The organism is Sphingomonas sediminicola (assembly GCF_014489515.1).
Taxonomy (GTDB): domain Bacteria; phylum Pseudomonadota; class Alphaproteobacteria; order Sphingomonadales; family Sphingomonadaceae; genus Sphingomicrobium; species Sphingomicrobium sediminicola.
This window is the reverse complement of sequence record NZ_CP060782.1, coordinates 1,627,448-1,681,799: the sequence shown is the minus strand read 5'-3', so window position 1 is coordinate 1,681,799 and position 54,352 is coordinate 1,627,448. Positions and strand designations below refer to the sequence as shown.

Annotated in this window: 56 protein-coding genes, 1 tRNA gene and 9 pseudogenes (2 of these 66 cut by a window edge); 38 read left to right on the top strand and 28 right to left on the bottom strand. The window is 63.3% G+C overall.

Annotated features, from left to right (window positions below; translation table 11 throughout):
- A protein-coding gene (locus H9L14_RS09070; protein ID WP_187707850.1) for a DUF3147 family protein crosses the window boundary here: on the bottom strand, positions 1-112 show its 5' portion. 239 nt of this gene lie to the left of the window's left edge; only the first 112 of its 351 coding nucleotides appear in the window; the start codon lies at positions 110-112; its stop codon lies off the left edge, out of view.
- Between the two features lie 212 nt (positions 113-324).
- Here H9L14_RS09070 and H9L14_RS09065 point away from each other — a divergent pair, with 212 nt between their 5' ends.
- The gene (locus H9L14_RS09065) at positions 325-1,149 is read left to right on the top strand and encodes a hypothetical protein (protein WP_222949799.1); all 825 of its coding nucleotides are present in this window, start codon (positions 325-327) and stop codon (positions 1,147-1,149) included.
- A gap of 60 nt (positions 1,150-1,209) precedes the next feature.
- Here the strand turns inward: H9L14_RS09065 and H9L14_RS09060 are convergent, their stop codons facing one another.
- Positions 1,210-2,286 carry a phosphotransferase family protein gene (locus H9L14_RS09060; RefSeq protein ID WP_187707848.1) on the bottom strand — a complete coding sequence of 359 codons (1,077 nt, stop codon included), beginning with the start codon at positions 2,284-2,286 and terminating at the stop codon, positions 1,210-1,212.
- A gap of 50 nt (positions 2,287-2,336) precedes the next feature.
- Between H9L14_RS09060 and H9L14_RS09055 the strand changes: the two genes are divergently transcribed.
- From H9L14_RS09055 to H9L14_RS09030, 7 genes are all read left to right on the top strand, one after another.
- On the top strand, positions 2,337-3,188 hold the full coding sequence (locus tag H9L14_RS09055; protein ID WP_187707847.1) for a metallophosphoesterase family protein: 852 nt from the start codon (positions 2,337-2,339) through the stop codon (positions 3,186-3,188).
- Positions 3,189-3,220: 32 nt separating this feature from the next.
- Positions 3,221-4,078, top strand: a complete 858-nt coding sequence (gene nadC / locus H9L14_RS09050; RefSeq protein ID WP_187707846.1) for a carboxylating nicotinate-nucleotide diphosphorylase — start codon at positions 3,221-3,223, stop codon at positions 4,076-4,078.
- Between the two features lie 97 nt (positions 4,079-4,175).
- Positions 4,176-4,766 (top strand): glycine zipper 2TM domain-containing protein, encoded by a 591-nt coding sequence (locus tag H9L14_RS09045; protein WP_187707845.1) that lies wholly within the window; start codon positions 4,176-4,178, stop codon positions 4,764-4,766.
- Positions 4,767-4,901: 135 nt separating this feature from the next.
- Positions 4,902-6,308 (top strand): NAD(P)H-dependent flavin oxidoreductase, encoded by a 1,407-nt coding sequence (locus tag H9L14_RS09040; RefSeq protein WP_187707844.1) that lies wholly within the window; start codon positions 4,902-4,904, stop codon positions 6,306-6,308.
- Between the two features lie 34 nt (positions 6,309-6,342).
- Positions 6,343-6,495, top strand: coding sequence for a hypothetical protein (locus H9L14_RS15835; protein ID WP_246444029.1), 153 nt, complete (start codon positions 6,343-6,345; stop codon positions 6,493-6,495).
- On the top strand, positions 6,453-6,785 hold the full coding sequence (locus H9L14_RS09035; RefSeq protein WP_343070254.1) for an SH3 domain-containing protein: 333 nt from the start codon (positions 6,453-6,455) through the stop codon (positions 6,783-6,785). Before H9L14_RS15835 ends, H9L14_RS09035 begins: the two co-directional genes overlap by 43 nt.
- A gap of 14 nt (positions 6,786-6,799) precedes the next feature.
- Positions 6,800-7,252, top strand: coding sequence for a RidA family protein (locus tag H9L14_RS09030; RefSeq protein WP_187707843.1), 453 nt, complete (start codon positions 6,800-6,802; stop codon positions 7,250-7,252).
- Positions 7,253-7,277: 25 nt separating this feature from the next.
- On the opposite strand, the gene H9L14_RS09025 is transcribed toward H9L14_RS09030, so the two are convergent.
- Together H9L14_RS09025 and H9L14_RS09020 are read right to left on the bottom strand one after the other, a co-directional pair.
- Entirely contained in the window at positions 7,278-7,712 is a 435-nt protein-coding gene (locus H9L14_RS09025) for a hypothetical protein (protein WP_187707842.1), read from the bottom strand.
- Between the two features lie 65 nt (positions 7,713-7,777).
- On the bottom strand, positions 7,778-8,971 hold the full coding sequence (locus H9L14_RS09020) for an acetyl-CoA C-acyltransferase (protein ID WP_187707841.1): 1,194 nt from the start codon (positions 8,969-8,971) through the stop codon (positions 7,778-7,780).
- 105 nt (positions 8,972-9,076) lie between these two features.
- On the opposite strand from H9L14_RS09020, the pseudogene H9L14_RS09015 reads away from it, so the two are divergent.
- Positions 9,077-10,227: pseudogene (locus H9L14_RS09015) on the top strand (isovaleryl-CoA dehydrogenase).
- 369 nt (positions 10,228-10,596) lie between these two features.
- Here H9L14_RS09015 and H9L14_RS09010 read toward each other — a convergent pair.
- Positions 10,597-12,675 (bottom strand): M13 family metallopeptidase, encoded by a 2,079-nt coding sequence (locus H9L14_RS09010; RefSeq protein WP_187707840.1) that lies wholly within the window; start codon positions 12,673-12,675, stop codon positions 10,597-10,599.
- Positions 12,676-12,763: 88 nt separating this feature from the next.
- Here H9L14_RS09010 and H9L14_RS09005 point away from each other — a divergent pair, with 88 nt between their 5' ends.
- The 8 genes and pseudogenes from H9L14_RS09005 to H9L14_RS08970 all read left to right on the top strand — a co-directional run bounded on the left by H9L14_RS09005 (position 12,764) and on the right by H9L14_RS08970 (position 20,287).
- Complete coding sequence (locus tag H9L14_RS09005; RefSeq protein WP_187707839.1) at positions 12,764-14,365, top strand: carboxyl transferase domain-containing protein; 1,602 nt, start codon at positions 12,764-12,766, stop codon at positions 14,363-14,365.
- Positions 14,366-14,373: 8 nt separating this feature from the next.
- Positions 14,374-14,841 carry a nuclear transport factor 2 family protein gene (locus H9L14_RS09000; protein ID WP_187707838.1) on the top strand — a complete coding sequence of 156 codons (468 nt, stop codon included), beginning with the start codon at positions 14,374-14,376 and terminating at the stop codon, positions 14,839-14,841.
- Positions 14,838-15,820, top strand: a pseudogene (gene bioB, locus H9L14_RS08995) (biotin synthase BioB). Before H9L14_RS09000 ends, bioB begins: the two are co-directional and overlap by 4 nt.
- Positions 15,817-17,690: pseudogene (locus H9L14_RS08990) on the top strand (acetyl/propionyl/methylcrotonyl-CoA carboxylase subunit alpha). Before bioB ends, H9L14_RS08990 begins: the two co-directional pseudogenes overlap by 4 nt.
- A 41-nt stretch (positions 17,691-17,731) precedes the next feature.
- On the top strand, positions 17,732-18,124 hold the full coding sequence (locus H9L14_RS08985) for a GFA family protein (RefSeq protein ID WP_187707837.1): 393 nt from the start codon (positions 17,732-17,734) through the stop codon (positions 18,122-18,124).
- Between the two features lie 71 nt (positions 18,125-18,195).
- A pseudogene (locus H9L14_RS08980) lies at positions 18,196-18,974 on the top strand (SDR family NAD(P)-dependent oxidoreductase).
- 39 nt (positions 18,975-19,013) lie between these two features.
- Positions 19,014-19,838, top strand: coding sequence for a 3'(2'),5'-bisphosphate nucleotidase CysQ (gene cysQ / locus H9L14_RS08975; RefSeq protein WP_187707836.1), 825 nt, complete (start codon positions 19,014-19,016; stop codon positions 19,836-19,838).
- 116 nt (positions 19,839-19,954) lie between these two features.
- Positions 19,955-20,287 (top strand): hypothetical protein, encoded by a 333-nt coding sequence (locus H9L14_RS08970; RefSeq protein WP_187707835.1) that lies wholly within the window; start codon positions 19,955-19,957, stop codon positions 20,285-20,287.
- A gap of 3 nt (positions 20,288-20,290) precedes the next feature.
- Here H9L14_RS08970 and H9L14_RS08965 read toward each other — a convergent pair.
- The 6 genes from H9L14_RS08965 to H9L14_RS08940 all read right to left on the bottom strand — a co-directional run bounded on the left by H9L14_RS08965 (position 20,291) and on the right by H9L14_RS08940 (position 22,887).
- Positions 20,291-20,366: transfer RNA gene (locus H9L14_RS08965), tRNA-Val, on the bottom strand.
- 55 nt (positions 20,367-20,421) lie between these two features.
- Positions 20,422-20,982, bottom strand: coding sequence for a F0F1 ATP synthase subunit B family protein (locus H9L14_RS08960; RefSeq protein WP_187707834.1), 561 nt, complete (start codon positions 20,980-20,982; stop codon positions 20,422-20,424).
- A complete protein-coding gene (locus H9L14_RS08955) occupies positions 20,975-21,466 on the bottom strand; it encodes a F0F1 ATP synthase subunit B family protein (protein WP_187707833.1) in 492 nt (163 codons plus the stop codon). Before H9L14_RS08955 ends, H9L14_RS08960 begins: the two co-directional genes overlap by 8 nt.
- Before the next feature lie 43 nt (positions 21,467-21,509).
- Positions 21,510-21,737 (bottom strand): F0F1 ATP synthase subunit C, encoded by a 228-nt coding sequence (locus H9L14_RS08950; RefSeq protein ID WP_187480483.1) that lies wholly within the window; start codon positions 21,735-21,737, stop codon positions 21,510-21,512.
- Between the two features lie 23 nt (positions 21,738-21,760).
- Positions 21,761-22,510, bottom strand: coding sequence for a F0F1 ATP synthase subunit A (locus tag H9L14_RS08945; protein WP_187707832.1), 750 nt, complete (start codon positions 22,508-22,510; stop codon positions 21,761-21,763).
- A complete protein-coding gene (locus H9L14_RS08940; protein ID WP_187707831.1) occupies positions 22,423-22,887 on the bottom strand; it encodes an AtpZ/AtpI family protein in 465 nt (154 codons plus the stop codon). Before H9L14_RS08940 ends, H9L14_RS08945 begins: the two co-directional genes overlap by 88 nt.
- 225 nt (positions 22,888-23,112) lie before the next feature.
- Between H9L14_RS08940 and H9L14_RS08935 the strand changes: the two genes are divergently transcribed.
- Positions 23,113-23,871: a PdaC/SigV domain-containing protein gene (locus H9L14_RS08935; protein ID WP_187707830.1), complete on the top strand. Its 759-nt coding sequence runs from the start codon at positions 23,113-23,115 to the stop codon at positions 23,869-23,871.
- A gap of 1 nt (position 23,872) precedes the next feature.
- Here H9L14_RS08935 and H9L14_RS08930 read toward each other — a convergent pair whose 3' ends face one another.
- From H9L14_RS08930 to H9L14_RS08920, 3 genes are read right to left on the bottom strand one after another with little or no spacing between them, the layout of a single operon-like run.
- Positions 23,873-24,250: a YdbL family probable chaperone protein gene (locus H9L14_RS08930; protein WP_246444590.1), complete on the bottom strand. Its 378-nt coding sequence runs from the start codon at positions 24,248-24,250 to the stop codon at positions 23,873-23,875.
- Positions 24,250-24,459 carry a YnbE family lipoprotein gene (locus tag H9L14_RS08925; RefSeq protein WP_187709932.1) on the bottom strand — a complete coding sequence of 70 codons (210 nt, stop codon included), beginning with the start codon at positions 24,457-24,459 and terminating at the stop codon, positions 24,250-24,252. The genes H9L14_RS08930 and H9L14_RS08925 overlap by 1 nt, the downstream gene beginning before the upstream one ends.
- A gap of 10 nt (positions 24,460-24,469) precedes the next feature.
- On the bottom strand, positions 24,470-27,655 hold the full coding sequence (locus H9L14_RS08920) for an intermembrane phospholipid transport protein YdbH family protein (protein ID WP_222949798.1): 3,186 nt from the start codon (positions 27,653-27,655) through the stop codon (positions 24,470-24,472).
- Positions 27,656-27,804: 149 nt separating this feature from the next.
- Between H9L14_RS08920 and H9L14_RS08915 the strand changes: the two are divergent.
- A pseudogene (locus tag H9L14_RS08915) lies at positions 27,805-28,474 on the top strand (JAB domain-containing protein); the annotation flags it as partial.
- Positions 28,475-28,487: 13 nt separating this feature from the next.
- Here H9L14_RS08915 and H9L14_RS08910 read toward each other — a convergent pair.
- Positions 28,488-28,742 carry a hypothetical protein gene (locus tag H9L14_RS08910; protein WP_187707827.1) on the bottom strand — a complete coding sequence of 85 codons (255 nt, stop codon included), beginning with the start codon at positions 28,740-28,742 and terminating at the stop codon, positions 28,488-28,490.
- An 88-nt stretch (positions 28,743-28,830) separates the two neighbouring features.
- Between H9L14_RS08910 and purB the strand changes: the two are divergent.
- Positions 28,831-30,157: pseudogene (gene purB, locus H9L14_RS08905) on the top strand (adenylosuccinate lyase).
- Between the two features lie 61 nt (positions 30,158-30,218).
- Here the strand turns inward: purB and dnaJ are convergent.
- Positions 30,219-31,334, bottom strand: coding sequence for a molecular chaperone DnaJ (gene dnaJ, locus H9L14_RS08900; RefSeq protein WP_246444026.1), 1,116 nt, complete (start codon positions 31,332-31,334; stop codon positions 30,219-30,221).
- 57 nt (positions 31,335-31,391) lie between these two features.
- A pseudogene (gene dnaK / locus H9L14_RS08895) lies at positions 31,392-33,325 on the bottom strand (molecular chaperone DnaK).
- Positions 33,326-33,524: 199 nt separating this feature from the next.
- On the opposite strand from dnaK, the gene H9L14_RS08890 reads away from it, so the two are divergent.
- Both H9L14_RS08890 and H9L14_RS08885 read left to right on the top strand, forming a co-directional pair.
- Positions 33,525-34,724, top strand: a complete 1,200-nt coding sequence (locus tag H9L14_RS08890) for a glycosyltransferase family 87 protein (RefSeq protein ID WP_187707826.1) — start codon at positions 33,525-33,527, stop codon at positions 34,722-34,724.
- Entirely contained in the window at positions 34,721-35,674 is a 954-nt protein-coding gene (locus tag H9L14_RS08885) for a phosphatase PAP2 family protein (RefSeq protein ID WP_187707825.1), read from the top strand. The genes H9L14_RS08890 and H9L14_RS08885 overlap by 4 nt, the downstream gene beginning before the upstream one ends.
- Here H9L14_RS08885 and fabG read toward each other — a convergent pair.
- Together fabG and fabD are read right to left on the bottom strand one after the other, a co-directional pair.
- Entirely contained in the window at positions 35,623-36,360 is a 738-nt protein-coding gene (gene fabG, locus H9L14_RS08880) for a 3-oxoacyl-[acyl-carrier-protein] reductase (protein WP_187707824.1), read from the bottom strand. The genes H9L14_RS08885 and fabG overlap by 52 nt on opposite strands.
- Positions 36,360-37,297, bottom strand: a pseudogene (gene fabD / locus H9L14_RS08875) (ACP S-malonyltransferase). Before fabD ends, fabG begins: the two are co-directional and overlap by 1 nt.
- Positions 37,298-37,367: 70 nt before the next feature.
- Here fabD and H9L14_RS08870 point away from each other — a divergent pair.
- Positions 37,368-38,690 carry an amino acid permease gene (locus tag H9L14_RS08870; protein ID WP_187707823.1) on the top strand — a complete coding sequence of 441 codons (1,323 nt, stop codon included), beginning with the start codon at positions 37,368-37,370 and terminating at the stop codon, positions 38,688-38,690.
- 54 nt (positions 38,691-38,744) lie between these two features.
- Complete coding sequence (locus H9L14_RS08865) at positions 38,745-40,073, top strand: APC family permease (protein WP_187707822.1); 1,329 nt, start codon at positions 38,745-38,747, stop codon at positions 40,071-40,073.
- On the opposite strand, the gene H9L14_RS08860 is transcribed toward H9L14_RS08865, so the two are convergent.
- The 3 genes from H9L14_RS08860 to H9L14_RS08855 all read right to left on the bottom strand — a co-directional run bounded on the left by H9L14_RS08860 (position 40,003) and on the right by H9L14_RS08855 (position 41,970).
- The gene (locus tag H9L14_RS08860; protein ID WP_187707821.1) at positions 40,003-41,175 is read right to left on the bottom strand and encodes an aromatic ring-hydroxylating oxygenase subunit alpha; all 1,173 of its coding nucleotides are present in this window, start codon (positions 41,173-41,175) and stop codon (positions 40,003-40,005) included. The genes H9L14_RS08865 and H9L14_RS08860 overlap by 71 nt on opposite strands.
- Before the next feature lie 100 nt (positions 41,176-41,275).
- A complete protein-coding gene (locus H9L14_RS15080) occupies positions 41,276-41,452 on the bottom strand; it encodes a hypothetical protein (RefSeq protein ID WP_222949796.1) in 177 nt (58 codons plus the stop codon).
- Positions 41,449-41,970 (bottom strand): glutathione S-transferase family protein, encoded by a 522-nt coding sequence (locus H9L14_RS08855; RefSeq protein ID WP_222949795.1) that lies wholly within the window; start codon positions 41,968-41,970, stop codon positions 41,449-41,451. Before H9L14_RS08855 ends, H9L14_RS15080 begins: the two co-directional genes overlap by 4 nt.
- A gap of 75 nt (positions 41,971-42,045) precedes the next feature.
- Between H9L14_RS08855 and H9L14_RS08850 the strand changes: the two genes are divergently transcribed.
- The 5 genes from H9L14_RS08850 (at position 42,046) to H9L14_RS08830 (ending at position 44,566) form a co-directional block, all read left to right on the top strand.
- A complete protein-coding gene (locus tag H9L14_RS08850; RefSeq protein WP_222949794.1) occupies positions 42,046-42,540 on the top strand; it encodes a MarR family winged helix-turn-helix transcriptional regulator in 495 nt (164 codons plus the stop codon).
- 152 nt (positions 42,541-42,692) lie between these two features.
- Positions 42,693-43,142, top strand: coding sequence for a 30S ribosomal protein S6 (gene rpsF / locus H9L14_RS08845; protein ID WP_187707820.1), 450 nt, complete (start codon positions 42,693-42,695; stop codon positions 43,140-43,142).
- 3 nt (positions 43,143-43,145) lie between these two features.
- Positions 43,146-43,370, top strand: a complete 225-nt coding sequence (gene rpsR / locus H9L14_RS08840) for a 30S ribosomal protein S18 (protein WP_187707819.1) — start codon at positions 43,146-43,148, stop codon at positions 43,368-43,370.
- Positions 43,371-43,382: 12 nt separating this feature from the next.
- Complete coding sequence (gene rplI, locus H9L14_RS08835; protein WP_187707818.1) at positions 43,383-44,000, top strand: 50S ribosomal protein L9; 618 nt, start codon at positions 43,383-43,385, stop codon at positions 43,998-44,000.
- 200 nt (positions 44,001-44,200) lie between these two features.
- Positions 44,201-44,566, top strand: coding sequence for a hypothetical protein (locus H9L14_RS08830; protein WP_187707817.1), 366 nt, complete (start codon positions 44,201-44,203; stop codon positions 44,564-44,566).
- Positions 44,567-44,627: 61 nt separating this feature from the next.
- Here H9L14_RS08830 and H9L14_RS08825 read toward each other — a convergent pair whose 3' ends face one another.
- Together H9L14_RS08825 and H9L14_RS08820 are read right to left on the bottom strand one after the other, a co-directional pair.
- On the bottom strand, positions 44,628-45,287 hold the full coding sequence (locus H9L14_RS08825) for a glutathione S-transferase family protein (RefSeq protein WP_187707816.1): 660 nt from the start codon (positions 45,285-45,287) through the stop codon (positions 44,628-44,630).
- 247 nt (positions 45,288-45,534) lie between these two features.
- Positions 45,535-45,992 (bottom strand): annotated as a pseudogene (locus H9L14_RS08820) (DUF6456 domain-containing protein).
- A 142-nt stretch (positions 45,993-46,134) separates the two neighbouring features.
- Here H9L14_RS08820 and H9L14_RS08815 point away from each other — a divergent pair.
- Positions 46,135-46,701 (top strand): helix-turn-helix domain-containing protein, encoded by a 567-nt coding sequence (locus H9L14_RS08815; RefSeq protein ID WP_187707815.1) that lies wholly within the window; start codon positions 46,135-46,137, stop codon positions 46,699-46,701.
- Between the two features lie 3 nt (positions 46,702-46,704).
- On the opposite strand, the gene H9L14_RS08810 is transcribed toward H9L14_RS08815, so the two are convergent.
- Genes H9L14_RS08810 through paaZ form a run of 3 tightly spaced genes read right to left on the bottom strand, consistent with a single transcriptional unit; the run spans position 46,705 to position 49,133 of the window.
- Positions 46,705-47,133, bottom strand: a complete 429-nt coding sequence (locus H9L14_RS08810; RefSeq protein ID WP_187707814.1) for a CBS domain-containing protein — start codon at positions 47,131-47,133, stop codon at positions 46,705-46,707.
- Positions 47,134-47,193: 60 nt separating this feature from the next.
- Positions 47,194-47,754 (bottom strand): MaoC/PaaZ C-terminal domain-containing protein, encoded by a 561-nt coding sequence (locus H9L14_RS15830; protein ID WP_246444025.1) that lies wholly within the window; start codon positions 47,752-47,754, stop codon positions 47,194-47,196.
- Positions 47,733-49,133: a phenylacetic acid degradation bifunctional protein PaaZ gene (gene paaZ, locus H9L14_RS08805; RefSeq protein WP_246444588.1), complete on the bottom strand. Its 1,401-nt coding sequence runs from the start codon at positions 49,131-49,133 to the stop codon at positions 47,733-47,735. The genes H9L14_RS15830 and paaZ overlap by 22 nt, the downstream gene beginning before the upstream one ends.
- A 139-nt stretch (positions 49,134-49,272) precedes the next feature.
- Here paaZ and H9L14_RS08800 point away from each other — a divergent pair, with 139 nt between their 5' ends.
- Positions 49,273-49,635, top strand: coding sequence for a VanZ family protein (locus tag H9L14_RS08800; protein ID WP_187707813.1), 363 nt, complete (start codon positions 49,273-49,275; stop codon positions 49,633-49,635).
- Between the two features lie 74 nt (positions 49,636-49,709).
- Complete coding sequence (locus H9L14_RS08795; RefSeq protein WP_187707812.1) at positions 49,710-50,282, top strand: L,D-transpeptidase family protein; 573 nt, start codon at positions 49,710-49,712, stop codon at positions 50,280-50,282.
- Positions 50,283-50,289: 7 nt separating this feature from the next.
- Here the strand turns inward: H9L14_RS08795 and paaG are convergent, their stop codons facing one another.
- Positions 50,290-51,075, bottom strand: coding sequence for a 2-(1,2-epoxy-1,2-dihydrophenyl)acetyl-CoA isomerase PaaG (gene paaG, locus H9L14_RS08790; protein WP_187707811.1), 786 nt, complete (start codon positions 51,073-51,075; stop codon positions 50,290-50,292).
- A 65-nt stretch (positions 51,076-51,140) separates the two neighbouring features.
- On the opposite strand from paaG, the gene paaI reads away from it, so the two are divergent.
- The 6 genes from paaI to H9L14_RS08760 form a co-directional block, all read left to right on the top strand.
- Positions 51,141-51,578: a hydroxyphenylacetyl-CoA thioesterase PaaI gene (paaI, locus tag H9L14_RS08785; protein ID WP_187707810.1), complete on the top strand. Its 438-nt coding sequence runs from the start codon at positions 51,141-51,143 to the stop codon at positions 51,576-51,578.
- Between the two features lie 159 nt (positions 51,579-51,737).
- The gene (locus H9L14_RS08780; RefSeq protein ID WP_187707809.1) at positions 51,738-52,109 is read left to right on the top strand and encodes a hypothetical protein; all 372 of its coding nucleotides are present in this window, start codon (positions 51,738-51,740) and stop codon (positions 52,107-52,109) included.
- A gap of 49 nt (positions 52,110-52,158) precedes the next feature.
- Positions 52,159-53,139: a 1,2-phenylacetyl-CoA epoxidase subunit PaaA gene (gene paaA / locus H9L14_RS08775; RefSeq protein ID WP_187707808.1), complete on the top strand. Its 981-nt coding sequence runs from the start codon at positions 52,159-52,161 to the stop codon at positions 53,137-53,139.
- Positions 53,136-53,420: a 1,2-phenylacetyl-CoA epoxidase subunit PaaB gene (paaB, locus tag H9L14_RS08770; protein ID WP_187707807.1), complete on the top strand. Its 285-nt coding sequence runs from the start codon at positions 53,136-53,138 to the stop codon at positions 53,418-53,420. Before paaA ends, paaB begins: the two co-directional genes overlap by 4 nt.
- Positions 53,420-54,187 carry a 1,2-phenylacetyl-CoA epoxidase subunit PaaC gene (paaC, locus tag H9L14_RS08765; protein ID WP_187707806.1) on the top strand — a complete coding sequence of 256 codons (768 nt, stop codon included), beginning with the start codon at positions 53,420-53,422 and terminating at the stop codon, positions 54,185-54,187. Before paaB ends, paaC begins: the two co-directional genes overlap by 1 nt.
- Positions 54,187-54,352: the 5' portion of a 2Fe-2S iron-sulfur cluster-binding protein gene (locus H9L14_RS08760; RefSeq protein WP_187707805.1), read on the top strand. Its footprint extends 908 nt past the window's final position; 166 of the gene's 1,074 nt are visible here — the first part of the coding sequence; the start codon lies at positions 54,187-54,189; the stop codon falls past the right edge of the window. The genes paaC and H9L14_RS08760 overlap by 1 nt, the downstream gene beginning before the upstream one ends.

Sequence of the window (54,352 nt, the reverse complement as noted above, 5' to 3'; positions counted from 1 at the left end):
CCAAGGGCAGCGATGCAATCAGACCGCCTATGCCTGGGTAACGCTTTGAGACTTCTGAGATTATGGCGATCAGGACACCTGAAAGTGCCGCTTTGAGTGCGAGGTAAAGCATGCGGCGAGAATGACGGTCGACCCTAATGTCCGCAATGGGTCGAAAGCTGACACTCGGCTTATGTTACCAATGGGGCGAACCGAGAGAGTTGGCCAGCCCTCGCGTGCATGGCTTCAAACCGGGGAACTAAGCGGCACTGGCAAGGCGCGTGTCGCCGTTCGAATGTTGTGATACAGACCAAGGCCAGTCGAGAGAGGCGAGGGGGACAAGCCATGGCGACTGTTGCAGACCGCTTTTCGCTTAAGGAGCGCCGGCCGGACCTATTGTCCGGGACGCCGCGGGCGCATGCGCTGGACCGCTGGATCTTCGTGGTCATGGCGGGCTGGTTCATCGCGATCGTACTCACGGGGTTCATCCCGGATTCGATCATGAAGGTGGGCATGGTCCAGGCGGGGGCTCGCCCGCCGTTCCCGCTGGTGCTGCACATGCATGCGGTGGTGATGGGGTCTTTCCTGCTGACGCTGTTGGCGCAGTCCTGGCTGATGGCGACGGGTCGGCGCGAATATCACATGCGGCTTGGCGTGCTCGGGTTCTTGCTAGCGACTCTCCTGGTGGCCGTAGGTCTGGTGCTCGTCCCGACGATCTATCACCAGGTGTGGCAGGGCGCGCACTTCGGGCCGCCCGCGATGCGTGAGAGGTTGCTGGAGCGCGCATCGGAGCTGGACGACATCATGCTGATGCAGATTCAGGTTGGTTTGCTGTTTCCGCTTTTCCTGGCCATCGCCTTCAAGGCTCGCCTGAGCAATGCGGGGCTTCACAAGCGGATGATGTTTCTCGCCACGGCAATTCCGCTGGCCGCGGGGATTGTAAGGATCACGGCGCTGCCGGAAACGATGCCCGGGAGTCCGATTTCCCTGCAGCTTTATGTGCTGCTCGCGGCATCCCCGATGTTCGTCTGGGATGTGATCCGGAATCGGCGGGTGCACGAGGCCTACGGGATCTGGCTGGCGGTCTATGTGCCGACGGCAGTCCTGATCAACCTGCTGTGGGACACACCGTGGTGGCACGCGACGGCGCGGCAGTTAATGGGCGTTTGATCTTCACGCTGCCAACGGCTCGGGTCAGCTTTGGGTCGAAAGCGGACATTCGCGCCGCCCCTAAAGCCGAGCATTCCGCGTTTCCGACAGAGCGAGTTCGGCCAGCGGTTCCAGCCGCTCCACCATCTGCGCCGCATGCGCTGACGACGCATTGCCGCGCGCGAGGCGGCCTTTGATGCCGTGGAGAATGGCGGCGAGCCGGAACAGGCAGAAGACGATCAGATAATCCTTGTTGGGCAAATGATCGCGACCGGTCCGGCGGCAGTAGGCGGCGACGTAATCGTTCTCCGACGGGATGCCGAGCGCTTCGAGGTCGAGACCGGCAAGCCCGCTGAAGTTCGGCCCGCCGGGCATTCGGTACATGAGCAGGTGGTAGGTGAAGTCGGCCGCCGGATCGCCGAGCGTCGACAGCTCCCAGTCGAGCACCGCGCGGACCACTGGTGTCTCCGCATCGAAGATCATGTTGTCGCAGCGATAGTCGCCGTGGACGACGCTGGAGCGGCCGCTGTCAGGCGGCAAATGCTTGCCGAGCCAGTCTACAAGCCTGTCCATGGCGGGGACGCGCCCCGCGTCCGTGTCGCCGAGGTATTGCTTCGACCAGCGCGCGACCTGGCGTTCGACGAAGCCGGTCGCCTTGCCATAGTCGCCCAGCCCGACCGCTTCAGGATCGTAGCCGTGGAGTTGTGCAATGGTTGCATTCATCGCATCGAAGTGCGCGGCGCGCTCCTCGCGGCTCATGCCGGGGAAATGCGCTTCCCAGACGATCCGTCCCGGCACCATGTCCATGACGTAGAAAGCCGTGCCGATTACGCTCTCGTCTTCGCACAGCCCGTAGACTTTCGGGACCGGAAAACCCTGCGCTCCGAGCGCTGCAAGCACGCGGTATTCGCGCTCAACAGCATGAGCGCCAGGCAGGAGCGTGCCCGGTGGTTTCCGCCGGAGGACGAATGCGGATCGGAACGTGTCGATCCGGTAGGTTGGATTGGATTGCCCGCCCTTGAACTGGCTGACCTTTATTGGTCCGCCGTGCGCGCCATTGGGGATATGCTCGGATAGCCAGCGATCCAGGGCAGCTTCGTCGAAGCGAAGCCGCTCGGAAACTTCCCGTGTGCCGCTGTTCGCCTCGGTCCGATCCATGACTGTCGTTTAAGCGGTGAACCGTGGCGTCGCCAGCGCGTTGCTGTTCAATGGCTCGCCTAATCCATTTGTCTGACCTGCACTTCGGTGCGCATGACCCGAAACTTGTCGAGGCCGTCGCGCAGCGCGTTGACGAGGAGAAGCCCGACCTCGTCGTCATCAGCGGGGACTTCACCCAACGCGCGCGGATCGAGCAGTTCAAGGAAGCTTGCGAATTTCTCGACCGACTGCGCGAGGCCGGCCATGACGTGCTCGCGGTGCCCGGCAATCACGACGTGCCGCTGTACGACGTCTTCCGCCGATTCCTGTCCCCGCTGACGCGCTACAGGCGGTTCATCGACGAGACGCTTTGCCCGTTTCACGAGCTTCCCGGAGTCAGCCTGCTCGGGATCAACACGGCGCGGTCGCTGACGTTCAAGGACGGCCGGATCAGTCACGAGCAGCTGAAGTTCATTCGGGAGACGTTCGACCGCAGCAATCCCAATTCGCTGCGAGTGCTCGTTACCCACCACCCGTTGTTCGCCTTGCCGGTGGGCGAGACGGGCGACGTGGAGCGAGCCGCCGGGAGAAGCGAACTCGCACTTGACGCAGCGGCGGACGCCGGCGTCGACATGCTGCTTGCGGGCCATCATCACACTGCGTCGACCCACAGCGCTCGCGACCTCGTTACTCGCGCTGGCCCAGCGCTTGTCGTCCAGGCGGGAACGGCGACGTCGACCCGGTTGCGCGACGAAGAACAAAGCTTCAACCGGATCGATATCGAGGCGGAAGGCGTCACGCTGACGCTTCAGACCTGGAGCGGCGAAAAGTTCGAGTCCAGCACGGCCCAGAGATTCGAGCTGGACGGCGACCATTGGCGCTTGGCGGGCGCGGAAACGACGCACGACGAGCCCGCGCACTAGCGACGTGGCGGCTGCTCGCTTAGAGCCGCCTCATGGCCGTTGATCCCCAATTCGATGTGACCGAGTTCGTCCGCCGCGTGCTTGCCGAAGATATGGGCTCGGGCGGCGACATCACATCGGCCGCGACGATCGGTGCTGAAGCTCGCTTCACTGCGGAAATGAACTGCCGTCAGCCGATCACCATTGCCGGTCTCGACATTGCGATTGCCTTCTTCCGGGCACTCGACCGCGACGTGCGTTTCGAGAAGCTCGTGAAGGACGGGGACAGCGTCGAGAAGGGCAACGACCTGCTTCGTCTCGAGGGCAATGCCCGCGCAATGCTCGGCGCCGAGCGATCGGCGCTCAACACGCTTCAGCATCTATCGGGGATTGCGACGCTGACGCGCCAATATGTCGACAGGATCGCAGGGACCGGCGCAATCCTCCTCGACACGCGGAAAACCATTCCTGGCCTCCGCCTTCTCGAGAAATATGCAGCGCGGATGGGCGGCGCCGAGAACCACCGGATGCGGCTCGATGACGGGCTTCTGATCAAGGACAATCACGTTGCAGTCGCCGGTGGCGTCGCGCAGGCCGTGCGTGCTGCAAAGGCCGCGGATACCGGCTTTCCGGTCCAGGTCGAGGTCGACCGGATCGACCAGATCGAGCCAGCGCTCGAGGCGGGCGCGGACCGGCTGCTGCTGGACAATATGTCTCCGCAGGTCCTTCGCGAAGCAGTGGCGCTGGTGGCCGGGCGCGTGCCGCTGGAGGCGTCGGGCGGGGTCAATCTCGACACCATCCGCGCCATCGCCGAGACTGGAGTGAATTACATTTCCGTCGGACGGATCACTCAATCTGCCCCATCCGTCGACATCGGCCTCGACTACTCGCTCCAGCTGCCGAATTCCTGACAACCTCATTCAGGACGCAGACAGCCCATAACGCGCAGCAGGTGGCGTCAAGACGCCGCGCCTTTTGAGCGTGGCCGCGTATTCGAGGAGTATTTCGATGTTGAGGAATTCCCTGCTCGCGCTTGCCGCGGCATCCATGGTTGTCACTCCGACCGTCGCGTCGGCCAAGGATCATGGCCAGAAGTCGTGGAAGAAGGCGCAGAAGCGAGCCCAGAAGGCGCGCTATTACGGCTCGTCCTACTACGGTGGCGCGCCTGTCCGCACGCGTTACGTATCGTCGTCGCCTTATTACGGGTCGCGCTATTCGGGCACGCGCTACTATGGGTCGCGTTACTCGGGCTCCCCTTATTATGGTTCGAGCTACTATGGCGGCTCGCCGTACTACGGCAGCAGCTACTACGGCGGATCGCCCTATTACGGTGGGTACAGCTCGTACGGTTCGCCTTACTATGGCGGCGGCTACAACAACGGCTACTACAGCAACAACTACTACGGCAGCCGATACCGCTGCGGTAACTCGACCACCGGCGCGCTCGTCGGCGGTGCGCTGGGTGCGGTCGTCGGATCGCAGGTTGCAAGCGGGCGCGATCGCTACGGTTATCGGACCGGCGATCGCACGACCGGTGCTCTGATCGGCGGCGCTCTCGGCGCGGTCGTCGGCAGCCAGGTTGCCAAGGGCCGCTGCTAAGCCAAATCCCAGAATGACAAGCAAGGCGGGCCGGGAAGCGATTCCCGGCCCGTTTCGTTATGTCCGTGAATCGGTGGATTTTTGCAGAAATGTCCGCAACAGGGCCTATATAGCGCGCGAAACGGGAGAGACGAGTTGTTCAAGGGGCTGCAGCCCATTCTTTACGGTGGCCGCGAGGTTTGGCCACTGATCGAGGGCGGCAAGGGCGTTTCGGCGACCAATCACGCGAGCTCGGGCGCATGGGCGGCTGCCGGCGGAGTCGGAACGGTCTCAGCGGTCAATGCCGACAGCTATGATCCCGAAGGCCGGATAATCCCGCAAATCTACAAGGGTATGACCCGGCGGGAACGCCACGAGGAGCTGATCAAGTTCGCCATCGACGGCGCGGTCGCGCAGGTGCAGCGCGCCTACGATCTCGCCGGCGGCAAGGGCGCGATCAATATCAACGTCCTTTGGGAAATGGGCGGCGCACAGCGCGTCCTTCATGGCGTCCTGGAGCGCACGAAGGGTCTCGTCACCGGCGTCACCTGCGGCGCGGGCATGCCGTACAAGCTGAGCGAGATCGCAGCGTCCTACGGTGTGAACTATCTTCCGATCATCAGCTCCGCGCGTGCGTTCAGCGCGCTGTGGAAGCGCGCCTATCACAAGGCTGCGGATTGGCTCGCGGCAGTGGTTTACGAGGATCCGTGGCTGGCAGGCGGGCACAATGGGCTTTCGAACGCCGAGGACCCGCGCGCTCCGCAGGACCCGTATCCGCGCGTCGCGGCCTTGCGCGCGACAATGCGTGAGAATGGCATCGCCGACAGCGTCCCGATCGTCATGGCCGGCGGGGTCTGGCGTCTCGACGAATGGGAGAACTGGATCGACAATCCGGAACTCGGCCAGGTCGCTTTCCAGTTCGGAACGCGCCCGCTGCTGACGCAGGAAAGCCCGATCCCGCCGGAGTGGAAGGCGCGGCTGATGAACCTGGAAGAGGGCGATGTCCTTCTTCACCGCTTCTCGCCGACCGGCTTCTATTCGTCGGCCGTCCGCAACCCATTCCTGCGGGCGCTCGAGGAGCGCTCGCATCGCCAGATCGCTTTCACCAAGGAGCCGCTCGGCGACCATCATTTCGAGCTCGATGTCGGCGTCGGCAAGAAGCGCGGTTACTGGGTCACCAAGGGCGACCTGCAGCACGCGCGCGAGTGGTTTGCCGCCGGCTATACCGAGGCGCTGAAGACGCCCGACGAGACGCTGATCTTCGTCACGACGGATGAGAAGAACCAGATCCGCCACGACCAGGCGGAGTGCATGGGCTGCCTCAGCCAGTGCTCTTTCTCGTCCTGGGCGGACAATGAGAAGAACTCGACCGGTCGGCTCGCCGATCCGCGCAGCTTCTGCATCCAGAAGACGCTGCAGGACATCGCACATGGCGGTCCTGTCGAGAAAAATCTGATGTTCGCGGGTCACGCGGCCTTCCGCTTCAAGACCGACCCGTTCTATTCCAACGGCTTCGTCCCCACGGTGAAGCAGTTGGTGGACAGGATCCTGACGGGAGCGTGATCTTCGTGAGACGGGGCTGTTGGCGTTAGTCGCGTTGAGTCTGGCCGTCCCGGCCGTCGCGCAGGACAAGAAACCGCCCTACTGGGCCTCGATCGCGTCGGGCGAAGCGATGATGCGCACCGGCCCGGGCGCAATTATCCCGGTATCTGGCTCTACAAGCGTCGCGACCTGCCGATCCGCGTCGTGAAGACCTATCCGAACTGGCGCATGATCGAGGACCCCGAGGGCACACAGGGCTGGATGCTCGTGTCGCTGCTCAGCGACCGCCGCACGGCGATCGTGAAGCCCGGCGATCCGCGTCCGATTCACGCGAAGGCGGATGGGGCGAGCCGCGTGCGCTTCAACGCCGAACAGGGCGTGGTCGGACACATCGAGCATTGCGGCAACGGCTGGTGTCACATCGCGGTCGGAAAGCGCGAAGGCTATATCCGCGTCTCAGACATCTGGGGCGTGAGCGAGGGCGAAGTCATCGACTGAACGGGGAGGCGGGAATGAAATATGCGATTGCCTTGGTTGCGCTGCTCGGCGCCACGGCTGTGAATGCTCGGGCCCAGCGCCCCGCCGTCGAATATTTCCCCGCGCCGGAACTGAACGGGCGTCCTGCGCCATTTTCGACCGCGGTTCGCGTGGGCGACGTACTTTACCTTTCCGGTCAGATCGGCATCCAGGCTGACGGCAAGCTGCCACCGACCTTCGAGGGCCAGGCCAAGCAGACTATGGAGAATATCGGCGGCGCGCTGAAGGCCAGGGGCCTCGGCTGGAGCGACGTGTTCAAGTGCACGGTGATGATCGCCGACATGAAGAACTGGCCGGCGTTCAACGCCGTTTACGTGCCTTACTTCCCTGCCGGAAAGCTGCCGGCGCGCAGCGCGTTCGGTGCGAACGGTCTCGCCCTCGGCGCGGAGCTGGAGCTGGAGTGCATGGCTTACGCGGGCCCGAAATAGGCCCGCGTTTCGCCATCTCGAGTATTTAGCCCGCCGGCATCGTCAGCGGGGTGTAAGCGACCCGCGTAACGGTCAGCTTCTCGCCCTTGTCGCTGGTCGTTTCGAACGACTGTCCGATTTCTAGGGGCTTCGTCGTCCAGCAGGTCTCGCCGTCCTTGTTCATGGCGCTGGTGAAGCAGGCCTTGTCGTCCTTCATGACCGCAGTGCCGTGATCGACGTGTTTGTCGCCAGAATTGGCGATGTAATTGCCGTTGGCGTCCACCGATTCCTGAATTTTCTGCCCGTCCTTGTCGGTGAACGTCCAGGTCGTCTCGTTGAGCTGGAACGCGGCCGGAGTCGCAGCCGGCGCTTCCATATTGGCCTCAGCGGCGTTCATATCCGCGTTCTCTGCGGGCGCAGCTTCCTTCTGACCGCAAGCTGCGAGTGCTGCGATGCCGACGATCAACACGAGTTTCTTCACGGCTTCTCTCCCCTTGATGTAGGGCGCGACTTACCAGTTGCGAGAGCCCGCAGCGAGTCTTCTGCTTAGACCAGTTCCACCGCAACGGCGGTCGCTTCGCCGCCGCCGATGCAGAGGCTCGCAACGCCCCGCTTCAGACCCTTGCCCTTCAGCGCGTTCACGAGGGTCACGAGAATGCGCGTGCCGCTGGCTCCGATCGGGTGGCCGAGAGCGGTCGCGCCGCCGTGGACGTTGATCTTCTCGTGCGGGATTCCGAGGTCCTTCATCGCGAACATGGCGACGCAGGCGAACGCCTCGTTCACTTCCCACAGGTCGACGTCGGAGGCCTTCCAGCCGGCCTTGGCGAGCACCTTCTCGATCGCGCCGATCGGTGCGACGGTGAACTGCGCCGGCTCCTGGGCATGGGCGGCGGTGGCGACAATGCGCGCGACCGGTTCGAGGCCCTTGGCATTGGCGACGCTCTCACGCGTAAGGACGACCGCTGCCGCGCCGTCGGAAATCGACGAGCTTGTCGCCGCGGTGATCGTGCCTTCCTTTGAGAAGGCCGGCTTCAGCTGAGGAATCTTGTCCGGACGGCCGCGGCCAGGAGCCTCGTCGGTGTCGACGATCGTCTCGCCGGCCCGGCTCTTGATGGTGACCGGGACGATCTCGTCCTTGAAGCCGCCATTGTCGATAGCGGCCTTGGCGCGGCTGAGGCTCTCGATGGCGTAATTGTCCATCTGCTCGCGCGTCAGCTGATATTCGTCGGCGGTGCACTGGGCGAAGCTGCCCATCGCGCGGCCTTCCTCGTACGCATCCTCGAGGCCGTCGAGGAACATGTGGTCATAGGCCGTGTCGTGGCCGATGCGCGCGCCCGAGCGGTGCTTCTTCAGCAGGTACGGGGCGTTGGTCATCGACTCCATGCCGCCCGCGATGATGAAGTTGGCGTTGCCGGCCGACAGGGCCTCGTCGCCCATGATCACTGTCTGCATGCCAGAGCCGCAGACCTTATTGACCGTCGTCGCCTGGACCGACTTCGGAAGGCCGGCCTTGATCGCTGCCTGGCGGGCGGGAGCCTGGCCGAGGCCGGCAGGAAGCACGCAGCCCATGTAGATGCGATCGATGTCCTCGCCGGACACGCCGGCGCGCTCCACTGCCGCCTTCACTGCCGTCGCTCCGAGATCGGTCGCCGAGGCATCGGCGAGAGCGCCCTGCATTGAGCCCATCGGCGTGCGTGCAATCGAGAGGATTACGGTCGGATCGTCTGCGGTGGTGGCCATGGAATTTGCTCCGGAGTCGGATTGTTGCGCTGCACATAAGACTGCGGGCTTCCTTGTTCAAACCTCAATGCGGGTGCTAGGCGCTCGCCCCAAGAGGAGAGAAGCATGTCCGAAGGCGGGCTCGAATTCGACCTGGGCGAAATGGCGGACACGATCCGTGAGACGACGCAGCGCTTCGCCAGCGACAAGATCGCGCCGATCGCCGCGGAAATCGACGAGAAAGACGAATTTCCGAAGGACCTCTGGCCGCAGATGGGCGAGCTCGGGCTTCACGGAATAACCGTCGAGGAAGAATATGGCGGACTCGGTCTTGGCTATCTCGAACATGTTATCGCGCAGGAGGAAATTGCGCGGGCTTCGGCGTCGGTAGGGCTCAGCTACGGCGCCCACTCGAACCTCTGCGTCAACCAGATCCGCCGCTGGGCAATGACGAGCAGAAGAAGCGCTATCTGCCCAAGCTGATCAGCGGCGACCATGTCGGTGCACTTGCAATGAGCGAGGCGACCGCGGGCAGCGACGTCGTCGGCATGAAGCTGAAGGCCGAGAAGGTCGGCAACGGCTATCGCCTAAACGGCACCAAATTCTGGATCACCAACGGCGCCTACGCCGATACGCTCGTCGTTTACGGCAAGACGGGCGAGGGCAGCCGCGGCATCACCGCTTTCCTGATCGAAAAGGACATGGAAGGCTTCTCGATCGGCCAGAAGATGGACAAGCTGGGAATGCGCGGCTCGCCGACCAGCGAGCTGGTGTTCGACGACTGCTTTGTCCCGCCGGAGAACGTGCTCGGCGAGGAGAACAAGGGCGTCGAGGTGTTGATGAGCGGCCTCGATTACGAGCGGACCGTTCTCGCCGGAATCCAGATCGGGATTATGCAGGCCTGCCTCGACGTCGTCCTGCCCTACGTCCGCGAGCGCAAGCAGTTCGGCAAGCCGATCGGCACGTTTCAGCTGATGCAGGCGAAAGTCGCCGACATGTACGTCGCGCTCAACAGCTCGCGCGCCTACGCTTACCAGGTCGCGAAGGCGTGTGATGCGGGCAAGACGACTCGTTTCGATGCAGCCGGAGCAATCCTGCTCGCGTCCGAGAATGCTGTGAAGGTGGCCAACGAGGCGGTGCAGGCACTTGGCGGCGCGGGTTACACCAAGGACTGGCCCGTCGAACGCTACTATCGCGACGCGAAGCTGCTCGACATCGGCGCCGGCACCAACGAGGTTCGGCGCATGCTCATCGGACGGGAGTTGGTCGGCGCCTGAGCTAATGTCTGCTTTGGGTGGAAAGCGGACATTGGCCTGTGTCTCCTATATGCTTTGCGCAAAGCATGGAGGCCGCCGTGGCTAGAGGCATATGCCGGACGAAGACCGGAGAGACCGGGGCAGAATACGCCCGCGTCGATTTCGGAACTAGCGGGCTCTCCACCGTTCCGCGGAGCTTATACGATCGCCACGGATACAAGCCGCCTTATGATGAACTCCCGCTTTGCAACGAGCTCGACGCCTGATCGAAGAATCTGAGCCTCCGAGCCATCAGCACGAATGCCCGCAATGGGTCGAAAGCATGAGAAGCCGTCACGAGAATATATTCCGCGACGTCGTACGGGCTCCGCTTGAGCCCGATAGCTTTGCCTACCAGACCTTCACGCGCTTTTCGGGCGCGAGGTAGAGCTTTTGGCCCGGCCCGACCTTGAACGCAGTGTACCACGGGTCGAGGTTGCGGACGGTTTGCGCGCGGAAATTGCCCGGGGCGTGACCATCGGTTGCGATCCGCTGGCGAAGTTGCTCGTCACGCATCTTGGTCGCCCAGGCCTGGCCGTAGGCGATGAAGAAGCGCTGGTCGCCGGAGTAACCCTGAATGACGGGTGCTTCCTTGCCGTTCAGCGAATGCTTGTAGGCATCGTACGCCGCTGAGAGTCCCGCCACGTCGGCGATGTTCTCGCCGAGCGTCAGCTTGCCATTCACGTGCAGGCCCGGAAGCGCCTCGTAGGCGTCGTACTGCGCGGCGAGCGCGTCGCCGGCCTGCTGGAAGCGCTTGAAGTCCGCCGGGGTCCACCAATTGCGAAGCGCACCAGTCGAATCGAACAGGGCGCCGTTATTGTCGAAGCTGTGGCTGATTTCGTGCCCGATCACAGAGCCGATCGCGCCATAGTTGAACGCCGGGTCCGCCTTCGGGTCGAAGAAGGGGCGCTGAAGGATCGCCGCCGGGAAGTTGAGTGCGTTCTGCACCGGCAGGTTGACCGCATTCACCAGCTGGGGCGGCATCCACCATTCGGCGCGGTCCATCGGCTTCCCGATCTTCGCGATCTGGTGCCGATATTCTGCCAGGCGCGCATTCTTCTGGTTGGCGTAGGCGTCGCTGCCGATGGTTAGCGAAGAATAGTCGCGCCAGGTGTCGGGATAGCCGACGCCGACGACGATCGACTTCACCTTCTTCAGCGCTTCTTCCTTCGTCGAGGGCGCCATCCAGTCGAGCGCTTCGACCCGGCGGGCGAAGGCAGCCTTGATCTCCTCGACCATCTTCTGGATTTCGGCTTTCGAAGAGACCGGGAAATACTTGTCGACATAAACCTTGCCGACCGCGTCCGGCAGTTCATTGCTGACCGCGTTCATCGCCAACTGGTCGCGAGGACGCTCCTTCGGCGTGCCGGAAAGCGCAGTGCCGTTGAAGGTGAAGCTGGCATCGCGGAACGCCTTCGGAAGCACGGCCGCCTGCTGGTTCAATGTGTGGAACGCCAGCCAGTCCTTCCATGCCTGGATCGGCTCGGAACCGACCAAAGCCGACAGCTTCGGAATCGCGGTCGAGTGATAGGCCTGGAATTTCGGGGCCGACCCGAGCTGCGCGGCGTCGAGGAGCGCTGCCCAGTCAAGGCCCGGGGCGTTCTTCTCCAGCTCCGCGCGGGTCCAGACCTTGGCGCCCTTGGCGAAGTCCTCACTCTCCTCACGCGTGGCGTGGGCGCGGGCGATCTTCGTCTCAAGATCCATGATCCGCTGCGCCGAACCCTGCGGGTCCGGATAGTTCGCAAGCGTCAAGATCTGCTGGACGTAGGCGCGATACTTGTTGCGCAAGTCCGCCATCTTGGCGTCGCCGCTGAGATAATATTCGCGCTCCGGAAGGCCGATGCCGCCCTGCATGATGTAGGGCAGGGTCTCGCCCGGCGTGTTCAGGCCCTGCGTCACGAAGATGCCGAACAGGTTCTCGGTCCTGAAGTTCGTCGCGTTCAGCGGGTCGGTGTCGGCGCGAAGCGTGCCGCCGATGGCAGCGCTCAGCTGCTTCTTATCGGCAATGCGCCCGATTGCGTCGAGATCGGCCTTGGCCGGGTTCAGGCCAGCCTTATCGATCGCATCGGTGTTCAGGAAGGCATTGTAGTAGTTGGCGATCTTACCTTCGTTGCTGTCTGCAGCCGGGCTCGACTTCAGGATTCCGGCGATTAGCTCCTTTGTCTGACGCTCGCGCTCCTGATCGGCGATGTAGAAGGCGCCGATGTTCGAGCGGTCCTCGGGGATCGGCGTGTTCTTGACCCAGCTCCCGTTGGTGAAGGCGAAGAAATCGTCGCCCGGCTTTACCGACGTGTCCATCGACGCCGGGACGATGCCGAGCTCCGTACCCGGGGCTTGCGCGGATTGTTCGGTGCCGGTGCCCGCTTGCTGGCAGGCGGAAATCGAGAAAGCGAGCGCGGACGCGACGAGAAGCAACTTAGTACGGTTCATTCCAGGCCTTTCGTGGGGTTTTGCCAAGCGCTGCCGCAGCAGCTAGGCGAGCGGCAGGGGAAATTCGACCAACGGGCTTTCACAAGGCATGAGCGCACCAAAGCTTCAAACCAGCATCAGCCCGGACAATGACGAGTTTCGCGCACGGCGTGCGCATAACCGCGCTCTCGTCGAAAAGTTGCGCGCGGACGTTGCCGAAGCGGCCAAGGGCGGGCCGGAAAAGCACCGCAAGCGCCATGTCGAGCGCGGCAAATTGCTTCCGCGCGACCGCGTGGAGCGGCTGCTCGATCCGGGCTCGCCTTTCCTTGAGATTGGGCAGCTTGCCGCGTTCGATCTCTATCATCACGAGGTCCCTGGCGCGGGCATAATTGCCGGCATCGGGCGCGTGTCCGGCAGGCAGGTGATGATCGTCTGCAACGACGCGACGGTGAAGGGCGGGACCTATTATCCGCTGACGGTGAAGAAGCACCTGCGAGCGCAGGAAATCGCGCTCGAGAACCGACTGCCGTGCGTCTATCTCGTCGATTCAGGCGGAGCGAACCTGCCGCACCAGGCCGAGGTGTTCCCCGACCGTGACCATTTCGGCCGCATCTTCTTCAACCAGGCGCAGATGAGCTCGAAGGGTATCGCCCAGATCGCCTGCGTCATGGGCAGCTGCACCGCGGGCGGCGCCTACGTCCCCGCGATGAGCGACGAAAGCGTCATCGTCCGCAACCAGGGCACCATCTTCCTCGGCGGCCCGCCGCTAGTGAAGGCTGCCACCGGCGAGGAAATCAGCGCCGAGGATCTCGGGGGCGGCGACCTCCATGCGCGCAAGTCGGGCGTAGTCGACCATCTCGCCGAGAATGACGAGCATGCGCTGACCATCGTTCGCGACATCGTTTCGACGCTTCAGTCGGAAGCGGGCGCAGGCATCGAGCTCCGCGAGCCGCGTCCGCCGGCCTACGACCCGGAAGAGCTGTACGGCGTCATTCCCGAGGATGTCCGCGCGCCCTACGACGTGCACGAGATCATAGCGCGGATCGTGGACGGCTCCGAATTCCACGAGTTCAAGCCGCTCTACGGCTCGACGCTCGTCTGCGGGTTCGCGCATATCTGGGGCATGCCGGTCGCGATCCTCGCCAACAACGGCATCCTGTTCAGCGAGAGCGCCGTGAAGGGTGCGCACTTCATCGAGCTGGCCTGCCAACGCCGCACGCCCTTGCTGTTCCTGCAGAACATCAGCGGCTTCATGGTTGGCGGGAAATATGAGGCGGAAGGCATCGCCAAGCATGGCGCGAAGCTCGTCACCGCTGTCGCCACCGCGAGCGTGCCTAAGATCACTGTGCTGATCGGCGGAAGCTTCGGGGCCGGCAATTACGGCATGTCCGGCCGCGCTTACTCGCCGCGCTTCCTCTTCACCTGGCCCAACTCGCGCATCAGCGTGATGGGCGGCGAGCAGGCGGCGAGCGTGCTGGCCACCGTCCACCGCGACGCCGACAAATGGACGCCGGAGGAGGCCGAAGCCTTCAAGCAGCCGATCCGCGACGATTACGAAGCGCAGGGCAATCCATGGCACGCAACCGCGCGGCTGTGGGACGACGGGATTATCGACCCCGCACAGACACGCGACGTGCTCGGATTGGCGTTCGCGGCTTGTTTGAACGCGCCGATCCCCGAACGGCCGCTGTTCGGCGTCTTCAGGATGTGATGCAAAGCATGGCCATACTTCTTCCATTTCTTGCCGCAGCTGCAGCTCAGGGGTTGCCGCCAGCCAAGGCCTTGCCGCCGCCCGAGAGCGACGCTGCGGCTGTCCTCGCTCCAATCAATTCCGTGTTCGCCGCATTCGAACGTGGCGACGCCGCGGCAATGCTTCGTTACGTTTATCCCGCCGGCCGCGTCACGGCGACTGGAACGCGAGCGAATTCCAGCGGACTTCGGCAGCAAAGCTGGACTGAGTTTTCACAGCGCTTGCAGCTTGGTGCCGGCTTTCAGGAGCGGATCAGCGACCCTGCCATCGAGATCGATGGCGATGTGGCCATGGTCTGGGCTCCGTTCGTCGTTCGTGTCGGCGGCAAGGTGAGCAATTGCGGATACGACCTCTTCGACCTCGTTCGTGATAACGGCACGTGGAAGATCATGAACGTGACTTTCTCCTCTCGAACCACGGATTGTCCGGACCAATGACCCGCAACGACTGGACCCGCGCCGAGATCGCGGAGCTTTTCGATCTTCCATTCACGGAACTCGTGTTCCGCGCGGCGGACGTGCACCGGCACCATCATGCGGCGGGTGAGGTGCAGCTGTGCACCTTGCTGTCGATCAAGACCGGCGGGTGCCCGAGGATTGCGGATACTGTTCGCAGTCCGCGCACGCGGACACCGGGCTCAAGGCCGAGAAGCTGATGGATGCCGACGCGGTCATCGCTGCCGCCCGCGAGGCGAAGGCGCATGGGTCGCAGCGCTTCTGCATGGGCGCGGCGTGGCGGGAGCCCAAGGACCGCGACATGCCCGCGCTTCTGCAAATGGTCGGCGAAGTTAAGGCGATGGGTCTCGAGACCTGCATGACGCTCGGCATGCTGACCGGCGACCAAGCGAGGGCGCTGAAGAACGCCGGCCTCGATTATTACAACCACAACATCGACACCTCGCCGGAGCATTACGGCGACATCATCACGACGCGGACGTTCCAGGAGCGGCTCGATACGCTGGAGGAAGTGCGCAAGGCGGGCATGGCGGTCTGCTGCGGCGGGATCGTCGGCATGGGTGAGACCCGTGAGGACCGTGTCGGCTTCATCCACGCGCTCGCGACCCTCCCGCGTCATCCGGAGAGCGTCCCGGTCAATGCCTTGGTACCGGTAAAGGGTACGGTGCTCGGCGACATGTGGGGCGACGAGAAGCCGATCGATGACATCGAGTTCGTCCGCACGGTCGCCGTCGCGCGCATCACCATGCCGAAGTCGATGGTTCGCCTCTCGGCCGGCCGTGAGAGCATGTCTGAGAGCACGCAGGCGCTCTGCTTCCTCGCCGGCGCGAATAGCATCTTCACCGGCGACCGGCTGCTGACGACGCCAAATGCGGGCGATGATTCCGACGCGGCATTGTTCGCCAAGTTGGGCCTCAAGCCACTCGAAGCGGAAGAGCCGATGCGGGTGGCCGCCGAGTGATCAAGTCGCTGCTCATCGCCAACCGCGGCGAGATCGCCTGCCGCATCATCCGGACTGCGCGGCGGCTCGGGATCCGTACCGTCGCGATTTATTCGGACGCGGATGCCAAGGCGCTGCACGTGCGCATGGCCGACGAGGCGGTGCACATTGGGCCAAGCCCGGCGCGTGAGAGCTACCTCGTTGGCGAGAAGATCATCGCAGCGGCCATGGCGACCAAGGCGAAGGCAATCCATCCGGGGTATGGCTTTCTCTCCGAGAATGCCGATTTCGCGCAGGCAGTCATCGATGCCGGCTTCATTTGGGTCGGGCCGAAGCCGGACAGCATTCGCGCCATGGGTCTGAAGGACGCCGCCAAGACCTTGATGGCGAACGCGGGCGTTCCGGTGACACCCGGCTATCACGGCGAGGATCAGTCGCCGGACGTCCTCAAGATGGAAGCCAGTGCGATCGGCTATCCTGTGCTGATCAAGGCGGTCGCGGGCGGCGGCGGCAAAGGCATGCGCCGTGTCGACGCGGCTAAGGACTTCGACGACGCGCTCGAAAGCTGCAAGCGCGAGGCGGCCAGTTCGTTCGGCGACGACCGCGTGCTGATCGAGAAATACATCCTCTCGCCGCGCCACATCGAGGTGCAGGTGTTCGGCGACAGCAAGGGCAATGTCGTCCACCTGTTCGAGCGCGACTGCTCGCTCCAGCGCCGCCACCAGAAGGTGATTGAGGAAGCGCCCGCGCCGGCATGGACGAAGCGACGCGGGAGGCGGTCTGCGGCGCGGCGGTTCGCGCGGCCAAGGCCGTGAATTACGAAGGCGCCGGGACGATCGAGTTCATCGCCGACGCCAGCGAGGGCCTGAAGGGCGATCGCATCTGGTTCATGGAAATGAACACGCGGCTGCAGGTCGAGCATCCTGTGACCGAGGAGATCACCGGGCAGGACCTGGTCGAATGGCAGCTCCGCGTTGCGTCGGGCGAGAAGCTTCCAAAAAGCCAGGACGAGCTGTCGATCAACGGCTGGGCGATCGAAGCGCGGCTCTATGCGGAGGATCCCGCGAAGAGTTTCCTGCCAAGTGTGGGCTCGCTCGATCATTTCGATCTCGGTGACGAAGGCCGGATCGAGACCGGCGTCGAGGAAGGCGATGCGATCTCGCCATTCTACGATCCGATGATTGCCAAATTGGTCGCGCGCGGCGATGACCGCGCGGAAGCAATCGCTGAGCTCGCCGCGATCCTTGATGAGGTCGAGGTCTGGCCCGTCAGGACCAACGCCGGCTTCTTGTTCAACGCGCTGCTTCAGCCGGAATTCGGCGCGGCCGACATCGATACCGGCTTTATCGAGCGTCACCTCGAAGATCTGGTTCCGGATGCCGAGCCGGACGACGCGATCCGCCGCGGAGCCGCGGCAATTGCCCTAGCGATCGACGAAGGAAAAGAGTCGATCGGTGGTCTCGTCGGCTTCCGCCTCAATGCGCCAGCGCACACCGGGGTGGCGCTTGGCCGCCACGGCGAGTTCCGGACCGCATCGCCGGACGAGGGCGAGTTCGCGGCGGTGTCGGGCTTTCGTGACGATGAGCGCGTCGTCGCTTTCTATGAGGGCAATGCCTACGAGTTCGAGCTGACCGCCCGGGGAAGCGTTGGCGGGCATGGTGTCGCCGACGGTGTGATCACCGCACCCATGCCCGGTAAGGTCACGGCGGTCGAAGTTTCACAGGGTGAAACAGTTACAAAAGGGCAACGTTTGTTGACCCTCGAAGCCATGAAAATGGAGCACGGATTGACCGCGCCTTTCGACGGCAAGGTCACCGAATTGGGAGCGCAGGCTGGCTCTCAAGTCACCGAGGGTGCAATCCTGGCGAGGGTTGAAGCCGCGGAGGGCTGATCGCCCCGCAGGCCGTCGTCCTGGAACTCAGGGGACACAGCATGGACCGATACACCGGTGGTTGCCTTTGTGGAGATGTCCGGATCACCGCGTCCGGAGCACCGTACAGGGTTGGCATTTGCCACTGCCTCGACTGCCGCAAGCATCACGGCGCGCTCTTTCATTCTTCCGCGATCTTCCCGGAGGATGCGGTCACGATCGAAGGCGAGACACGCGATTATGCGGGGCGCTTCTTCTGCCCTCGCTGCGGCTCATCCATTTTCGGGCGAAGCGGGGACGAGGTAGAAGTGAGCCTTGGCTCGCTGGATGCTCCTGATCAGCTGATGCCGACCTACGAACTCTGGACGATCCGCCGCGAACATTGGCTTCCGGAGTTTCCGCTCAAGAGGCGTTACGACCGCGATCGGGAGTCCACCGGACGGTTTGAGGAATAGCTGCGACGAAAGCTTGTTTCAGTGGTCGATTTCGTGAAGTGCAGCCCAGCGACATTCAAGGGGAATAGGGCATGAAGATTGAGGGCATTGCCGCGGTCGTGACCGGCGGCGCCTCGGGCCTCGGCGGAGCGACGGCTCGGGAGCTTGCGAAGCGGGGGCGAAAGTCGCCGTGTTCGACCGCGACGTCGAGAAGGGCGAGGAGGTTGCGGCCGAGATCGGCGGTGTCTTCTGCGAAGTCGACGTGACCAGCGACGAAAAGGTCGCTGCGGCATTCGCCAGGGCCCGTGAGGCTCACGGGCAGGAACGGGTGCTTGTCAATTGCGCCGGCGTCGCCAACGCCGCCAAGACCGTCGGGCGCGACAAGGACACCAAGGAACCGAAATTCTACCCGATGATCCAGTTCGAGCTGGCCATCCAGATCAACCTGATCGGCACGTTCCGCTGCATCGCAAACTCGGCATTCGGAATGGTCGGGCTCGACCCGCTGGAAGACGGCGAGCGCGGCTGCATCATCAACACCGCGTCAGTCGCGGCTGAGGACGGCCAGATCGGCCAGGCAGCCTATTCGGCGTCGAAGGGCGGCGTTCTGGCCATGGCGCTGCCAATCGCACGCGACCTCATGAACGACGGCATCCGCGTGAACACCATCCTTCCGGGCGTGTTCAAGACGCCGATGGTCGCGATGATGCCACCAAACGTTCAGGAAGCGCTCGGCGCGCAGGTCCCGTTCCCGAAGCGTCTCGGCAAGGCCGAGGAATATGCCGAGCTGGCCGCCTTCATCGTCGAGACGCCGTACCTGAACGCGGAGTCGATCCGCCTCGACGGCGGCATCCGGATGGCGCCGCGCTAAGCGGCCTCGGTTGGCTTGGGTGGGCCGCCACAGATAGCCATGGACGAGCGTCGGCTTCTCGAAGACATTGCTGTTGCAGCGCGTGAGGCGGGCGAGGCGATCCTGGAGATCGTCCGCCGCGGTTACGACATCGAGCACAAGCAGGATTCGTCGCCAGTCACGGAGGCGGATCGCGCGGCCGAGCTGATCATCCTCGCGGCTTTGGCGAAAGCGGCGCCGGGTGTTCCGGTCATTGCCGAAGAAGAAGTCGCCGCCGGCCGAATCCCCGCGCACGGCGACACCTACTTCCTCGTTGATCCGCTCGACGGAACGAAGGAATTCGTCCGTGGAGGCGATGATTACACCGTCAATATCGGGCTGATCCTCGACGGCGTCCCGCGGCTTGGCGCAGTCTACGCGCCGGCAACCGGAAGGCTTCACGGCGGACTGGTCGGCGAGGGAGCGTGGCTCGAGGACCTGAGCGGCCGTATCGCGATCCAGACCAGGTCGCCGAACGACGAGCTGGTTGCCGTAGCCTCCAAGTCGCACTTCAACCAGCCAACCGCCGACTATCTCGCCGAGGCGGTTGGCGAATGCGGCTATGTCGCCATCGGATCCTCGCTCAAGTTCTGCATCGTTGCCGAGGGCAGGGCGGACATCTACCCGCGCCTGTCGCCAACCAGCGAATGGGACACGGCCGCCGGGCATGCCGTGCTGTTGGCAGCGGGCGGGCGTGTCGACGGGCCGGACGGGCAGCCTCTAGCATACGGCAAGCGCGCTTTCCTGAATCGCGGTTTCGTCGCGACCGGGGGCTGGAAAGCCGCCCAGATCGGTTCATTTCTCGAACCATTCTCCGGCGGAGGCGAGATTCCCGAAGGCGTTTGATAGCCGCCGCATGGCTTCCACTTCGGCGCGAACGGAGTCCGGCCGGACGTAAAGCTCCAGCGCCGGCGCATTGTAGCCGTGCCCGCCGCCTTCGCAGCCGGTTCTCCGAGGGGAATATGTTCACGGATCCGGCCTCTGACAGGCTTCTCGATCTGGTGCGGGCCGAGATCGCGCAGCTTCGGGTACCCGTTTCAAGCCTGTGCATTGCGGCCGCGGTGCCCGCCACGACGGTGCTTCGCTGGCTGAAGACGATGACTGACAAGGGCATTTTCGTGCGTCGTGCCGACCCGCATAACGGCCGGCGTGTGTTCGTGGAGCTGGCGCTCGACGCAAGCGCTGCAATGCGCGCTATTTCGCGGAGGTCGGGCCAGTCGCGGCAGTTTGACTTGGACACGCTTCGCGCGGCGTGGGCCCCATGCTCGGCCATCGCCCGGATGGTCTGCGCGTGAGGATGGTGGGCGGTGACGGGCTCGAACCGCCGACCCTCTCGGTGTAAACGAGATGCTCTACCAACTGAGCTAACCGCCCAATATTGCGCCGAGTGCCATGCCGCGATCATTGCGGCAAGGGTGGCGCAGCTGCCTTAGCGGCTACCGATGCTCCGGATGGCGTCGCCAACCAAAGCCTCATCAGCCTTTTCGTCGACGCGGTCGCGGATCAGGCGGGCCGCAGCTTCGCGCGCGGCTTCGGCAGCGGTTGCGCGAAGCTGCTCGATCGCATGGCGCTCTTCGGCAGCGATCTTGTCCTCGGCCATGCGCTGACGGCGCTCGACCAGGGCTTCGGCGCTTTCCTTGGCTTGGCTGACGATAGTCTCGGCCTCGTGACGAGCGCGCTCGACAATGGTCGCGGCTTCCTTGTCGGCCGCCTTCGACTTCGCCTCATACTCGGCCTTAAGCGCTTCAGCATCCTTGCGCAGCGATTCCGCCTCGGCGAGCTGGTTACGGATCACATCGATCTTGCTGTCCAGCGCCTTGCCAATCGCCGCCGGAACCTTCTTCCAGACTATGAGCGCGATGACGACGATCATCGCTAGAGCGATGAACATCGGCGCGGTAATCACACCGAATGCGGCGGCTTCCCCGTGCTCGGCTCCGCCGGCGGGTTGCTCGACGGTTGCCGTGGTCTCTCCGTGCGGATTAGCCATGGAGCACCGCTTTCACCGTAGTTTCCGCATCTTTCGCTGAGATCTTCTGACCGGTCAGCTTGGAGACCAGCTCGCTAGCAGCCTCGGCCGCAACCGGCTCCAGTTCCCGGCGGGCGGCATCGGCCGCGGTCCGAATCTTCCCCTCCGCTTCCGCAACCTTCTTGCCGATCTTCGCATCGACCGCCTTCAGGCGCTTCTCGGTGTCGAGGGCGGCCTGATGCTTGGCCTCCTGTGCGACCTTCATGGCCTCGCTACGGCTTGCATCGATCCGCTCGCGATAAGCTTCCTCAGACGCTTCCGCCTGCTCGCGGGCGCGCTGGGCGGCCGCGAGGTCGTCGGCGATCTTCTTGTCGCGGTCTTCCACGACCGACTGAATCTTCGGCACGAGGCCGCGACCGATCCAGAAGTAGATGATGCCGAACACCACCGCCAACCAGAACAGCTGGCTGATAAAGATGTCGGGAAGCTGATTTATCTGAGGCATCGAAGGTCCCAATTACCCGGCCGGCGAACCGGCCGGAGGATGATCAACGCGCGTAGAGAATGATCATGGCGACCGCGAACGCGATCAGGCCCAGAAGCTCGGCGGCGGCGAAGCCGATGAACAGGCGGCCCTGCTGCCCGTCGGCGGCTGCCGGGTTGCGAAGCGCGCTCTCAAGGAACGAGCCGAAAACGTTGCCCACGCCTATCGCGGCGGCGCCAACGCCGATTGCGGCCAGACCAGCACCGATCACCTGTGCGGAAGCGAAATCCATTTGAAACTCCTTTTGTCGAACTCTTAGTGAAGATTGACTGCGTCGTTGAGGTACAGCGTCGTCAGCAGCGCAAAGACGTAAGCCTGGATGGCACAGACCAGCAGCTCAAGCGCGGTCACGCCGATGATGAACAGGAAGCTGATTGCGCCGACGCCCCAGCCGAGCGGGCCGCCGTTAAAGCCGTTCACGATGAAGCTTCCGAACACTTCCATCAGGATGTGGCCGGCGATCATCGCGACGAACAATCGGAGGCCGAGGCTGAAGGGGCGGACCATGAACGAGATGAACTCGATGCCCGCGATCAGCGGGACCATGATCTTTGGTGTGCCGTGCGGCACGAACAGCGAGAAGAAGTGGAGGCCATGACGGGCGAAGCCGACGATCAGAACGATCGAGAAGCTCAATACGGCCAGGACACCGGTGATGCTGAAATGACTGGTCGTGGTGAACTGGTGCGCGCCAGGAAAAATGCTCAGCGGGAACAGGCCGAGCAGGTTCGCGGTCAGGATGAAGACGAACAGCGAGAAGATGTAGGGCATGAACTTCTTGCCCTCAGGTCCGATGTTCACCTTGACCATGTCGTCGATGAAGCCAGTCAGACCTTCGACTGCCATCTGCCAGCGGCCGGGGACGAGCTGACGCTTCATGCCCATCATCATGAAGCCGGTGATCAGCGCGAGCGCGATCAGCAACCACAGAGAGCTGTTCGTGAAGCTGATGTCGTAGGGTCCCAGATGCAGCGGAACGATCGGTTCCACCGTGAACTGGTGCATCGGATCGATCTTGCCTGCTTCGGCCACTTCGGTCTTACCCTCTTACGACTTCGGACCGGGCGTTCCGCCGACGGTGTTTTCGAAATGCGCATCACGTTCACCACGCCGACGCCGAAACCGACGAACAGCATCACCAGGAAGAACGTCGGAAAGGTCCCGAACAAGGTGTCGAGGCCCCATCCGATGATCCCGCCACCGACCGGCGCGCCGACCAGGTGACTGAACATCAGCTGCCAGATCCGATTGGTCGGATTTGGCTCTGCCTTGTGGACCCTCTTCGCTTCTGCCTCCTGCAGTTGGTCGAGCCGCTGTTCGAGCGATTCGAGCCTTGCGTCTGGTGGAAGCTTTGGGTCCTGCCCGGTCTCGTCCGTCGCCATGATCTTTCCCTGTGCGTCGCCCCGCCTTGATTGGGGTGTATTAAGGGCGAGAAACATGGCGGCGACCGAGGCCGCCTAGGCGCCGCCCCTTTATGAAGGGGCGGGGGCAAGTCAACCACTGCGAGCGGCCTGTTGGCGAGTTGCCTGAGGCATGTCAGTCTCCGCCGCATGAGAGCTGCCATATTGATGGCCGTCATGTTGTCCGCGTGCGGTCAGCGGTCGGCGGTGTTCCCTGCGAACGACGAAGCTCCAACAGCCGTCGCAAATCAGGCGGAGAGCCCGAAGGCAACTCCAGCTCCGGCGGCTAAGCCCTTCAAGGTCGAAGAAGAGTCCAGCCTCTACAATTTCTCCTACAGCTGGTCAGCCGAAGCAGCTGCCGTGCCGCAGCTTGTCGAGCGGTTCACCAAGGACATGGAGAAAGTGAAATCCGAGATGATCGCGGGGGCGAAAGAAGATCGCGACGAGCGGCTCAAGCAAAAGTTCGACTATCATACCCACGAGGTGCAGCGATCCTATGAGACTGCCGGGCAGTCGGACCAGCTATTGAGCCTGGAGAGCAGCATCTACGGGTTCACGGGCGGAGCGCATGGCTCAAGCGGTTCCGGATCGCTGCTGTGGGACCGCAAGCTTGCTCGAGAGGTATCCATTCAGGATTTGCTCCAGCCCGGCACAAGCTGGACCGGCGCGATCCGTCAGCCTTTCTGCGTTCTTCTCGACCGCGAACGCGAGAAACGGCGCGGCGAGCCGGTTAAGAAGGACGACCTGTTCGGCAATTGCCCCGAGTATAAGGAGGTCACCGTCCTCTTGAGCGACAGCGACAAGAACGGACGCTTCGACCATCTCGTTGTGATCGTCGATCAATATGTTGCTGGGCCTTATGCCGAAGGGAATTACGAGATTTCGCTTCCGATCACCGCCGGGATGATGGAGCGGTTGAAACCCGAATATCGATCGTCGTTCGAACCCCGCCCGCCGGTGAAATAGCTCAGCCGCAATAGCTCGGCTGCGCGATGACCTGTCCCGGCTGGCGGCGGCGCCAGACGCCATCCTGGAGCAGATAGACCTCCCCAACCTGCACGCGCGTCAGCAATTCACAGCCGGTCGCGAGCCCGGCCACCTGTGGAGTGACCCCGCGACGCCTCGCAAGATCGACGTAGAGCGAGCGCCTGCGGATGTTGATGGCGCTGACCTGTCTCTGCACGACAGGGGTCGATGGCGCGGCGAACCCCAGATAGCCGTCATACCGTTCGCCAACCTGCCCAGCCCGACGAGCACCCGCGAGCTCGGCGTATGCCTGTGATGGCGCTGCTGCAGGGATGGCTGCGGCGGATGCGCCGATCGCCAGGAGCAAGATCCAGCGCATCACTGCTTCGGCGGCTGCGGGAAGGCGTCCGGGTTCTGCTGGATGAGTTGCTGAGCATCCTGCTGGAGACGAACGAGGACTTCCTGCCGGATTTCGACATTGAGGTTGATCTCGATCGGCTTGTCCGGCGTCTTCACCGTTACGCAGCCGGTCAACGAAGCGGCCAGGGCCGTGCCGGCAATCAACCGCAGTTTCGGTCTCCGTTTCATGGTCATCGGCTTACTCGCTTGGCTGGGGTTTTGTGGAAACATCCACCTGCTCCTGGATGGGTGGAACGTTTGACTGCTGTTCTTCTTCCTTCTTCAGGACGCGGATCTCGGTCGCGAGACCCGGCGCATCTAGAGGGAAGGGAAGGACGGGCTGGATGACCGCCGACGGGTCCTTGAAGCCCTTGGCCATTTGAACCAGCGCCCGGAAGGGGCCCTTGACGTTGAGGTTCACCTTCAGCGGGACCTTCTTGAAGGCGTTTCGCACGAGTCCCGCTACGAAGCCTCCGCGGTTTCCGAGGGATACCTCGCCAATTTCGAAGCGTGACGCGAATTCGCCTGCCAAGTCGCCATCCAGTCGGATGGTCATCTGGTGATACCGCATGTTGCTGAGCAGGTCGAAGGCGAGCCCGACTGCAATTCCCGCCTTGGGCTTGGTCCCGTTGTAATTGAACTGACCGCCCGGCTCCCTTGAATCTAGCCGTCCGCCGACAACCCGCCCGCCATTCTCGTCGAAGATCATCGGCAGGACGCCGTCGAACGTGCCGGTAATCTCGATTCCCTGGAATCCGAAGGTGTCGATGAAGCGCTTCGCATCGAAGCCGACAACCTCGAATGTCAGGCGCTTGGCGGTCGGCCGGCTGAAGTTCAGGATCGTTTCCCGGAGGATCAGGCGGCCGCCCATGAATGGCCACTCGCCGCGCTCGACTTTCACCAGCTGACCGGGCAGCAATTGATACCGGATCACGCCGTTCTCGACGAGAATGCCGGGGTTGATGGTCGCGACCGTCGCGGTCTGGCCGGGAGCCGTTTCCAGGCCGAGGAGGTCGGTGAAATGCACGTTGCCCGAAAGACCGGTCACTGGCCCGAATGGTGCCGCTAGGTCCATGCCTGCTGTTGAGAAGTCGCCGGTCGACGTGACCTTGCCCTCGCCGTCCCAGTTGATCACGCCGCGGCCGCTCAGTTTGCCTTGGACGAGTGCGATCACGCCTTCCGTGAGCCGGGTGATCTCTTCCGGCTGCAGACCTTCGCCAAAGGTGATGCCGGGCACATCGAGGGTTGCCTGCCCGCTGCCGCTCGACAGCTCGTGGCGGATGGTCACGTCGGTGATCTTCGTCCCGCTTGCGGGGTGGACGAGCGTTCCGCCGGCGTTGATGTTGTCGCCCGAAAGCTTGACCTGGAAGTCGTTGCTTCGAAGCGTGTAGAAGCGTGGCGTCTCGCTTCGGTCGGACAGGTTGAGCGCGCCGTTGACGGTCAGGTCTTTCCTGAAATAGCGCCAGCGCCCGTCGGCGTCGGTGATCAGCAGTGGGACATTGCCGATCGTCGACTTTGCCCCGCCGAACGTGCCGCTGATTCCGCTTCCGCTGAACGTGCCACGCAACCGCGCCGCGTCGAATGCGAAAGGCGCTTCGATTCTGCCAAGACGGACGGCGAGATCGGCGGCTGAGAATTGCTTGCCGATAATCTGCGCGCCGTCGGCGCGAAGCTGCAGCGGCGCTTTGCCCAAGCGTCCGGCAAGTCTCGGATCGTTGAGCTTTGCCGCCACTCGAAGGTCGCCGCCGGCAGGTTTCGAAACGATCGCTGGGCCGATGGCGCAGACGGGCAACCTCGTCGGCCCGAATTGGATCTCCCGCATCCGGAAATAGCGCCAGCTCGCGACGATGCAGCCGCGCCCGACCGAGAATGCGCCGGCTGGGCCGAGGCGGCCGTTGAGCGGGAGGCGGAAAGCCTGGACCCGGCCGTCCGGAAACGGTCCATCGAGTAGTGCGACGGTATCGAAGTTGGTCGCCCCGTTCGCACTTGCCTGGAAGCGGATTGGATTCAAGGCGAGCCGGGATGCGCCTGCCTGGTAAGGCGCGAAACGGGCCAGGCCCTTCATAGGCGCTCCGCTGCGCGGCTGACGAAGCAGGACCTGGCCCTGCGGCAGTTCGCCGCCAGCCATCTTGATCAGCCCGTCGACGCGGAGCTTCGCGGACGGCCAGTAGTAGGTCACGCCATCGCCCCCGGAGACCTGCACCTGCGCCCCTGAGTCGGCGCGGACGTTGGCAGTCTCGATCCGCGCTGCTCCGCCACCCGGGAAGTTGACCATCCGGATCGAGCCCGACGCGTCGAACGACTTGGCCGACTTGCTGATCGCATTGCTGATGGCGACGGCGATCGGCCCGATCGGGGTGTTGCGGGCCGCCGAAAGCGGTTCGGTCACGTTCGCCATCACCGAGGAAGCGAGGTCGGCATTCTCGGCCGAGTAATCGGCGACCAGTGCCAGCGTGCCCGCGCTGGCGCCGATCAGGTATTTCCCATTGATTCGCGTGCGGTCTGCATAGATCGGGCCAAGCCGCGATCGCTGAGCTGCGACGTCGATCTTGCCGTAGGCGGACTTGGGCGTACCCGTGAACCGGACATTGCCGGTCATCGCCGCAAGCCCGTTCGCGCCGGCGATGACCCGCTGGGTCGTGACCCGGGCGCTTCCATCGAAGGTGGTGAAGCTTTCGCTGAAGTTGGTGTCGAGGTCGAACCTCGGGGCATCCATCAGCAAATTGCTGACGGGGCAGGCGAACCTGTCCGCGATGAACGGACCTTCGACCCGCGGCCGCCGGGCAATTACGCGGATCGCCGTATAGGCGCGCATCCCGTCGAGGCTGCACCGGCCCATGTCGAGCTTCGGGCTGACTGCCGCCAGATTGCCGCGGAATCCTCCCGTCAAATTGCCCGAACCAGCGAGCGCGAACCCGAGCGTCCCGAACGGGGTCTGCAGACTGATGCTGCTGTCGGCGATGTCGAGAACGACATTGGGAAGCGAGAACGGCTTGCCGGTCGGCGGCGGCAGCAGCTTGCTGACTTCGCCCCAATTGACCTTGCCGTCGATGACCTTGCCCTTCAGCCGAACGCCGCGCGCGACGATGCGGTAGACTCGAACGCCCCCGCTCAGCTTCCACCGGACCTGGATGAGCGCGTACCGGGCGACGAGATCGGGATTTTTGGGGTCGCCGATAACGAGGTTGCTGACTTGCTGCGTGCGCAGTCCGACACGGTCGAGCTTGTAGGTCGCCCGCACCCCCTTCTGCTCGAACTGGTCCTGTAGAACCCGCGTCGCGATCGGCCGGCGCGCGATCCAGACGCCTGTGATCAACACCACAAACAGGACCAGGAGGGCCAGCGACGCGATCGCGGTGACGCGCCGCCAGCGGCGCCGACGCACCACTACGGTACCACTGGAGAACTCGCCTTCGTCACTCTGCCGCGCAGCCATCGGCGTTTAGTAACCCTCCCGATACAGGCACGTTCCGTTGGCGGCACGAACGGACCGTTGCAAGCAGCCGACGATGTCGCCTAGCAGTCACACCGGACGGGGACACTCCGGGTAACGCGTCTGGGCATAGGGCCCGCCTTCGCCAGCGCCTTTCCGAAGGCGGGTGGAAGGCATTGCTCGACCACGAGCTGGTCGAATACCTCCTCGCGCTCGCGATCCCGCGCCGCGATACGAAGGCGCAGGCGCTGATCGCCCAGTTTGGTGGAATTGACCCGCTCCTTTCCGCGGACGCGGAGACCCTCAAGCGCGAAGGCCTGACCGAAGGGGTGGTCGCGGCGCTCAAGATCGCCGAGGCGACTGCCCTGAGGCTGCTGGAGACGCGGCTGGAGGGACGGCCGGTGCTTTCCAGCTGAATGCCCTGCAGGATTATCTGCGCGCGGCTATGGCGCATTCGCCGGTCGAGGAAGTCCGCGTCCTGTTTTTCAACGCCAAGAACATGCTGATCGCAATCGAGGCGATGTGGCGTGGGTCGGTCGACGAAGCGTCGATGCACGTTCGCGAGGTGATGAAGCGGGCAATGCCGCACGGCGCGACCGCGATCTCATCGTCCACAATCACCCAAGCGGCGACCCGGCGCCGAGTCAGGCGGACGTGAAGCTGACACGCGAGCTTGTGGAAGCAGGGCGGTACATGAAGGTGGCGGTGCACGATCGTGTCATCGTCGGCGTGCAGGGACAGTCGAGCCTACGCGCGATGGGACTGATGTAGCATTCGCGCGCGATCAGCCGATGGTGCGCACGCCTTCCTTGGCCCAATCCAGATCGACATCGACGCCTTGCTCGGCCCACTCTTCACGGGTCCAGCATTTGGTTTTCTCGAGGCGGCTGCCGGTGATGGCCTCGATATGCATGCAATATTTGGTTTCGGGCGTCCCTGCCGGAGCGGTCGTTGTTGGTGTTGTGTCCCGATTTGTAGCGAATGCCGGCGAGGCGGTGGCGATCACGCTGAGTGCAACGATCAGTGCTTTTCGTGCCATGTCGGTTCTCCTTGACGCTGGCCCGCCCCTTATAGCGCTTGTCTCCGACATTTGATGCATTCGGGCGGCTCTGCTAGCCGCCCCGGCCATGGTTCCCCGCTATTCCCGCCCCGACATGACGGCCATCTGGTCGTCCGAAAATCGCTACCGCATCTGGTTCGCCATCGAAGTCTTCGCTGCCGAGGCGATGGGGAAGGTCGGGATGATCCCGGCCGAAGACGCAGCGAAAATCCGCGCCGCGTACGACCGGGACGTGCTGGGCGAGATCGATGTCGCGGCCATCGACGAGATCGAAGCGGTCACCAAGCATGACGTGATCGCCTTCCTGACCTGGGCGGGGACAAGCTTGGACCCGAGAGGCGCTGGCTGCACCAGGGTATGACCAGCTCGGACGTGCTGGACACGGCATTTGCTGTGCAGCTTAAGCAAGCGACCGATCTCCTGATCCAGGACCTCGACGCGTTGCTGGCTGCGCTGAAGAAGCGTGCGTTCGAACACAAGATGACGCCGACGATTGGACGCAGCCACGGAATTCACGCCGAGCCTACGACGTTCGGGCTCAAGCTGGCGCAGGCCTATGCCGAGTTCGATCGCGGTCGCTCGCGCCTCGTAGCGGCTCGCGACGACATCGCGACCTGCGCCATCTCGGGGCGGTCGGGACGTTCGCCAACGTCCCGCCGGAAATCGAGGCGCATGTCGCCAGGGAGCTGGGCCTGACGCCCGAGCCGATCTCGACCCAGGTCATCCCGCGCGACCGCCATGCCATGTTTTTCGCGACACTGGGTGTCATTGCTTCGTCAATCGAGCGCCTCGCGACCGAGATCCGTCATCTCCAGCGCACCGAGGTGCTTGAGGCCGAGGAATATTTCTCGCCGGGCCAGAAGGGCAGCTCGGCAATGCCGCACAAGCGCAATCCGGTTCTGACGGAGAACCTAACGGGCCTTGCGCGCGTCGTCCGAAGCGCCGTCGTCCCGGCAATGGAGAACGTCGCGCTTTGGCATGAGCGGGACATCTCCCATTCGTCGGTCGAGCGCTTCATTGGCCCGGACGCGACGATCACGCTGGATTTCGCTCTCGCGCGGCTCACCAGCGTTGTCGACAAGCTGCTCGTCTATCCGGAGAGGATGGAGAAGAACCTCAACCGCATGGGCGGACTTATCCACTCGCAGCGCGTGTTGCTGGCATTGACCCAGGCCGGGCTCAGCCGCGAAGACTCCTACGCCTTGGTCCAGCGCAACGCGATGAAGGTGTGGGAGTCCGACGGCCAGCTGTCGTTGATCCACCTGCTGAAGAACGACCCTGAGGTAAGCGCGAAGCTCAGCGCCGAGCAACTCGAGAGCCTGTTCGACCTCGACTATCACCTGAAGGAAGTAGACGCGATCTTCGAGCGAGTTTTCGGAGGCGCGAAGGCTTGAGCGCCCGGCTGCAGAAGCCCTAAACGCTTGAAAGGCTGTCCCGGCGGCTGCCGGAAGTCCTCTAGAGCTTATCCCGGATACGGCTGAAGAAGCCTTTCGAGGCCGGGCATTCGTCTCCGGTCTCGGTTTCGCGGAATTCTTCCAGGATCTTCTTCTGCTTGGAATTGAGCTTGGTCGGCGTCTCGACCAGCACGCGCGCGACGAGATCGCCGCGTCCGCGCCCGTTCAGAACACTCATGCCTGACCCGCGCTGGCGAAGCTGTTCGCCGGACTGGATGCCGGCAGGAATCTTCAGATCGATGGAGTTTCCGTCGATGCCAGGCAGACTGATCGTTCCGCCGAGCGCCGCCGTCGTGAACGTGACCGGGCATTCCGCGACCAGAGTCGTGCCCTCGCGAGCGTAGATCGGATGCCGCTTCATGTGGACGAAGATGTAGAGGTCGCCGCCGGGTCCGTTGCGAACGCCCGCTTCACCTTCGCCGGCAACGCGGATGCGCGTGCCTTCGTCCACTCCCGCCGGGATCTTGACCGAGAGCTTGCGTCGCTTGAGCGAGCGCCCTTCGCCTTCGCAGGCGTGGCAGGGATCGGCGATGACCTCGCCGCTTCCACGGCAGGTCGGGCAGCCGCGCTCGACCATGAAGAAACCCTGTTGCGCGCGAACGCGGCCCGCGCCGCCGCAGGTGCCGCAAGTCTTCGCGCAATCTTCAGCGTTGCAGCCGCGGCCCTCGCAATTCTCGCACTGGGCAAGCGCTTCGATCGAGATGTTGGCTTCGGTGCCTGCAAACGCATCCTCTAGCGACAATTCCAGGTCGTAGCGCAGGTCCGCGCCGCGTGCCGGGTTCTGCCGTCCATGCTGCCGATCGGCGAACTCGCCGAAGATCGACGAGAAGATGTCGGAGAAGCTCTCGAAGCCACCAGCACCGCCGAAGGGATCGCCGCCGCCGCCGCCATTGTGGAACGCAGCCTTGCCGAAGCGATCGTAGGCTGCGCGCTTCTGCGGGTCTTTCAGGCACTCATAGGCTTCGCTGATCGCCTTGAACTGGGCCTCGCGCTCGCTGCAGCCGTTGTGACGGTCAGGATGATGCTCCTTGGCGAGCTTGCGATAGGCGGCCTTGATCGTCTCAGGGTCCGCCGTGCGCTGCACGCCAAGAACAGAGTAATAATCCTGATCCACCACTTACACGCCCCCGGTACGCGCGGCTGACACCGGCTGAGCTACAGCCGGCATCGCCCTTTAGCCCTTATTCTCTTCGTCGACCTCGGAGAATTCCGCGTCGACGACTTCTTCGTCAGGCTGCGCCGAAGACTCGCCGGCTTCTGCACCGGCCTCACCGCCGGTCGCACCTTGCTCCTGCTGGGCCTTGTACATGGCCTCGCCTAGCTTCATCGCGGCCTGCGCGAGCGCTTGCGTCTTTTGCGTCATCTGCTCGGAATCGCCGCTCTCGACCGCGGTCTTCGCCTCAGTGAGCGCAGTTTCGATTTCGGTCTTCACGGATGCATCGACCTTATCGCCATGCTCACGCAGCTGCTGCTCAGTTGTGTGGATGAGGCTTTCGGCCTGGTTTTTGGCCTCGGCTGCCGCACGCCGCTTCTTGTCGTCCTCGGCGAACTGCTCGGCTTCCTGCACCATCTTGTCGATGTCGGAATCCGAAAGGCCGCCTGACGCCTGGATGCGGATCTGCTGCTCCTTGCCCGTGCCCTTATCCTTCGCGGTCACGTGCACGATGCCGTTGGCGTCAATGTCGAACGTCACCTCGATCTGGGGAACTCCGCGCGGAGCAGGCGGAATGCCGACCAGGTCGAACTGGCCGAGCATCTTGTTGTCCGCGGCCATCTCGCGCTCGCCCTGGAAGACGCGGATCGTCACCGCGTTCTGATTGTCCTCGGCGGTCGAGAAGACCTGGCCCTTCTTGGTCGGAATGGTCGTGTTGCGGTCGATCATCCGGGTGAACACGCCGCCAAGGGTCTCAATGCCAAGCGACAGCGGGGTCACGTCGAGCAGAAGAACGTCCTTGACGTCACCCTGCAGGACGCCGGCCTGGATCGCCGCGCCCATTGCGACGACTTCGTCCGGGTTCACGCCGGTGTGCGGCTCACGGCCGAAGAATTCCTTCACCTTCTCACGCACGCGGGCATGCGGGTCATGCCGCCGACGAGCACGACGTCAGCGATATCTTTTGCCTCGAGTCCGGCGTCCTTGAGCGCCTTCTTGCAGGGCTCGATGGTGCGCTGGATCAGGTCGTCGACCAGCTTTTCGAGATCGGCACGGGTGATCGTCTCCACCAGGTGGAGCGGCGTCGTCGCACCGCCTTCCATGCGGGCGGTGATGAACGGCTGGTTGATCTCGGTCGACTGGGCCGAAGACAGTTCGATCTTCGCCTTCTCGGCCGCTTCCTTCAGGCGCTGAAGCGCGAGACGGTCGGTGCGAAGGTCGATGTTTTCCTTCGCCTTGAACTTGTCAGCGAGGAAATTGACGATGCGAGCGTCGAAGTCCTCACCGCCGAGAAAGGTGTCGCCGTTGGTCGACTTCACCTCGAACACGCCGTCGCCGATCTCGAGGACCGAGATATCGAACGTGCCGCCGCCAAGGTCATAGACGGCAATCGTCTTGCCCTCCTCTTTCTCGAGGCCATAGGCCAGCGCGGCCGCGGTCGGTTCGTTGATGATGCGAAGCACTTCAAGACCCGCGATCTGGCCGGCGTCCTTGGTCGCCTGGCGCTGCGCGTCGTTGAAGTAAGCGGGAACGGTGATGACCGCCTGGGTGACGGTCTCGCCGAGATAGGCCTCGGCGGTTTCCTTCATCTTCTGCAGGATGAAGGCCGAAATCTGCGACGGCGAGTAATCCTTGCCGCCGGCCTGGACCCACGCATCGCCATTGTTGCCCTTGACGATCTTGTAGGGGACTAGCTCCGTATCCTTCTTGGTGATCGGATCGTCGAAGCGGCGGCCGATTAGGCGCTTCACCGCGAAAACCGTGTTGTCCGGGTTCGTGACAGCCTGGCGCTTGGCCGGCTGTCCAACGAGGCGCTCGCCGTCCTTGGTGAATGCGACTACCGACGGGGTAGTGCGTGCGCCCTCGCTATTCTCGATGACCTTGGGCTTGCCGCCTTCCATTACGGCAACACAGCTGTTGGTCGTGCCCAAGTCGATGCCAATGACCTTGGCCATATCTAAGTCCCTCTCTCCAAAGCCCCTCTTCGGCCCCGAACAGGCAGCCGAAGTGTTGATTTCGGGGCGATATAGGTGGCGTTTAGGGAACGACAAGGATTGTTCGGATAAGGGTGCGCCGCTCGGTTTCGGATGTATGAACCGGAGTTGCGTTGCGTATGTTGTCCAGCGGGCGTGGCTCACGCCCGAGCGCGTGCGTATGGTCGCGCTTGTCAGCGGCATTGCCGGCCTGGCGATGCTATTATTCCTCTATTTCGGAGGGCAGGGGACGCTCGATCCGTTCGGTCAACCGATCGGCACGGATTTCTCGGCGTTCTGGCATGCCGGCCGCCTGGCGAATGACGGCAGCGCTCCCTCCGCCTGGGACGTGACGGCCCTCAATGCAGAAGTCCGCGTGACCCACCCGGGTTCGGAATTTGCGACTGCCTGGGTCTATCCGCCGGTCTTCCTGTTGATCGCGAGTCCGCTAGCGATGCTTCCCTATCTCCATGCGCTTGCGATCTGGCAGGCCGTCAGCGTTCTGCTGCTCGCAGCGGCATTGAAGGCGATCCTGACTGATTGGAAGAGCGTCGCGGTCTGCCTGGCGTCTCCGTTGACCCCTCTCGTCCTTGCGCATGGCCAGAACGCATTCCTGACAGCAGCGCTTCTCGGTGCCGGCCTGGCCTCACTAGCGGTCGGAAGAGGAACGGGCGCCGGCTATTTCGGCGGATTGGCCTACAAACCGCAGCTCGCACTCCAGCTCGCTCCGTTTCTGCTGTTCACGAAGAACTGGCGAGCGCTGGGCGTGGCTTTCACTGTCGCTGCGCTCGTGATCGCATTGTCATGGCTCCTTTGGGGAACCGAAGCCTGGCTCGCCTTTGCTGCGAGCGCGAGCGCCACAAGGCACTTCATGGAAGAGGGCGCGGTCGGCCTTCACAAAAGCGCTAGCCTGTTCTCCCTGGCCCGGATGTGGGGTGCACCCGTAGGACCTGCCTACCTCATCCAGGCTCTGAGCGCGCTTAGCGGCCTCGCGCTGCTGTGGAAGGCGCGCCACGCTCCACCCTTCGTCCTGGGCGCGGCCGCGTGCGTCGCCATCGCGCTATCGACACCCTACCTGCTCGACTACGACATCGCCCTTGTCGGTCTCGGTGCCGTATTTCTTTTCGCGGAAGGGCGGCGAACCTCGTTCCTAGAGTACGAACGAACGGCCCTGGCCTACATTTGGGCCACGCCTTGGTTCGCTCGCCAGGTCGCTGAAGTTGTCCATCTTCCGCTCTTACCGATTTCGATGGTTCTGTTGGCGGTCTTGGTCTTTCGCAGGGCGGTCCTTGCACGGTCCGGGCTTCCATCTCGTTGCGCAGGGAATGCTTCATCTGGCCTTGCGTTGGCAACGGCGACCCGTGGCAAGGGCGAGCCATGAGCAGCCCAAAACCAGTGCGCCTCGCGAACATAAGCGCATGCTTCGGCTTGGGGACGGCGGCACTTTTCCTTCTCCTTGCCGGGCTAACGGGACTGAAGCTGAGGTTTGCGCCGGTCCCGATCGCTCTGACGACCTTGATCCTTGGCGCGCTCTTCGCCGCGCGGCGCCGGCACGAACGTGAGGATGGCGACGAACGGCTCGCGGCAGGGACGGGGGTCGTCATGATCCTATTCTGCGGCGGTTTAGGCAGCGGTCTGATTTGCCTCGTGGGGCAGACGTTCGGGCTTCCGTTCGTCGATCCCGCGTTGCATCGTGCCGACCTCTCGATGGGAATCGATCTCGAGGCGATCATTCGGGTGATTGCGGGCGTCCGCGGTCTGCCGGAGGTCCTGGCGTTCGCCTACAATTCGTCCTTTCCTCTGGTGTTCATCACTGCACTTTCGCTTGCTCATATGCGGAAGTTCGAGCGCGCATGGGAATTGTGTACGATGTTTAATCTGTGCCTGCTGGTCGCGACCGTGTGCTCAGCTCTGGTCCCTGCGGCCGGGCCATTTTACGTTCTCCCGATTCCGGTCGGGGTTCAGCAACTATTGCCGGCCGGATCGGGCACCTATCATTTGAGCCACCTGTTTGCCCTTCGCGAGGCGAAACAGTTCGTCATCGACCCGTCCCAGCTTCAGGGCGTCGCGACATTCCCGTCTTTCCACACGGCGCTGGCCTTGATGACCGCGGCCGCATGGCGAGACGTCAAATGGATGTGGATACCGATGCTGGGCTGGCAGGCGCTGGTGATTGTCTCGACGATTCCGATCGGCGGACATTATGCGATCGATTTGGTGGCCGGAGCGGCCTGCTGGGCATTCGCGGCAGCATGGTGGAGGAGGAGCGTCGGCGCTCCTTACGGCATGACCATCCCGCCATTCACGTTGAGGGTCTGGCCGGTCACGTAACCGGCTTCCTTGCTGGCTAGATAGACAACGGCGGCTCCGATATCCTCGCCGCTTCCCATCTGACCGAGCGGTATTCGGGAGAGAATGCCCTCACGCTGCTGGTCGTTGAGCGCGTCCGTCATCGCGGACGTCATGAAGCCAGGGGCAATTGCGTTGACCGTGATCCCACGGCTTGCGAGTTCCAGAGCGACCGATTTAGTCATGCCGATCAGTCCGGCCTTTGACGCGACGTAGTTTGCCTGTCCGGGATTTCCGGTCACGCCGACGACGGAGGTGATCGAGATGATGCGGCCGAAGCGGGCCTTCATCATCGGCTTGGCGGCCGCGCGCATCAGGCGAAACGCAGCTTCGAGATTGATGCGGATGACGTCCTCGAACTCTTCATCCTTCATGCGCATGAGGAGGTTGTCCCTGGTCACGCCCGCATTGTTGACGAGGATGTCAAGCTTCCCAAGCGCTTCGAGGGCCTGCGGGACGAGCTGGTCGACCGCCGCGCCGTCGGAGAGATTGCAGGGAAGGGCGACGTGATCGCTACCCAGACCGGCGCGAAAGCTCTCAAGCTTTTCGACATTGCTGCCCGAAACCGCGAGGCGAGCGCCTTGCGCCGAAAGCGCCTTGGCGATGGAGCTGCCGAGCCCGCCCGAAGCGCCGGTCACCAGCGCGGTCATGCCGGCCAGGTCGAACATTATGCAATCTCCTTCGCGAGCGCTTCGAGGTCCTCGATTGACACGACGCTCGTGACTTTCACGTCGGGCAGGATTCGCTTGACCATCGTCCCAAGCACCTTGCCGCCAAGCTCGACGAATTCCTCGACGCCGGCTTCGCCCATGTTGGCGACGCTTTCACGCCAGCGGACCATTCCAGTGACCTGCTCGACCAGCAGGTTGCGGATCGTGTCGGGATCACTTTCCGGCTGGGCGGTGACGTTGGCGAAGACCGGTACAACGGGATCGCCGACCATTACGTAGCTGAGCGCATCGCGCATCGCTTCGGCGGCAGGCTGCATCAGCGGGCAGTGGAAGGGGCTGAGACGGGCAGGGGAATGGCGCGCTTGGCGCCCATTTCCTTCGCGATCTCGACGACGCGGTCGATGGCGCCTTTGTGACCGGACAGGACAACCTGGGTCGGGTCATTATCGTTTGCGACGGTGCAGACTTCGCCCCGCGCGGCGGCTTCGGCGATGCGACGTGCGAGTTCGAGATCGGCGCCGAGAAGTGCGGCCATCGCGCCCTGTCCGACGGGAACGGCCCGCTGCATTGCCTGACCGCGCAACTTTAGCAGCTTCGCCGTGGTCGGCAGGTCGAACGAACCGGCCGCAGCGAGCGCGGAATATTCGCCCAGGCTGTGACCGGCGACGAAATTCGCGGCTTTCGCGAAATCGACGCCGCCTTCCTTCGTCAGCGCCGCAAACACCGCGAGCGAATTGGCCATGATCGCGGGCTGAGCATTTTCGGTGAGCTTGAGCTCCTCCTCCGGGCCTTCGCGCATCAGGCGGAAGAGGTTCTGGCCGAGCGCCTCGTCGACCTCGGCGAAGGTGTCGCGCGCGGCCTGGCTTGCCTCGGCGAGCGCAGCGCCCATGCCGACTGCCTGGCTGCCCTGACCTGGAAAAAGGAATGCGCGCATTGGAGCCCCGTCGTTTCTTGAAGGCCGCGCCGATTGCACAGGGGCGGTGAAGCTGCAACACCTTGCGGCAATGACACACGAGATACAGGCCCCGCCGCGTCAGATCGGCTTCTGGACCTGCCTCGCTCTCGTCATCGGCAATACCATCGGGACCGGGATTTTCCTGCTACCGGCGGCGCTCGCCCCGTTCGGCTGGAATGCGCTCTACGGCTGGGCAATCACCGTCGGCGGCGCGCTTTGCCTGGCATATGTCTTCGCGGAGCTTGCCCGGACGATCCCGAACGCGGGCGGGCCGTATGATTATATCGCCAGCGCATTCGGTCCCATGGCCGGATTCTTCGTCATGTGGGCCTATTGGATTTCGCAGTGGGTCACCAATGCCGCCATCGGCATCGGGCTGGTGAGCTATCTGGAGCCCTTCGCCCCGGAATTCTTTGCCCGGCCCGCCGCCGGTCCGTTGACCGCAATCGCATTGGTCATAGCGATGACCGCCGTCGCTCTGCGCGGCGTCAGGGCGTCCGGTTCAGTGCAGATCGTCACGACGGTGCTCAAGATCATACCGCTTCTTGCGGTAATTTTGCTGGCAGCCGTGGTTTTCGGCGGTGGCGGCGGGACATCCGCGGCAGGCACAATGAACATCGCGCCCATGCCCGTCGGGGGTGCAGCAATTGCCGGCTCAGCCGCGCTTGCGCTTTGGGCCATGCAGGGTTTCGAAGCGGGGACGGTTCCCGCCGGCCGAGTGATCGATCCAGGGCGGACCATTGCCCGGGCGACGCTGATCGGGACCTTGTTCGTCGGGATCATCTATGTGCTGGTGACCTTCGCGGTTTTTCTGCTCTTGCCGTCGGAAGTTGCGGCAAAGTCGACCGCCCCGCTCGCGGATCTGATGAGCCGCGTCTGGGGCTCAGAGGCTGGCAAGGTGATCGCGGCCTTCGCGGCGATCAGCGCATTGGGCGCGCTCAATGGCTGGGTGTTCCTCCAGGCGGAAGTTCCGCTGGTGCTTGCCGAGCGCGGAGTCTTCCCGAGATTCTTTGCCAGGGTGAACGAAAAGGGCGCGCCGGTTTACGCGCAAATCCTCGGTTGCGGCCTCAGCGTCGCGCTGATTGCGACCAACCTCAGTAGTGGAATGATCGAAATCTACTCCTTCATCATCTTGCTAGCGACGGCGGCGACGCTGGTACTGTACCTCGCTGGGGCCCTGACGATGCTTGCCCTGCTGAAGCGGGGACAGGCGAAGGGAGCTACGGTCACGGCCGCAGCGCTTGTCGGCGCGACTTACGCTCTCTGGACATTCTACGGCGCGGGCGGGCAGGCGACCGCCTGGGGCGCGGGACTGCTCGCGACCGGCATTCCGGTCTATTTCCTGATGAAGCGGGCGAGGGTCCCGGAATAGTGTAGCGTTTGCGTATGTAATCAGCGTCGCTCGAAACTGCGGGGGAGCAGGTCGATGGCAGACAGTGACGACGGCAAGATGGGCATCTGGATGACCTCTGCCTTGGTAGTCGGGACGATCATCGGCGCGGCCATTTTCATGCTTCCGGTTAGCCTTGCGCCTCTCGGCAGGAATGCCGTGATCGGCTGGCTTGTCAGCGGCTTTGGAATGCTCTGCGTGGCCTTCGCGCTTGCCCGGCTTTCGCAGTGCGGGGGCGACGGGATCCAGGCCAATATCGAGCGGCAATTCGGGCCCACGGTCGGATTTCTGGTCGCGTGGAGTTTCTGGGTGTCCAACTGGGTCGCGCTTGCGTCGCTCGCGATTGCAGTTGGCTCGACCCTCTCGTTCATCGGACCGCCGTTCGGCGGACCCGCCTCGGTCGTTCCGGTAGCGATTACCTCGGTCGTCATCTTGACGGCCTACAATGCGATCGGGGCACGGGCCGTCGGCGGCCTGCAAATCCTGACCGTAGCGATCAAGGTGTTGCCGCTCCTCGCGGTAATCTCCCTGCTGTTCGAGCGCGGCGCGAGCGGGGCCGGCTACCAAGCCCTCGCGCCGGCAGCGGTTACGTTCGCGAACATCGCCGCGGCCACCGCCATGACGTTTTACGCTTTGACCGGGTTCGAATCCGCAACCGCTCCCGTGTGCAAGGTCCGGGATCCCGAGCGGACGCTTCCGCGAGCGATCTTCGGCGGGACCGTCTTCGTGGTGCTGCTTTACATGCTCGCGGGCACCGGCATTCAGCTGCTCCTGCCGGTGGACGTCATCGTGGCATCTCCAGCGCCGTTTGCCGACGCCCTTGCGTCCCGCTGGGGCCACGGCGCTGCGTCTCTTGCGGCGCTCGCGATCGCGGTCAGCGCGATCGGCTGCCTGAACGGCCTGATCCTGGTCACGGGTGAGCTGGGCTACTCGATGGCTCTGCGAGGAGACCTTCCGTCGGTGATGACCCGGACGCGCGGAGCGAACACGCCTTACTTCTCGCAAATCGTCGGGTCGGTGCTTTGCATCCTGCTCGTTTTCGCCAACAGCAGCCGCTCTACCGCCGACCTTTATACCTTCATCATCCTGCTTTCGACGGCGGCTATCGTCCTCTTGTATTTTGCCGGCGCATTCGTGGCGTGGAAGGCAAGCTCGACCGTCGGCTCCCGGTCTGTTGTCGTGGTGGCGATCCTGTTCCTGGCCTTCGGAACTTACGGGACCGGTCTTGAAGCCGATCTCTGGTGCATCGCACTATTGGCAGTCGGGTTGGCAATCCGGGCTGCGATGCGCCGCTTTAATTCGAGTGCCGAGACCAACCTGCCGGCGGTGGCGATTCCAGTCGCGCCTCCGGGATCATCCGCCTGAGCTTGCTGGCAAAGCTGCGCAGGCAGACTTCGCTGGTTCCCAGCGGCCCCGCGACATAGGCCGGCGACTGCATGCCGAGCTGCACTCGAGTGATCAGCTCGGTGTCCTCGGCATTGACGCGGCGGTTGATGCGCCAGTTGAGGTAGCGCACCGCCTTCATCTCGCGGCGGTCGTCGGGAAGCGCATAGCTGATCTCTCGGATGACGCTCTCGGTTGCGCTGATCGGCAGGAACTGCATGAAGTCGACTTGGTCAGGATAGATGTCGAACGCGACGTTGGGGAATAGCTTGTAATAGAGCCACTTGCGCTGGTGACTCTCCGGCAGGTGATCTACCGACGGAAGATGGTGCTGGTAGATGCGCTCCGACGGATTGGTCGACTCCTTATCGACCAGGTCGCCTTCCATCTTGTCGACCCATTCCTGCGCTTCGATCCGGTAACTCCGGCCGAATAGGCGGGTCAGGCCCGGATGGCCGACCGGGATATGCAAGTGGTCGGAATAATTGTCGGCGATCGTCTTCCAGTTGAGCGACCGCGGCCGCAGGCGAACCTGTTGAAGCGCCCTCAATTCCCTGAAGCGGTAGGGCTCAATCTCTTCCTCGTAGGGCGCCATGATCTCGGCGACCGCCGGCACGCCTGGCTCGAGCGTGATGAACAGGAAGCCGCGCCAGTTCTCGAGTGCGACCGGGAAAAGTCCGAGCTTCTCCGTCTGCAGCCCAGGATACTCCTGCCGGTGCGGAATGCCGACGAGGCGCCCGTCACGCGAAAAGCTCCACGCGTGATAGGGACAGGTCAGGACCTTCGAGCATCCCCTTTCGCCATCGACCAGCCGGGACCCGCGATGCCGGCAGATGTTCGAGAAAGCACGGATCTCGCCGTCGTCGCCGCGAATGACGATGATGCTTTCGCCGAGATATTCGAGCGTGCGCCAATCGCCCGGCTGGGCGATCTCGCTCTCGTGGCAAACGATTTGCGGCGCAGCGCGAAGGAACGCGCGCTTCTCGGCATCGAAAAATTCCGGGTCGAAGTATAGCCAGCCGGGGAGGCTGAGGTCCTCCAGCGGGTCCTTCGTCGGCTCAATCGATTTCAGGTGCGTCGCCATGGCACCCATGTGCCACGGCGCGTGCTCTCGCACAACGAGAAGGGGTTGGCGCCGCGGGCGAGGGGGAGTGTCCCGCGGCGCCGAACGTAGCGGCTGCGTGCTAGGCCGCTACGAGGAGATCGGAATCGATCAGGCCTGCGAGATGGGATTTCTTGGCCTTGATGAATTCGACGAGGAGGTCGGAATAGTTGCCTGGGACGGCTTCGATGACCGAGGGCCGCTTGAGCAGGACGTTGGCCCAGGCGCGAACCTTCGGGCGCCGCTCGAGGACGTTCAACTCCGCCCGGCGTTCGAAGACGTCGAAGTAGCGGAATACCGGCGCGAAAGCCGCGTCGACGAGGCCGAAATGCCCCCGGCGAAATAGGTGCCGGCAAGCTCGGGCTCAACCTGCGCCAGCTTGCTGTCGATGGAGGCCAGAGCCTTTTCGAACTGCGCGCGGTCCTGCGCGACATAGAGCTGGTAGATGTCGCCGAGGGTTGCCGAAGCGAACTCCACCCAGGCGCGCTCACGGGCACGTGCAATGGGATCGGCGGGAAGTAGGCGGTCCTCTAAAATCTCGTCGAGATATTCGGCAATGACGGCGCTCTCGAACAGGATGTCCTGTGTTCCGTCGTCGTGAGTCACTTCGAGGACCGGGACCTTGCCGGTCGGCGAAATCGCCAGGAACCAGTCGGGCTTGTCCGCGAGATCAATGTCGACCCGCTGGTACTCGATGCCCTTCTCCTTCGCGACGATAACGGCCCGCTGGACGTAGGGGCAAAGCTTGTGACTGATCAGGCGAAGGTGTTTCGGCATTCTCGACTCCATTCAATGCAAGTGCATATATATTTATATGCAATCGCATTGAATCGTCAAGATTGATGCAAGTGCATGAATTGGCTAGAATTCCGACCCATGGAGATTTGCACGGAAGACCGGACGAACGCCTGCACCGAGGTTGCGGAACGCGCCTGGGTTCAGCTGATTCGCGCGCACCGGAGCACGCTTTCCAAGGTGGAGCGCGCGCTAAGAGCTGCCGATCTGCCGCCGTTGGAGTGGTATGACGTGCTCTTGGAGCTGGAGCGGGGCGGGCCGCTGCGGCCCCGCGACCTTCAGGACCGGCTGCTGCTCGCCCAATATAATCTATCCCGGCTGATCGATCGCATGGCCTCGGCGGGCGTGGTCGAGCGCGAACGCTGTTCGGAGGACGCACGATGCCAATGGGTGCGAGCGACGCCGAAGGGCGAGGCTTTGCGAAAGTCGATGTGGCCGATCTACGCCGGCGCGATCCGGGAAGCGGTTCAATCGAAGCTGACACCGTCGCAGGCGCGCCAGATCGGCGATTTGCTTGAGCGCCTGAGCTCCTGCCCGGCTACCTGCGGCTAACCACCGCCGCGGCTTGCCTTTTCACCGCCATTAAGCCATAGGCGCGGCGCTGGCGCGGAGGGGCTCCCTACGCGCCCGTTGTTTTTGGAAGACAGCCGGAGGGGCGTGCCACTGGGGTACGTCAGCGATCGGCCAACAGTGAGAAGCAAAGCATGCCGCTCTACGAGCATGTTTTCCTCGCGCGTCAGGATCTGGCCCAGGCTCAGGTCGATGCGTTGGCGGAAAACGCTACCAAGATCGTTACCGACAATGGCGGTAAGGTCGTCAAGACGGAGACTTGGGGTCTTCGCAACCTTTCCTATCGCATCGCCAAGAACCGCAAGGCCCACTACGTCGCGCTCGACATCGATGCGCCGGCGCCGGCCATTGCCGAGCTTGAGCGTCAGACGAACATCAACGAGGACGTGATCCGTTTCCTCACCATTCGCGTCGACGAGCATGAGAGCGGCCCGTCCGCAATGATGCGCCGTGGCGAGCGCGATCGTGAGCGCGGTCCGCGCGGCGATGGAGACCGTGGCGGCTTCCGTGGTGACCGCGGCGACCGTGGCGACCGTGGCGATCGTGGTGACCGCGCCCCCCGTGGCGAAGAGATGGAGGCCTAAGCGATGGCACGTGCATTTTTCCGCCGCCGCAAGAGCTGCCCCTTCTCCGGCAAGGACGCCCCCAAGATCGATTACAAGGACGTTCGCCTGCTGCAGGGCTTCATGTCCGAGCGTGGCAAGATCGTTCCCAGCCGCATCACTGCGGTTTCCACCAAGAAGCAGCGTGAGCTGGCGAAGGCTATCAAGCGCGCCCGCCACATCGGCCTGCTTCCCTACATCGTGAAATAAGGAGCAAGAGACATGGAAGTCATCCTGCTCGAGCGTGTCGAAAAGCTTGGCGGCATCGGCGATGTCGTGAACGTCAAGAACGGTTTCGCCCGCAACTACCTGCTGCCGAACAAGAAGGCGCTCCGCGCCAACGAGTCGAACCGCAAGGTTTTCGAAGCCAATCGCGCGAAGATCGAGGCCGATAACGCCGAACGTCGCACGGATGCCGAGAAGGCCGCGAAGGGCGTCGACGGCAAGACCGTCAAGCTCATCCGCCAGGCGTCGAACACCGGCCAGCTCTATGGTTCGGTTTCGGCCCGCGACATCGTCGAGGCGCTGGAAGCCGAAGGCGCCAAGGTCACCAAGAGCCAGGTCGTTCTCGATCGCCCGATCAAGAACATCGGCGTCCACGACGTGAAGGTCGCACTGCACCCGGAAGTCGCGGTGACCGTCAAGGTCAACGTCGCGCGCTCGCCGGAAGAGGCAGACCTGCAGGCGCAGGGCGTCGACGTCCTTGCCCAGATGTTCGAGGAAGAAGCCGCGCCGGCCGCCGAGGAGCTCGCTCCCGAGGCAGCCGTGGAAGCCGCTGCTCCGGCTGAAACCGAAGCGGAAGCATCCGCGCCGGCTGAGGCAACTGAAGACGAGCAATAAGCTCGCACTTCAGGCTCGACTGAAGATTGAGGCCGCTGGAGCGATCCGGCGGCCTTTTTCTTTGCCTACTCTTTCTATTCGTCGCGAAAAGAAGTCCGGCGCGTCAGTTCGTCGCAATCCGGCTCCCACAGCGGGAACGGCAGCGCCTCCGCTCATGTTCTGAATCTTGAGAGCAATCGGGGCCGCGAATGGAGGACAGTATGGCGGAGCGTGATCAGAACGAAGGTAGTGGCCAACAGCCCCCGATCAGCCAGCAGCAGGAAAATGAGTCCCGTCAGCAATCTGAGGGCAAAAGCGCGGAACAGGAGCTCGATAAAGCCGATCGGCAGGAGCAGGATCTCCAACCGGAAGGCCAGCAGTCGAGCCAGCAGCCAGGTCAAAGCTCAGGCGGATTTGTCGGCAGTCAGGGCCAGGACTCGGGAGAATATCTGCAAAAGGACGGAAACCCCGAAAGCGGCTTTGCCGAACAGGGGCAGGGCGCGCCCGAACAAGGCGACATCGAGCGCGGAACCGAGCGCTCGCAGGATAGCGACAGCGACATCGAAGGGTCGAGCGACAACAGCTGACGCTTAAACTTCCGGGAAGGCGCCGCGCCCGTTGCCCACGGCCACGGCCACGGCGCCTTTCTTATTCGGCGGGTACTGCCGTGCGTTCGAGGAACGCCGCTTCGCGCTCGATCAGCGGGCTGAAGCTTGGGCGAGCAAGGATGCGCTCAACGTAGCGCTTGGTGCGCGGATGCTTGGCGGAGTCGAACTCCACGCCCAGGTGGATGAAATTCACAAACGGGCTCGCGACGGAAATGTCCGCGAGCGTCAGCGAATTGCCAACCAGATAACCGCCATCATCCGGCACGACGCTTTCGAGATAGTCGAGGATCGGCGGGAGCTCATCGCGAAGTGCGGTCTCAGCCGCTGCTTCGTCGCCCGGCCGGTTGAGGAAGCGCGGCGCGACCACCCGGTTGAAGAACACTTTCTGCCCGCAACCAAATAGGACGGTATCCGCAAACTCGTCGAACCAGACTGTCGTGCCGCGAGCTCTTGGCTCGGACGGGATGAGTTGCGTTTCCGGGAATTTCGCATCGAGATAGTGGCAAATCGCGCTGGAGTCGGCGAGGCAATAATCTCCGTCCTTCAGGGCGGGCATCTTCCGGAACGGGCTCGCCGCGCAGAAGTCCGGATCGGCATCGGCGATCCGCGTCGGCCTGACCTCGAGCTCTATATCTTTTTCGTTCGCGAAGGCGACGCACTTCCGAACGAAGGGCGACAAAGTAGATCCGAAGAGAATCATGACGAACTGCCTCCCGCTGCAGGTTGAACCGCGGACATTCCCCTCCGCGGATTCGTTGGTCGCGCACATAGCATGGGAGAAATGCAATGCGCAGCCACAGCGGCAAGGACAAAGCCCGGAACAACATGCATGACCCGACTGTCCGGGAACGGCAGTTGGAGCATAAAAAGGCTTCGATCACCGGGCGAACGAACGAAATGGGTTCGCACGCGCGGAAGAGCGGCCAGAAAGGTGCCGGCGGCCACCGCTAGCTGATCCGGTAGCAATCCGCGACGCGATCCAGCGCGAGCGTGAGCACCAGCTTGCCCGCTCGCGCTGGCCAGCCAAGCGCCGTTTCTGCCTCGCGCATCCCTTCGCCTGAGCAGACCACGCGCCACAAGATATCGGAAAACCGGGCCCGGCGGCATCGATCGCCGGGTGAAAGCGGCGCTTCGCATCGATCTGCGAACCCTTGAGATCAACATCACCGCCCGATCCTCCTCGCCGGCCGGAAATTGGCGCTGCGTCCCAGGCCATCGTTACGCGAGCCGAAAGCTGGGCTCGCTTTCAGTCACCGCGCAGCCGCTCGCCTGCGTCGAATTGCCTTCGCGTGACCAAACCGCGCGAATGAAGCCAACCGAGAGGGGATTCTGCCAGATTGACGGTCACGGAAAGGGCCGGCCAGCCCCGGCGAGACTTTGCTTCCGGCGCTTCCTCGTCGTCGATCGGCCGTTCGACCAGCAACCGACCATTTGTGCACTTCTACATTCCGCCTCCGCTGTCTATTGCCCTTGGGCTTGCCACAATGGAGAAACTGTAGGACAGAGAGAAAACCATACTGGTTCGTTCGATCGGTTGGGAGCACGGTATGATTACGCGCATTCGGGATGTTCGACGCGCTCGCGGAATGACGCTCGACGATGTTGCGAAGGCGTGCAGTCCACCTACCACCCCGCAGACGATCGGGCGCCTCGAAACGGGCACTCGGACCGTTTCGATTGTCTGGCTGAATCGCATTGCCGACGCATTGGGTGTGGACGCCGCCGACCTGGTCGAAGGCGGTGGCGAAAAGGCGGAGCTACCTGTCGTCGCGGTGCTCGGTACAGCGGGAGCGTCAGCCCCGAAGCGGACAGGCGTTGTGGTGGCCCCTCGCCCCAAGCCGGGGCAGGTCGCGATCACCGTGTTCGCGAGCAATGGCGATTACCGCGCCGGAGACGAGATCTGGTGCGATACGGTCGAAGCGGACGGCTTCGCCGCAGCGCTCAATCGGGATGTGCTGGTGCCGCGGCCAGCCGGCCGCTTCCTTTTCGGGCGACTGATCGACCGCGACGACGAACGGCTGCAACTACTTCCACCCGGAGCAGGCGGACGTCAGCAGATTGTGGCGAACCCACCTTGGATCGCGGTCGCGACCAAGCTCGTCAGAGGCCTGTAGCGCCTACTGCTGGTGCTGGCTTCCGGGCGCGCTCACCCCCTCGAGCGCCTGTCCCGCTGTGTCTTCGTCGGTTTCCCGAGCCAGATCGCCAAGGCTCACGATACCTACCAGCCTTTCCTGATCGTCGATGACCGGTAGACGGCGGACCTGCGCCTCACCCATCTTCCGCGCGGCTTCCTCGACCGGCTCGTCGGCATGCGCAGAGACCACGCCGCTGGTCATCAGCTCACTGACGAGCGTCTCCGGGCCATATCCCAGCGCAACCCCGCGCACCGCGATGTCGCGGTCGGTGATCATGCCGACCAGCCGATCTCCGTCCGTCACCGGGATCGATCCGGCATCCGCCTGCAGCATGAAGCGCGCCGCATCCCGGGCCTGCTGGTCCGGCCGCACCGTTTCGATGTCCTTGGTCATGACTTCCGAAACCTTCATTGCCGCCTCCTATTCCGTTGAGCCCGAGTAACGAACTCAGAGCCGCGGCGTTCCTGCGCCTTAAGGAACGTTCTCGGTCAGGAGGTCATAGGTCGCGACGAGTTCGTCCTTCTGGTTGAAGATCTCTACCGCCCAGCGAACCACGCCCGTTTCCTCGCTCTTCAGCGACTTGGAGCGGACGCTGAGCTCCACTCGCATGGAATCCCCGGGGTAGAGCGGTGTCAGGAAGCGCAGGTTCTCAAGGCCGGTGTTAGCGAGCACGGGACCCGGATCGGGGTCGACGAACAGGCCTGCAGCGAAGCTCAGGATGAGATAGCCGTGCGCAACGCGACCCTCGAAGATCGGGGAAGCCTTGGCCGCTTCCTCGTCCATGTGGGCGTAGAACTTGTCGCCCGTGAATTCCGCGAAATGCTCGATGTCTTCGATGCTCACGGTGCGGCTGTCGGTCTTCCACGTGTCGCCGACGTTCAATTCCGACATCCGGAGACGGAAGGGATGTAGGTCGATGATGCGCTTGGGCGCTCCGGGAATGTACTGGCTGGTGATCGCGGCGATCATCGTCGGCGATGACTGGATCGCGGTGCGCTGCATGTAGTGCTTCACGCCGCGGATGCCGCCCATTTCTTCGCCGCCGCCCGCGCGGCCGGGCCCCCGTGGACGAGGACGGGAAGGGGTGAGCCGTGACCCGTCGATTCCTTCGAATTGGTGCGGTCGATGACGAGCATCCGGCCGTGATAGGCAGCCGCGCCGCCGATGAAGTCGCGCGCAGCATCAGCCGAATGGGTGAACAGCGAGAGGGCAAGACTGCCCATCCCGCGGTTCGCCAGGGCGATGGCGTCGTCCATGTTCTTGTACGGCATGATCGTGGAGACGGGGCCGAACGGCTCGACATCGTGCACTGCGGAGGACTTCCAGGGATCGTCTGCGCGAAGGAGGACCGGTGAAAGAAAGGCGCCGCCGGCGATGGGCGAATCGGCCGAAGGATCGCCCGATACGATTTTTGCGCCGGCCGCTTCTAGTTCAGCGATTTTCTGCCGAACGTCGTCGCGCTGGGAGAGGCTTACGAGCGCGCCCATGCCCGTGTCGTCGGCACGGGGATCGCCGACCTTCGTGCCTGCGAGACGCTCCGCCAGCGCTTCCTGAACGGCATCGAGGTAATCGGCCGGAGCCATTGCGCGACGGATAGCGGTGCACTTCTGGCCCGCCTTTACCGTCATCTCCGTCGCGACCTCCCGAACGAACAAGTCGAATTCCGGCGTCCCAGGCGCGGCGTCGGGTCCGAGGACCGAGGCATTGAGGCTGTCCTGCTCGGCGATGAACCGAACGGACTCGCGCATGACCACCGGATGCGTGCGCAACTTGAGCGCCGTGGAGGCTGAGCCGGTGAAGCTCACCACGTCCTGGCCGCCGAGATGGTCGAACAGGTCACCGACTCCGCCAACGATCAGCTGCACCGCTCCGGTTGGAAGCACACCGGACTCAATCATTATCCGGAATGCCGCTTCGGTGAGATAGGAGGTCGCCGAAGCCGGCTTCACGATCGCCGGCATTCCGGCGAGCAGGGTCGGGGCCAGCTTCTCCAGCATTCCCCAGACCGGGAAATTGAAGGCGTTGATGTGCAGCGCCGCTCCCTGGAGCGGCGTGTAGATGTGCTGGCCGACGAAGGTTCCTTCCTTCGACAAGGGTTCCAACGCGCCGTCCATCAGCACGTGAGCGTCCGGCAACTCGCGCCGGCCCTTGGACGAGAAGGAGAAGAGCGTGCCCGCGCCGCCTTCGATGTCGATCCATCCGTCCTTGCGGGTCGCGCCGGTCAGATAGTTGAGCTCGTACAGCTCTTCCTTCCGCGCCATGATCGCTTGGCCGAGCGCCTTCAGCATCCGCGCCCGCTCGTGAAAGGTCAGCTTGCGAAGCGCCGGCCCGCCAACCTCGCGTGCGTGCTTGAGCATCGCCCCGAAATCGAGCCCGCCCGAGCCGGCCGTCGCAACGGGTGCGCCGTCGATCGCGCAGGTGAGCTCGGCGAGATTGCCCTCCCCGGAGTCCAGCGGTCGAAAGCATAGTTCAGCAGTTGCGCGGTCTTCATCGGGTCACCTCTTGCGCCGCGTCATTGCGAGCAGCCGTGCCGCGAAGCAATAGAGGGACATGACCTCAGAGCGCCGCCTCGCGATTCTTCGTTTCGCCTTTTGGGCCGCCGTCGTGCTTGCGTTCACGATGGCGGTGATTCCGCAGCCGCCCCAATTGCCCGGCGCGCCTTCCGACAAGATCCAGCACATCGCGGCGTTTGTCGTCCTGGGCGGCCTCGCGACGTTCGCTTATCCCCGAACCAGCCCAGTCTACCTGGGGACCGGGCTTTCGCTATTCGGAGCGTTCATCGAACTGGTCCAGTACATCCCGGCGCTCCACCGAGACAGCGACCCGATCGACTGGGTTGCCGACACTGCGGCGGCCGCTTTGGTGCTAATCTTCCTGCATTGGCTGAGGGCGAAGACGCGAGGCAATTCTTAATCCCTATGATCCACGCTTGTGCGTCGCTTAAACTTGCGGCAATCGTTCGCTATCGGGTCATCTTGGGGTTAAGAATGCATAAACTACTCAAGGGTTTAGCGATTGTTAGCGCGATCGCCCTGGCAGGCTGCGAAACCGCCCCAATCGCGCCTGCGCCGAAGGTTGCGCAGCCGGTCGGCCAAGCCATGCCGTACAAGTGGACGGTCGGAAATGCCGAGAAGGCGCACAAGGCCATGATCGCGACCTTCAGCCGTGCGGGTCTTGCTCCCGGGCAGTTCGTCTGGGCCGAGACCTTGCCGGCGGAAGGCGACCCCAAGATCATCATCGATCTGCTCACGCAGACCGCCTACGCCTACAAGGGCGACGTGCTCGTCGGCGCAGCATCCGTTTCCAGCGCCCGGACCGGAATGGTCACCCCGCTGGGCTATTGGAAGGTGCTCGAGAAGCGGAAGCAGTACCGGTCGAAGAAGTACAACAACGCTTCCATGCCCTTCATGCAGCGCATCGACGAATATGGCATTGCGCTGCATGGCGGCGTGAACCCGGGCTATCCTGCCAGCCATGGCTGTGTCCGAATGCCGATGGTGTTCGCCGAGAAGCTGTTCGGCCTGACCAAGCTTGGCACCGAGGTTGTGATCGAGGGCTAGCTTCCGATCACCTTCCGACGAAATTCGGCTGCCTCTTTTCAAGGAAGGCGGAAACGCCTTCGCGATAGTCTTCGCTGAACCCAAGCCGGCGCATTGCATCGCGCTGATGGTTCAATTCCTGGTCGAGCGTGTGAGACCAGCTTTCGCGGATCATCTTCTTGATCGCCGTCAGCCCCAACGGCGGTAGCGAGGCGAGCTTCTGCGCGATTGCGTCGACCTCTGAATCAAGCGCTTCATCGTCGACGCATTTCCAGATCAGGCCCCATTCCTCGGCCTTTTCTGCCGAAAGCGGCTCGCCGGTGAGCGCTAGTCCCATCGCGCGGGCCTGACCGACGAGGCGCGGAAGAACCCAGGTGCCTCCGCTGTCCGGGATGAGGCCGATCGCCGAGAAACTCTGGATGAATTTCGCCGACCGCGCAGCGACCACCATGTCGCAGGCGAGCGCCACATTGGCTCCCGCTCCCGCCGCAACACCATTGACCCGGGCAATGACCGGCTGCCGCAGGTTCGTGAGCTTCCGGATCAGGGGGTTCCAGGACGTCTCGACGGTCATCCCGAGATCGACCGGATGCCCTCCGCTGGAAACGGCGCGATCGTTCAAATCCTGGCCAGCACAAAAGCCGCGGCCGGCGCCAGTCAGGACGACGACCTTGGCGTCTCCAATCTCGTCGATCGCATTCTTCAGTTCCTCGTGCATCGCAGCGGTGAAGCTGTTGAGGCGGTCGGGCCGGTTGAGCGTGATCCGCGCGATCGAACCGTGATGGTCGACGATGATGCTCTCGAATTCGGCCATGGCGCTCTCCCCGATTTGACGGCAGGAGAAGAAGCAAGCCGAGGGCCGGGTCAAGAGGAGGGACAGTGGACGCAGACGAACTGGCCAATCGCGTCGCGCAGGAGATGCTCGCCTCCGAAGGAACTGGGCCGTCCTGGGGGATCGTCATCGAGGAAGCGCGCGCTGGATATGTGAGGCTGCGAATGGTGCTTCGCGAAGACATGCTCAACGGCCATCGCATCGCGCATGGCGGCATGGTGTTCAGCCTTGCCGACACGGCTTTCGCCTATGTCTGCAACGGCAACAATGAGCGGACCGTCGCGGCGCAGGCCTCGATCGTCTTCCTGGATGCGGCGAAGGAAGGTGAAACGCTTATTGCCGAAGGCGAGGAGATGAGCCGCGTCGGCCGGGGAGGCGTGACCCGCGTTCACGTCCGCACCGCCGACGGACGGCCGATCGCCGAATTTACCGGTTATTCGAGAACCATCGGCGGACCGATCATGGAAGCCGATACCGAATCTTAATCTGACGCAACTTTAATTGAGTGCATGCTTAGTATCGCATTTGCATTCCTGGCTACGTCAGTCGCAGAGCAAATGGCACCCGCCAAAAAGGGCCTGCTCCAGTGTCAGTCGCCAATTGACTCGACAAAGACTTGTGATTCGATCTCGCGAGTCACGCAGGTGTCGTCTGGCAGCTATCGTTTCGAGAATGAGATACTGATTGATGCGGACGGCCCGGTGATCCTACTCGAGCGCGCGATCGCAACGGTTCAGGGCAATAAGCTTTGCGAAACTGTACGCTTGGCTGAAATCGACAAGTTCGCGATCTTCATCAATGGCAAGCCCGCCACGTCTGCGGAAAGGGCTCGATATCGCGCAAACATCAAGGAGAAGTTTGCGCCGATTGCGGGTAGGGCGATTTGCACATCCGTCGTTCCCGATGAGGACGGACTTCAGACCGTCGAAGCCAGCATTTCGGGTCAGCGCCTGCCGATCCTGGACTACACAATGAAGTGGGTCGGACCGAATGACGGGTGGAAGGTCGCTCCGTAACGTTTCGCGGCGTTTGAAGCGCTGACCGACAAGCGCTACATCGCTGCCCATGTACACGACCGAGCTTTCGAAGACGGCGAAGATCCAGAACCTCGAGGACCCCAAGCTCCTCGAAGCGTTCGAGGCGCGCGTTGCGGCTGACGAGTTCATCGAGCCGAAGGACTGGATGCCAGAGGCCTATCGCCGCACCCTGACGCGGCAGATCTCGCAGCATGCGCACAGCGAAATCGTCGGCATGCTTCCGGAAGGGAACTGGATCACGCGTGCGCCGTCGCTGCGTCGCAAGGCGATCCTGCTCGCCAAGGTGCAGGATGAGGCCGGCCACGGCCTCTACCTTTATTGCGCGGCGGAGACACTCGGAACGAGCCGCGAGGAGATGATCGAGGCTCTGCACTGCGGCAAGGCTAAGTACTCGACGATCTTCAATTATCCGACGCTGACCTGGGCGGACATCGGCGCGATCGGCTGGCTCGTCGATGGTGCGGCAATCATGAACCAGGTGCCGCTGCAGCGGACGAGCTACGGACCCTATGCCCGTGCTATGGTCCGCGTTTGCAAGGAAGAAAGCTTCCACCAGCGCCAGGGCTACGAGATCATGATCACCATGGCAAACGGCACGCCCGAGCAGAAGCGAATGGCGCAGGACGCTCTCAACCGCTGGTGGTGGCCGTCGCTGATGATGTTTGGCCCGCCCGACGCCGACAGCCCGAACACCGCGCAGTCGATGCGCTGGCGGATCAAGCGCGAGACCAATGACGAGCTTCGCCAGAAGTTCGTCGACATCACTGTCCCTCAGGCGGATTTCCTCGGCCTCAAGGTCCCCGACCAGGCGCTCGAGTGGAACGAGAGCAAGGGCGGCTACGACTTCGGCGAGATCGACTGGGAGGAATTCTACTCGGTCGTCCGCGGTGAGGGCCCGGTTGCGAAGGAACGAATGGAGGCTCGCCGCAAGGCTTGGGAGGACGGCGCCTGGGTCCGGGATGCTGCCGCGGCGCATGAAGAGAAGCGTCGGGCAAGGAAGGCGGCATGAGCCATGACTGGCCGCTCTGGGAAGTTTTCGTCCGCACCAAGGGCGGTCTTTCGCATCGCCACTTTGGCAGCGTTCATGCTCCTGACGCGGAGCTCGCGCTCCGCCACGCGCGAGACACGTATACGCGGCGCCAGGAAGGCGTGAGCATCTGGGTGGTGCCTTCGGCGGCGATCGTCGCGTCGGACCCCGAGCAGGCGGGCGAATTGTTCGAACCGGCAGCCGACAAGATCTACCGGCACCCGACCTTCTACGACATCCCGGACGAGGTGAAGCACATCTGATGGCGACCGCTTCGCCAGTCGACGCCCCACCGGTCGACGCTCGTCACGATTATCTGCTTCGTCTTGGCGATGACTCGCTGATCCTCGGCCAGCGCCTGGGCGAATGGTGCGGACACGCGCCGGTACTGGAGGTCGATCTCAGCCTCGCGAACCTGTCGCTCGACCTGATCGGGCAGGCGACGCATTTGCTGGAAGAGGCGGGCGCTGGCGACGGCGACAAACTGGCGTTCCACCGGGACGTTCTCGATTTCCGCAATTGCTTGCTGGTCGAGCAGCCGAACGGCGACTTCGCCCGGACGATGGCGCGTCACCTGCTGTTCTCGACCTGGCAGCATATGCTCTTCCAGCGGCTGGCACGGTCAAGCGATCGCTTCCTCGTTGAGTTCGCATCGAAGGCGGTGAAGGAAGTTGCCTACCATCGCGAGCTGTCATCCGAGTGGGTGATCCGCCTCGGTGACGGCACCGAAGAGAGCGCCCAGCGGATGACCGAGGGGCTCGACTGGAACTGGCGCTTTGTGCCGGAGCTGTTCGAGGTCGACGAGACGCTGCAAGCGCTGATCGATCGCCGCATTGCTCCCGACCCGCGCGAGTTCGAAGACGAATATCGTTCGGCGATCGCGGCCGTTCTCGCGGAAGCGAAGCTTGAGGGTCCCGCCGACCAGCGCCCGATCCTAGGTGGCCGGCGCGGGCATCACAGCGAGCATCTCGGTCACGTCCTCGCGGTCATGCAGTTCCTGCCGCGCACATACCCCGACGCGACCTGGTAATGAGCGCGCACTTCTACCCGCTGAAGGTCGCGGAGATTATTCCCGAGACCGCCGAAGCCAATTCGATCCGCTTCGAAATCCCAACGGAGCTTGGCGACGCTTTCGCCTTCAAAGCCGGACAGCATCTGACGTTGAAAGCGACCATCGGCGGTGAAGAAGTTCGCC

Bases quoted from the DNA above. Each gene is read 5' to 3' on its own strand.
- H9L14_RS09065 (WP_222949799.1), top strand. From the start codon at position 325: ATGGCGACTGTTGCAGACCGCTTTTCGCTTAAGGAGCGCCGGCCGGAC.
- H9L14_RS09060 (WP_187707848.1), bottom strand. From the start codon at position 2,286: ATGGATCGGACCGAGGCGAACAGCGGCACACGGGAAGTTTCCGAGCGG.
- H9L14_RS09055 (WP_187707847.1), top strand. From the start codon at position 2,337: ATGGCTCGCCTAATCCATTTGTCTGACCTGCACTTCGGTGCGCATGAC.
- nadC (WP_187707846.1), top strand. From the start codon at position 3,221: ATGGCCGTTGATCCCCAATTCGATGTGACCGAGTTCGTCCGCCGCGTG.
- H9L14_RS09045 (WP_187707845.1), top strand. From the start codon at position 4,176: ATGTTGAGGAATTCCCTGCTCGCGCTTGCCGCGGCATCCATGGTTGTC.
- H9L14_RS09030 (WP_187707843.1), top strand. From the start codon at position 6,800: ATGAAATATGCGATTGCCTTGGTTGCGCTGCTCGGCGCCACGGCTGTG.
- H9L14_RS09020 (WP_187707841.1), bottom strand. From the start codon at position 8,971: ATGGCCACCACCGCAGACGATCCGACCGTAATCCTCTCGATTGCACGC.
- H9L14_RS09010 (WP_187707840.1), bottom strand. From the start codon at position 12,675: ATGAACCGTACTAAGTTGCTTCTCGTCGCGTCCGCGCTCGCTTTCTCG.
- H9L14_RS09005 (WP_187707839.1), top strand. From the start codon at position 12,764: ATGAGCGCACCAAAGCTTCAAACCAGCATCAGCCCGGACAATGACGAG.
- H9L14_RS09000 (WP_187707838.1), top strand. From the start codon at position 14,374: ATGGCCATACTTCTTCCATTTCTTGCCGCAGCTGCAGCTCAGGGGTTG.
- H9L14_RS08985 (WP_187707837.1), top strand. From the start codon at position 17,732: ATGGACCGATACACCGGTGGTTGCCTTTGTGGAGATGTCCGGATCACC.
- cysQ (WP_187707836.1), top strand. From the start codon at position 19,014: ATGGACGAGCGTCGGCTTCTCGAAGACATTGCTGTTGCAGCGCGTGAG.
- H9L14_RS08970 (WP_187707835.1), top strand. From the start codon at position 19,955: ATGTTCACGGATCCGGCCTCTGACAGGCTTCTCGATCTGGTGCGGGCC.
- H9L14_RS08960 (WP_187707834.1), bottom strand. From the start codon at position 20,982: ATGGCTAATCCGCACGGAGAGACCACGGCAACCGTCGAGCAACCCGCC.
- H9L14_RS08955 (WP_187707833.1), bottom strand. From the start codon at position 21,466: ATGCCTCAGATAAATCAGCTTCCCGACATCTTTATCAGCCAGCTGTTC.
- H9L14_RS08950 (WP_187480483.1), bottom strand. From the start codon at position 21,737: ATGGATTTCGCTTCCGCACAGGTGATCGGTGCTGGTCTGGCCGCAATC.
- H9L14_RS08945 (WP_187707832.1), bottom strand. From the start codon at position 22,510: ATGCACCAGTTCACGGTGGAACCGATCGTTCCGCTGCATCTGGGACCC.
- H9L14_RS08940 (WP_187707831.1), bottom strand. From the start codon at position 22,887: ATGGCGACGGACGAGACCGGGCAGGACCCAAAGCTTCCACCAGACGCA.
- H9L14_RS08930 (WP_246444590.1), bottom strand. From the start codon at position 24,250: ATGCGCTGGATCTTGCTCCTGGCGATCGGCGCATCCGCCGCAGCCATC.
- H9L14_RS08925 (WP_187709932.1), bottom strand. From the start codon at position 24,459: ATGAAACGGAGACCGAAACTGCGGTTGATTGCCGGCACGGCCCTGGCC.
- H9L14_RS08910 (WP_187707827.1), bottom strand. From the start codon at position 28,742: ATGGCACGAAAAGCACTGATCGTTGCACTCAGCGTGATCGCCACCGCC.
- H9L14_RS08890 (WP_187707826.1), top strand. From the start codon at position 33,525: ATGGTCGCGCTTGTCAGCGGCATTGCCGGCCTGGCGATGCTATTATTC.
- H9L14_RS08885 (WP_187707825.1), top strand. From the start codon at position 34,721: ATGAGCAGCCCAAAACCAGTGCGCCTCGCGAACATAAGCGCATGCTTC.
- fabG (WP_187707824.1), bottom strand. From the start codon at position 36,360: ATGTTCGACCTGGCCGGCATGACCGCGCTGGTGACCGGCGCTTCGGGC.
- H9L14_RS08870 (WP_187707823.1), top strand. From the start codon at position 37,368: ATGACACACGAGATACAGGCCCCGCCGCGTCAGATCGGCTTCTGGACC.
- H9L14_RS08865 (WP_187707822.1), top strand. From the start codon at position 38,745: ATGGCAGACAGTGACGACGGCAAGATGGGCATCTGGATGACCTCTGCC.
- H9L14_RS08860 (WP_187707821.1), bottom strand. From the start codon at position 41,175: ATGGCGACGCACCTGAAATCGATTGAGCCGACGAAGGACCCGCTGGAG.
- H9L14_RS08855 (WP_222949795.1), bottom strand. From the start codon at position 41,970: ATGCCGAAACACCTTCGCCTGATCAGTCACAAGCTTTGCCCCTACGTC.
- H9L14_RS08850 (WP_222949794.1), top strand. From the start codon at position 42,046: ATGAATTGGCTAGAATTCCGACCCATGGAGATTTGCACGGAAGACCGG.
- rpsF (WP_187707820.1), top strand. From the start codon at position 42,693: ATGCCGCTCTACGAGCATGTTTTCCTCGCGCGTCAGGATCTGGCCCAG.
- rpsR (WP_187707819.1), top strand. From the start codon at position 43,146: ATGGCACGTGCATTTTTCCGCCGCCGCAAGAGCTGCCCCTTCTCCGGC.
- rplI (WP_187707818.1), top strand. From the start codon at position 43,383: ATGGAAGTCATCCTGCTCGAGCGTGTCGAAAAGCTTGGCGGCATCGGC.
- H9L14_RS08830 (WP_187707817.1), top strand. From the start codon at position 44,201: ATGGCGGAGCGTGATCAGAACGAAGGTAGTGGCCAACAGCCCCCGATC.
- H9L14_RS08825 (WP_187707816.1), bottom strand. From the start codon at position 45,287: ATGATTCTCTTCGGATCTACTTTGTCGCCCTTCGTTCGGAAGTGCGTC.
- H9L14_RS08815 (WP_187707815.1), top strand. From the start codon at position 46,135: ATGATTACGCGCATTCGGGATGTTCGACGCGCTCGCGGAATGACGCTC.
- H9L14_RS08810 (WP_187707814.1), bottom strand. From the start codon at position 47,133: ATGAAGGTTTCGGAAGTCATGACCAAGGACATCGAAACGGTGCGGCCG.
- H9L14_RS15830 (WP_246444025.1), bottom strand. From the start codon at position 47,754: ATGGGCGGCATCCGCGGCGTGAAGCACTACATGCAGCGCACCGCGATC.
- H9L14_RS08800 (WP_187707813.1), top strand. From the start codon at position 49,273: ATGACCTCAGAGCGCCGCCTCGCGATTCTTCGTTTCGCCTTTTGGGCC.
- H9L14_RS08795 (WP_187707812.1), top strand. From the start codon at position 49,710: ATGCATAAACTACTCAAGGGTTTAGCGATTGTTAGCGCGATCGCCCTG.
- paaG (WP_187707811.1), bottom strand. From the start codon at position 51,075: ATGGCCGAATTCGAGAGCATCATCGTCGACCATCACGGTTCGATCGCG.
- paaA (WP_187707808.1), top strand. From the start codon at position 52,159: ATGTACACGACCGAGCTTTCGAAGACGGCGAAGATCCAGAACCTCGAG.
- paaB (WP_187707807.1), top strand. From the start codon at position 53,136: ATGAGCCATGACTGGCCGCTCTGGGAAGTTTTCGTCCGCACCAAGGGC.
- paaC (WP_187707806.1), top strand. From the start codon at position 53,420: ATGGCGACCGCTTCGCCAGTCGACGCCCCACCGGTCGACGCTCGTCAC.